We start from the raw sequence: 57,671 nt of genomic DNA, 5'->3' as shown, positions 1-57,671 counted from the left end.
CGCAGCGGTGTGCGCGTGCTGACCCTGCGCCCCGGTGAAACACCGCTGTGCGCCATCGACCGGATGGTGACCGACTGACTTCAGCGCTTGCGCGCTGCCTCGATACCCCCTCTTGCGCGACATGCGACACATGTCGCACACTTGCGACATCGTTCAAATGCACAGGTCTGACCATGCCCCGCATTCCGACACCTTCCAACGCCGAACTGGAGTTGTTGAAGTGCCTGTGGCGCGACGGCCCCTGCAGCGCACGCGAACTGCACAACGCGGCGGCCGCCACGCTGGATTGGTCGTATTCGTCCACGCGCAAGACGCTGGAACGAATGGTCGACAAGGGCCTGGTGAAAGAAGGCAGCCAGCACGGTCTGAATGTATACACCGCAAGGGCCGGCAAGGTAGCCACGCTGGCCGCACTCAGTGCCGACTTCGCCCGCCGCGTGCTGGAGATCGACGGGCCGCTGCCGACCCAGGCGTTCGCCGAAAGCCGCCTGCTGAGCGACAAGGAAATCGAGCAACTGCAGGCGCTGCTGCTCGAGGATGACGAGGACCAGCCATGAGCCTGTCATCAACCGCCTTGTGGATGATCAGCCTCGCTGCGAGCCTGCTGGGGGCTGGCCTGGTCTGGTACGGCGCGCAGTTTTTGCAGCGACTGCTCAGGCTTTCGCACGCGTCGGCGCGCTTTTGGCTGGGGGCATGGTTGTGTGCGGTGCTGCCCCCCTTGCTTGCACTGTTGCTGCCGGTGAAGGCGACACCGTTGCAGGAGCTGGCCAGCGCATTGCCTGTTGCGCTGGACAGCGGCACCGGCGTACTGCTGCCCGTGCAACTGCCTGCGCTCGCGGCGACCGAATCCTTGATGGCCTGGCTGACGCCACTGCTGCTGACCGTCTATATCGCAGGGGCCATGCTGGCCCTCGTTCGCTGGGCGTTGGCCAGCCGCCGGTTGTGGGTCCTGCTGCGCGGCAGCCATGCGCTGCAGACAGTGCAGTTGCCTGGCCCGCAATCGCGCCACGCCGTGCAGGGGCTGCGGCAGGAAGGCATCGCGGTGCGTACTGTAGAAGGTAGCGGTACGCCGTTCGCCCTGTGCATGCCGCGGCCGCAGATCATCCTGCCCACGGCCAGCCTGACCCTGCCGGATCGTACGCTTCGCCTGGTCATCGGCCATGAGGCGGCCCACCTGCAGCGCCGTGATCCCCAACGCGCAGCGCTGATGCGGCTTGTTGGTGCACTGTACTGGTTCAATCCCTTCGTTCGACGCATTGCCGCGCGCATGCAACTGTCCGCCGAGCTGCAATGCGATGCACGTGCACTGGCCGAAGGGGGTGCTGCCAACGACGGCCGCCTGTTGGCCCACGCTTATGTCCAGACACTTCGCTGCGCGACGGCAGTGCAGCCGGCCAGCGCCCTCACCCATCGCGATTTCGGCGGCCATCAGGTGCGCTTGCAGCACATGCTGCAGGGTGATGGTGGTCGCCGCCCAGGCATCATCAGCATCCTGTTGATGTTCGCACTGGGCTCTGCCTGCACAGTCGGCCTGGCCACCGTACAGGCCGCCGCGGTGGCAGGACCGACGTCACTGACACTGCCACTGCCCATCGCGTCGGTAACCCTGGTGGAAGCCACGCCGCTACCCCCGTCATTCTTCATGCCACTGTCCAATGCGCGGGTAACCAGCGTGTTCGGTCACGTCTCCGACTTCCGCCAGAACGCCCATCACGGCACCGACTTCGCCGCGCGCCGTGGCACCGCCGTGCTCGCCCCCGCCGACGGCACCGTGATCGCCGCCACGCACGCCTATCCCGATGGCGCCAACTACGGCACGGTTGTCGTAATTGATCATGGCGCTGGCTGGCAATCGCTGTTTGCACACCTGCAGGACTTCGCGGTGCAGCCAGGCCAGCGCGTGCGCAGGGGCGATCCCATCGCCCGCAGCGGCAACACCGGGCGTACCACCGGTCCACACCTGCACATGGAACTGCTGCGCAACGGAGCACGCGTGGACCCACAGGACTGGCTGCAGTAAGGCAATGACCGGCGGCTCTCCCGGCCGCCCCCTCTACGCATCGTTTCGATACCTGGCCGCGGGAGGGCCTGCTGCGACCGGCTTTCGCACCACGACAAAGGAACTGCACGACAATGCAACGATCTTCGTCCTCCCCGACAACGGTACGCGCCCGCGCCAGCGTATGGTTCACCATCGGCTGTCTGACAGGATCAACGACCGCTGCAGCCGCTCCGCCTCTGACACCCGCACCTCCGATCACGGCCGATCTGGATGCAGTACAGGTCCAGGCCGAGCGCTACGACGCTCGCCGTGACGACACCGCCAGCCGCATTGTGGTGGACCGCGATACGTTGCAGCGACACGGCGACACCGACCTGCTGGAGGCACTCAAGCGATTGCCCGGTGTCAGCGTTTCAGGCGGCGCGCCGGGCCGCCCAGGCACCGTGTCACTGCGCGGCCTGGGCGCGGGCTACACGCAGATCCTGTTGAACGGCCAACGCGCACCCGCCGGTTTCAGCCTGGACTCACTGGCCACCGATCTGATCGAGCGCGTCGAAATCCTGCGCGCGCCCTCCGTTGATCAGGGCATGGGTGCCATCGCCGGCACACTCAACATCGTCACCCGTGCACCGGTTGCAAAGGACACTCAACGGCTGACGGTTTCATGGGCCGATACCCAAGGGCGCATGACCCCGTCAGCAAGCTGGCGGCAGAGCCGTGCCAACCTCGACCGCGATTTTTCGCTGACCGCTACGGCGACCGCCCGCGCATTCCTGGTCGAGGAACACGGCAGCGAAGACGCTTGGGATGGTGTTGATGCGCCGTTGCTGCATCGACAATCGCGCCTGCGTGCCACCGGCCGACGCGACAGCGTCTCGCTCTCGCCTTCACTGACGTTCAGAGCCAGCGATGACACGACCCTTTCGCTGCAGGCCTTGGTGGATGCTTCCGACTTTCGTCGTGACATGTACATCGATTGGGACACGCTGCTGGGCCCGGCGCTACGCACTCCGCATTATCGGCAGCGCACGCGCCTGCGCCTTGACCAGGGTCAGGTCAGCGCAGAGTGGGAGAAGAAACTGCAGGATGGAGGTAGCCTGAACCTGCGTCTGGCCGTGGACGGAAACCGGGAAGACTACCGCTTTCGCGAACAGGGGCAGGACAAGGCACAGCAGGACAATCTTTTCGATCGCACCGATGCGCAGCTGCACGTGCTGGGCGGCACCACCCGCGTGCAGTGGACCCTCCCGGCGCGGGGGCGCCATACGCTGCAGGTCGGTGCCGAAAGCAGCATGGACTCACGCCGCGAATCCCGAGTACAGCAGCTGCACTCTTCCCCCAGCGAACAATCAACGGTCAGCGACCTTTCGTTCGATGCGCGCCTGCAGCGCCTGGCGCTGTACGCGCAGGATGAGTTTCCGTTGGGAGCGCACAGTGCCCTCTACATCGGCGGCCGCTGGGAACAACTGCAGACCCGCAGCGAAGGGCGTAACTTCGCCACGATGCGCCACAGCACCAGCGTGTTCACGCCCGTTCTGCAGGGCCTGTGGAAGCGTGCGAAGGGCAAGGACCAGCTGCGGGTCTCATTGAGCCGCAGCTTCCGCGCACCGGCGCTGCGCTCACTGGTCCCGCGCCCGTACACATCCACCAACAACCGCCCACTGAACCCCGACGAGATCGGCAATCCAGCGCTGCGTCCGGAACTGGCGTGGGGTCTGGATGCGGCCTGGGAAATCCACGGCCGTGACGGTACACAAGGGAGCGTCGGCGGCTACTTGCGCCGCATCGACGCACCGATCCGCAATGAAACGGTACTACGTGACGGGCGCTGGGTATCGACACCGGTCAATGGTACCCGCGCCATTGCCTGGGGCATCGAAATGGATGGCAGGATGCCGCTGGCACGTCTGTTCCGCAGAGGGCCGAATATCGAGCTGCGCGGCAACGCCACCTGGAACCACTCCCGGGTCAGGGATCTTCCCGGACCTGACAATCGGATAGAAGACCAGGTGCCATTCACCGCCAGTGCATCGCTCGATTACCGCATTTCATCGCGGTGGAGCAGTGGCCTGGCGTACACTCATCGCAGCGGAGGCAGAATACGCTACAGCCTGAGCGAGCTGGACATCACGTCCTACCGACGCGAACTTGAGGCCTGGGCACAGTACGCAACGGAAAGGCGCGGCAAGCTGCGCTTGACCGCCTCGAATCTGTTGGCACAGGACATCGAGACCGGCCAGTGGCGTTTCGACGAAGGCGGATCGCAGGTGCTTCGCAACACCCGACGTTCTGTCCCCAGTCTTCGCCTGCAATGGGAGCTCTCGCTGTGATTGGCATATGCACGGAGTACAACTCAAGCGCGCTATACCCGGCCGCGTGAGACGTATCGGTGAATCGCACACGCAACAGCGGCATGCGTCACGCACTCATGGCGATAATGGGCGCAACAGCAGCAGCGTGGCGAGGCAGAACATGAAGACTGCCACGCCTGCATCCAGCACCCGCCAGGCGTCTGGCCTGCGGAATACAGGCTGCAACAGGCGCGCGCCATAGCCCAGCGTGCAGAACCAGGCCACGCTGGCCACGCAGGCGCCCCCCGCGAACGCCCAGCGCAGCTCACCCGGATAGCGCGTGGACAGGCTGCCCAGCAGCACCATCGTATCCAGGTAGACGTGCGGGTTGAGCAGGGTGAAGGCCAGGCAGGCCAGCAGCACCTGCCGCCGGCTGCCACCACTGGCATCGGCCGCGGCCAGCGCGCTGCCACCGCGCCATGCGCGCAGCCCGGCCTGCAGGCCATAGCACAGCAGGAAGGCGGCCCCGCCGAAGCGCAGCACCTGCAACAGCAGCGGCCATTGCAGCACCAGCGCCCCCATGCCGCCCACGCCGGCCAGGATCAGCGCAATGTCCGTGCCCATGCAGGCCAGCACCACCATGCCCACGTAGCGCCGCTGCAGCCCCTGCCGCAGCACGAAGGCGTTCTGGGCACCAATGGCGATGATCAGGCCAGCCCCCGCAAACAGGCCGGCCAAGGCCGCAGCAATCCACATCCGACGCTCTCCACCGTGAAAGGAGGCGCAGGGTGCGACGAACTGACCCGTTAAGGCCAGCTGGTTTTTCTTTATCCTGTGCAGAAAAACTGAAGAGGCACCGCGTGGACCTGGTACATCCGCAGTTGAGCGCCTTCACCGCGGTGCTCGAAGAAGGCAGCTTCGAGGCCGCCGCACGCCGTCTGTCGATCAGCCCGTCGGCGTTGTCGCAACGGATCAAGGCGCTTGAGGACCGGCTGGGCCAGGTGCTGGTGGTGCGGCAGGCGCCGTGCCGGCCTACCGCTGCCGGTGAAGTGCTACTGCGGCGGGTGCGGCCGATGCAGACGCTGCAGGCCGAAGCGCTGGCCGAACTGCTGCCGGAACGCGGCAGCGATGCCATCCGCACGCCGATCCCGCTGGCGGTCAACGACGATTCGCTGGATACCTGGTTCGTCGCCGCCATCGCCGAACTGCACCAGCGCCACGGCTACCTGTTCGACCTGCGCATGGACGACCAGGACCACACCCTGGAACTGCTGCGCAACGGCAGCGTGCTGGGCGCGGTCACCGCCGAACGCACCCCCCTGAAGGGCTGCAACGTGCATCCGCTGGGCGCGATGCGTTACCACGCCATTGCCGCACCGGTCTTTGCGCGGCGCCACTTCAGCAAGGGCATGCAGGCCGACGCGTTGGCGTCGGCGCCGATGATCGTGTTCAACCGCAAGGATGAACTGCAATGGCGCTTCCTGCGCAGGCTGACCCGCGCACGCCTGCAACCGCCCGTACACTACCTGCCCTCCTCCACCGGCTTCGTCGATGCTGCCGCGCGTGGACTCGGCTGGTGCCTTGCTCCGGAGGCCCTGGTTACGCCAGCGGTACAGGCCGGGCAGGTGGTGGTGCTGGAACCTCGTCGCTGGCTCGACGTACCCTTGTTCTGGCAGCATGCCGCCGTGCGATCGAGCACGCTGCAGCACATCACCCAGGCGCTGCGCACCGCCGCTGGCAACACCCTACGTTGAAAAGAGCATGATCCAGACTACCGCAGACCCCGGCTTCACGCCCGGACCACTACCGTTTGCCCACTTCTTCACTACAGGAACGGCATGCGCCTGAGCTGCCCACGGACAAGGATGCACCGCGCACTCAGCGCTGCCGGTTTGGCCCTGCTGGCCAGCCTGCCGCTGGCTGCGGCGGCGCAGACCAGCGCGCCTCCCGCACTGGAATGGGAACAGGCGCGGCAGCGGCTGGAACAGGTCTCCGACGCACTGGCCGCTGCGGATGCCGGCGTGCGCAACAAGGAAGAACTGCAGGAAGCCACTCGCCTGCTGCGCCTGCCGGAAATCACCGGTGAAGTGCGCCGCCTCCAGTTCCAGAAGACACTGACCCTGCCGCTGGGCTCGCTGGCACCGGTGGCCGAGGCCTTTGGCATCGACTCGCCGCTGTCGTTCACCGAACGCGACTGGCGCACGCGGCCGGTGGTCACTGCAGTGCTGCCGTTGTACACCGGCGGCCTGATTCCCGCCGCGCAGCGTGCTGCCGGTGCGGCCAGCGAACAGGCCAGCGCCGAGCGCGAAGCGCAGCGGCAGTCGTTGACCGTGCAACTGGCGCAGGCCTACTTCGGCCAGCGCCTGGCCGAACAGGCCGTAGTCGTACGCCGCGATGTGCGCGATGGTTTGAACCGCCACCTGTCCGATGCCGAAAAGCTGGAACGCGAAGGCTTCGCTACCCGCGCGCAGCGCCTGCAGGCTACCGTCGCCCGCGACAAGGCCGAGCGCGAATACCAGAAGACGCTCAATGACCTGGCCACGCTGAAGGCTGCACTGGCCACCCTGCTGCGCAGTGGCGGCGATGTGCAGCCGCTGTCACCGCTGTTCGTGCAGCGCGCGCCTCTGGAACCGGTCGCCAGCTTCGAGCGCACCGCACAGGCACGGCAGCCCCAGATCGCGCGCCTGCGGGCGATCGTCGCGCAGGCCGAACAGGGCGTGCGCGTGCAGCAGGCCAAGCTCAAGCCGACGATATTCCTGTTCGGCCAGTACGACTTCCGGCGCCGCGACGAAATGCTGACCGATCCGGACTGGGCGTTCGGCATCGGCCTGAAGTACACCTTCCTGTCGCCGAACTCGCGACCGGCACAGATCAGCGCCGCACGCGCGCAGCAGGAGCAGGCCGAGGCCGGCCTGCGCGAGGCCGAGAACCAGGTCGCACTGGGTGTGCGCAAGGCTTGGAATGAGCTGGAAACCGCACGCCAGCAGTTCGTGCTGCTGGACAGCAGCATCGCCCAGGCCGACGAGAACCTGCGCCTGCAGGAGCTGGCCTTCCGCGAAGGCCAGGCCACCTCGCTGGACGTGATCGATGCGCGGCTCGGCCTCGGCGGCGCCCGCGTCGAACGTGCGCAGGCGGCCTACCAATACGATATCGCCTTGGCCCAGTTGCTTGAGGTGAGTGGACAGATGGACCGCTTCGAAGACCATCGGCGGCGTGCAGACGAGGTGATCGATCATGAATGATGTGTTGCACGACGAAGCAACGACGCCCCCCGGCAAGCGCCGGCTGGGGCCGATTCTGCTGGTGGTGCTGCTGGTAGCAGTGGTGCTGGGCCTATGGCTGGCCTGGCGCAGCCCCGCCGACCAGATCCAGGGCATGGCCGACGCCGACACCCTCAACGTGTCGGCCAAGATCACTGCGCGCGTGGCCGAACTGAAGGTGCGCGAGGGTGATCGCGTGCAGGCCGGACAAGTACTGTTCCTGCTCGACAGCCCCGAAGTCGCAGCCAAGGAACAGCAGGCGCACGGCGCGCTGGCCGCGGCGCAGGCGGTGGCCGACAAGGCCAACGACGGCGCACGCAGCGAAGACATCCGCGCGGCCGAAGCCAACTGGAAGCGCGCCGAAGCCGGCGCCACCCTCGCCGAAGCCACCTACCGGCGCGTGCAGAACCTGTTCAACGAAGGGGTGATGACCCGGCAGAAGCGCGACGAAGCCGCTGCCCAGGCCACCAGCTCGCGCGAACTGGCCCGCGCCGCCCGCGCTCAGTACGACATGGCATTGGCCGGTGCGCGCGAGCAGGACAAGCGTGCCGCGCAGGGCCAGGTGCAGCAGGCCCAGGGCGCGGTGGCGGAGGTCAACGCTGCACGCGTTGAAGTGGAGGGTCGCGCGCCGGTGGCCGGCGAGATCAACAAGCGCATGGCCGACCCGGGCGAACTGGTACCGGCCGGGTACCCGGTGTTCACCCTGGTCGACATCGACCGCATGTGGGTGTCGATGAACCTGCGCGAATCGCAGATGCAGGGCCTGAAGGTCGGCAGCAAGCTGCAGGGCAGCGTGCCGGCGCTCGGCAAGGACGGCGAGTTCGAGGTCTACTTCATCAATCCCGCGGGCGACTACGCCAGCTGGCGCACCACCCGCCAGTCATCGGGCTATGACGTGCGCAGCTTCGAAGTGCGGGTGCGCCCGGTACGCCGCATCGAGGGCTTCCGCCCCGGCATGAGCGTGCTGTTCGCATGGCCGCAGCACTGAATACCGACCGCGGCGGCTTCGGCGGCTCATGGCAGCGCGAACTACGCCGGTTGCGCAGCAACCGTGCAGACCTGGCGCTGGTCACCGTGCTGCCGCTGTTGATGTTGGTGGTGATGGCCTGGATGTTCTCCGCATCGGTAATGCGCGATGTGCCGATTGCCGTGGTCGACCTGGACCACAGCAGCGACAGCCGCCTGCTGCTGCGCATGCTCGATGCCAGCCCCGGTGTGCGCATCGCCAGCCAACCGGCGGGCATGGAGGAGGCGCGCGCGCAGCTGCGCCGGCTGGAGGTGTTTGCGGTGGTGCTGGTGCCGCGCGATGTGACCCGCCAGGCGCTGCGCGGCAGGCAGGGCACGGTGTTTTCCTATTACAACGCCACCTACATGACCACCGGCCAGTCCGCTGCGCGTGATATCGGCGATGCGGTGTCGGCATGGAACGCGCGGCTGCTGCGCGAACGCATCGGCCTGCAGGTCGGGCCGGGCAAGCTGCGTGCCGCGCCCATCGCGGTGCAGTCGGACATCCTGTTCAATCCGGCCCGCAGCTACGAGCTGTTCCTGCTGCCACTGATCTTCCCGGCGGTACTGTCGCTGGTACTGGCGCTGGCGGTGGCCGGCAGCCTCGGCCGCGAAATCCGCGACGGCACCCTGCCCGCCTGGTTGGGCCAGACGCCGTGGTCGGCCATTGCCGGCAAGGTGCTGCCCTACGTGCTGCTGTTCTCGCTGTATGGCGCGCTGGGCGCGGCTTACCTGGCCTGGCTGCGCGGCGACGGCATCGCCGGCAGCGTGGTTCTGCTGCTGCTCGCACAACCCCTGCTCTACTTCGCCACCGCGGCCTATGCCCTGTTCTTCGTCGGCGTCACCCGCGACATGGGCACGGCCCTGTCCGCCGTGGGCCTGAGCATCGGCACCGCGCTGGCCTTTTCCAGCGCCACGTTCCCCGTGATCGACGCGCCGTTGTTCACCCGCGTCTGGCACCTGCTGCTGCCACTCAGCGCCTACATCAAGCTGCAGACCCAGCAGCAGTTCATCGGCTCGCCGTTGGTGGTGTCGCTGTGGCCGCTGGCCACGCTGCTGCTGATGATCCTGGTCGCCGGTGGCATCGGTGGCTGGCGCCTGCTGGTGTTCGCGCGCACGCCGCAGGCCGCGCAACCCGCCGGGGTTGGCGCATGAGCCGGATCTGGCAGAGCCTGCGGCAGACCCTGCTGGCCGTGCTCTGCGACCGCTACGCGATCGTGGTGATGGTCGGCGCGGTGATTCTGTACTCGTTCTTCTACCCCGCCGCCTATCGCCACCAGGTGGCTGGCAACCTGCCCGTGCTGGTGGTCGATGAAGACCACAGCGCGACCAGCCGCGAACTGCTGCGCAAGCTCGATTCGCTGCGCGTGGCCCATGTGGTCGGGCAACCGGCCGACCTGCAGCAAGCGCGTGCACAGCTGGAGGCCGGTCATGCCGAAGGCATCGTGCTGATCCCGGCCAACCTGGAGCGCGACATCCTGCGTGGCCATCCGGCCAAGCTGGTACTGCTCGGCAACGGCGCCTATCTCGGTCGCGCCAGCTGGGTGCTGGGCAGCGTGGCGGATGCACTGGGCGCGTTCGGCCGCGAAGCCGCAGTCACCCAGGCCGCGTTCATGGGCGCGCCACAGGCGCCACCGATCACTCTCGTGCAGCGGCCGTTGTTCAACACGCAGGAAGGCTATGGCAGCGCGATCGTGCCCGGCGTGGCCGAACTGATCGTGCACCAGACGCTGCTGATGGGCATCGGCGTCCTGCTCGGCGGTCGCCGGCTGGTGCTGGGCCGGCGCCTGCGGTTCGACCTGCCCACCCTGACCGGCATGGCCCTCGGCTTCGGCCTGATCGGGCTGTTCGGGCTGTTCTGGTACGCCGGCTTCACCGCCTGGGTGCAGGACTATCCGCGTGGTGGCAACCCGCTCGGGCAACTGCTGGGCGGTACGCTGTTCATCGCTGCCACGGTAGCGTTCGGCCTGTTCGTCGGCAGCTTCTTCCGCACCCGCGAACGCGCCTTCCAGTACATCATCGCCACCTCCATCCTGCTGTTCTTCCTGGCCAGCCTGTCCTGGCCGGCGGTGATGACCCCGCGCCCGCTGGTGTGGCTGGCGCAGCTGCTGCCGACCACCTCCGGCATCAACCTGATGGTGCGCCTCAACCAGATGGACGCCAGCCTGGCCGAGGTCAGCCACGAGCTGATCACCCTGGCCGTGCTGCTGGTGCTGTACAGCGCCCTCGCCCTCTGGCGCCTGCACGGCAAAAAGGGGACGGAGGGGATCAAGTCGTAACCGGCGCGGGAGGGGAGAAACCGACTGGATCCCCTCCGTTCCCTTTTTACGGCTCCGGCGCGTACCAGAACGGGATGTTGTATTCGCGGCGGCGGCTGGGGCCACGTTCGCCGCCGTCGGCGTTCCAGACCAGTCGCAGGTCATGCCTGCCCGGTTTCAGGTCCGCCATCGGCAGGTAGCCCACCAGCCCGCGCATGTCCAGGTCGCGGCGCTCCATCGGCACGAACTCATGCAGGTCGACCTTGCCGCCATCGAGCTGCACCGTCCACAGCAGTGCCATGCAGTTCACCGCTGCCGTCGCCGCCTGTGCACCCTGCGCTTCGTTGCGGGCACCACCGGCACAGCGCTGCCGCGCCACCGGATTGTCACGCTGCGGACGGTGCGGAATGAACAGCCGCAACCGCGATGCACTAATGGTATCGGCCGGAATCATCGGATAGGGCAGCAGCTGGTCATGCGCCGAGCGCAGCGATTCGTAGTGCGCGCCAAGCATGCCGTGGTCCACCGCTTCTTCGGTCATCACGCTGTAGCGGTTGAACAGCGAGAACTTCATCGAGCCGTACACCTGCAGGGCAGCGAGCACCATCGCCAGCATTACCGCCGATATATAGATCACGGTGAACGAGCGGCCGCGCAGGTTGCTCTGCAGGGTCCACTGCATGGTCTGCAGCAGGCGCAGCATCGGTACCCGCTGCAGACCCGCCAGCACCGACTGCAGCCGCTTCTCCTGCCGTGCGGTGTCCAGGCCCCGCGCGTGGCGCCGCGCGATCGACTTCTCCAGCAGCATCGGCACCATCGCCAGCCCAAGCAGGCCAACCATCAGTACTGCGACAATCGCCAGCGTGATGCGATCGACATCGCCGAAGGCGGCACCGATGGCCATCGCCACGCCGAGCGAGACGATCGCCACCACCAGCGTGCCGGCCAGGGTCTGCACGCACAGCAGCGTGCTCGAGAACAGCATGGTGGCAAGCCGGTCCGCACGTTCGATGGTGCCGTCGAGCCCGCCGTCGCGTTGCTTCAGGAACGCGCGTGAGAACGGCCCCAGCATCGTCAGTCGATCCCAGTCGATGCCGTTGGGGAAGTGCGATTTCAGACCGATCAGGCCGATCCAGTAGCCGCGCACCGCCAGGTGGATGATCAAGGCCACCGCCAGCACGTAGCACATGCCCACGCCGATGCTGAAGGCGAACCACAGCGCCTGGAAATAGACCCCTTCGGTATGCAGGCTGCTGCGCGCCCACGCGTCGAACAGATAGCCCGGCACGGCCAGCAGTGCGAAGGCGAGCAGGCCGGAAATGAACAGCTCCAGCTCGTCGGTGCGGTCGCGCACGCGGGAGTAGCTGGCTGTCGTGCGAGGCACTGCATCGGCAACATCGGACGGTTCCCGTCGGTCTACAGCACTCGACTCGTTCACTGGCGATTCATCCCTGGAGGTCGGCGCAGTATAGGCATGCGCCCTGCTTCACGGAACGGGACCGGAAACGAAGAACGCCGGCACAGGGCCGGCGTTCGGGGTACAGCAGTGTGGAAGGGGTTATCGCGTGGACGGATCAGCGGTAGACGCGCTCACAACGGCGCTCGACCACACGGTCGCCGGTCTTCTGCTGGTGGTTGCCCTGGATCTGCCGGCCGGCCGCGCCGCCCGCTACGGCACCGGCAACCGTCGCCAGTTTCTTGCCGTTGCCGCCGCCTACCTGGTTGCCCAGCAGGCCACCGACCACGGCGCCCGTAGCGGTGCCGGTGATGCGGTTGGGATCGCGGGTATTGCGCTGCACTTCCACGTTCTTGCAGACCACGCGGCTGCCATCGTTGAACTTGCGGCCTTCATCACGCGGGCCGTAATTCTGTGCGCCAGCAACGGACGACGCCGTCAGCAGGGTGCCCAGCACCATCAATCGGGTCGAGGTCTTCATGGCCATCTCCTGTGCTCCGGTATGGCGCAAGTGTCTGCCTGCGGGTGGCAACTGCAGGTGAAATCCGCGTCTGCGGGGGTTGAGCGGCCACCATCGGTTCAGGAAACAAAAATGCGCCCATCGCGACCAGCATCGCGATGGGCGCCGTCTCCCACCCGGCTTAGAACTCTTCCCACCCACCCGTGTTGGCAGCGAGCGACGGCGCGATGCGCGGCGGCACGCCGGTCACGCGACGCACCGGCGGCACGCTTGCAGCGACCGCTGCCAACATCGGCCGGACCGCTGCCGCCGCCACCGAAGCCCCGGTGCGGAACACCGACACCGCCTCGGCCAGCAGGTTGGCCTGTTCCTCCATCGAACGTGCTGCCGCGCTGGCCTCTTCCACCAGCGCAGCATTCTGCTGGGTGGTTTCGTCCATCTGCATCACGGTCTGGTTGACCTGCTCGATACCCGAGCTCTGCTCCTGCGAGGCCGCCGAGATCTCGGCCATGATGTCGGTCACCCGCTGCACCGACGCGACGATCTCGCCCATCGTCGTGCCCGCCTGACGCACCAGCGCCGAGCCGTCGGATACCTTGCCCACCGACTCTTCGATCAGGCCCTTGATCTCCTTGGCCGCACCCGCCGAGCGCTGAGCCAGCGTGCGCACCTCGCTGGCCACCACGGCAAAGCCCCTGCCCTGCTCACCCGCGCGCGCCGCTTCCACCGCGGCGTTGAGCGCCAGGATGTTGGTCTGGAAGGCGATGCCATCAATCACACTGATGATCTCGGCGATCTTCTTCGACGACGCTTCGATGGCCGTCATGGTGGTCACCACCTGGCCGACCACCTCGCCGCCCTGCGAGGCCACCCCATGTGCACCGATGGCCAACTGGTTGGCCTGGCGCGCGTGTTCGGCGTTCTGTTTCACCGTGGAGGTCAGTTCCTCCATCGACGCTGCCGTCTCTTCCAGATTGGCCGCCTGCTGCTCGGTACGCCGCGACAGATCGGTATTGCCCGAGGCGATTTCCCCCGCCGCCAGATTGATGCTGGATGCACTGGCCTGGATGCGGCCGACGATCTGGGTCAGCTGTTCGACGGTGGCATTGCAGTCGTCGCGCATGCGCGCGAAGACACCGTGGAAATCGCCCTGCATGCGTACGGTCAAATCGCCGCGCGAGATGGCCTGCAGCAGGCTAGACACCTGCACCAGGTTCCCATCGGTGGTCTGCATCAACCGGTTGAGGCCGGTCACCATCTCGCCGAAATCATGCTCGAAGCGAGTTTCGTCGCCACGCAGGCTGAAGTCACCGGCGGCAGCAGCTGTTGCCAGCCGGCGGATCTCGCCGTTGATGGCCGACAGGCTGGACTTGGTCTCGTCCATGGCCTGGGTGATCGCCGCTTTTTCGCCCGGCAGGCGATCCATGTCCACCGACAGGTCGCCGCGTGCGTAGTGCTTCATCACTTCGATCAGGCGGTTCTGTACCTGCACGTGCGAACCCACCAGTGCGTTGGTGTCATGCACCATCCGCCCGTAGTCGCCTGGGAAGGCGCTCTCGTCCATGCGATAGCCCAGGCTGCCGTCATCATGCTGCCGCGCCATCTCGCCCTGCGCCGCCATCACCGCCTGCAACTGCCCCTGCATGCGCTGCATGGACTTCAGCAACTGGGTCACCTCGTCATTGCCCGAGGCATCGATGACGTTGTCCAGGCGACCGTTGGCGATGCCATCGGCCAGCTTCACCGCACCCGCCAAGGGGCGGGTCAGGCTGCGGGTGATCGCCCACGCAGCCAGTGCACCGAGGATCAGGCTGAGCACACCGAAGGCGATGGACAGGGTTCCCGTCCACGCTTCCGTGGCGCGGTATTCCTCACGGCTGCGTTCGGTCAAGGCCTCCTGGTGCCGCAGCAGGCTGGAGATCGCTCCGTTCCAGGCCGTGGCCAGACCGTGCTCGGCCAGCAGCTCGGTGGCTGCACCATCGTAGTCGCCCGCCTTCATCCGCTCGTGCAGTTGCTGGGTGGAGACGTCGGTAGCCTTGCGTGCCGCCGCGATCTGCGCCACCAGCGTATCGCCGGTGGCATCGCGGGGAATCTTGACGTACTTGTCCCAGATGCCGTCGTAGGTGCGACTCAGTTCCTGCGCCCGCTGGTAATCCTTGTCGAACTCCTCGCCGCGCTTGATCACCATCAGGCGACGATGCATCAGCACCGCGTTGTTGGTATCAAGCATGTCGTTCAACAACCGCATCTTGACCATGTTCACGCCCACCACTTTCTCGAACTGGGCGGACTTCAGATGGTTTCCGTACAACACCAGGCCGACGATGGCCATGATGAACAGCAACAGCAGACCGAAGCCGGCAGAAAGCCGGGATCCCACACGGAGGTTGCGTAAGGCGAGCATCTCAATTCCCTTGATCGTGGCCCTATATCGGTGGCGGCACGACCCGAGGAAACTTTAAGCACATTTATTGAAACAACGTTGTATCAACATAAATGCGTTCAAGCAGAATCCCCGCCTGAGGACGTCCTTCCCTTCCCACGGTCCAGTCAGGTCCGTGGTGGGGAATCAGCCACGCAAGCCGAGAACAGTATGGCGGGTAAAGAACCGCATTTTTCCCTCGACCGTGAAATCGGCACGTCTGATTTCGACCAGCAGTTGCTCGCGCTGTGCTTCGTCCAACGTGCAAGGCTCCAGAACATTGGCATCCAGCACCTTACCCGGTGGCGTCAGACGTAGCTCGACAATGCAGACGTTGCCGTCCGCTGGAACACCCGCCGGCCACGCCGTCATCGCGATCGCACGCAGCTCCTCCTCGTACGCCTCCCTCTCCGCATATTCGAGATCCGGGTCGGGCCGGTTCGCTGGCAGATGCACTGAAGACTGCATGGGGGTCTCCTTCGGCATCGAACGAACCGCCAGATTGATAAGGGTGTTCTGTGAGGCCGTTACAGCCAAGGCGATCACCAGAGCGGTATAGCTGACACCACCGGCCTTCTGCAGTTCCGCGTGCCGCCTGTGCGCGCCTCCATGCCCAGCAATAACCTTGCGAACAATCCTCCGGCAATGAGACAGATACAGGGAATTCGCCAGGATTCCAGCAAGCACGCGGCAGACCACGAAGCCGACTGCCGCCAACCATGGCAGACCCATCAAGGTGAACGTGGTCATCGCCAAAGGCGGAACGATGAACCAGATCGTGCCCCATACAGGCATGCGTCGAAAGAAGAACCACAATGATGAAAACAGGAATGCCGGCCAATGCCATCGTCTCGGCGCCCTGCCGGCAGCGTCGTCCAGCCTCCATAACCGGCAATAGGTAGAGAACCGGTCCCCAACCACAGTCGCCAGTGCACTCTTTTCACATGGTTCGTGGGCGACCGAGACAGACTCTCGCTCCGCCCCCCCCGGCTCTACCGAAAGTGGGCTCGATCTTCATCTGCACTGATTCTTCATCCAAAAACAAGACACATTGATAATCGCTCGAAAGGCTGCAGAAGGTCAGCGAGCTTCCGGCACTTGGGTTTTCGGCGCGTAGACGACACTGAGGTAGTACTGCTGACCGCGAGCCTCGGAGACAATCGTCTCAGTGAGGGTGATCGTCGTATCACCACTCACCCATTCGGTCAGCAGCACCGCAGGCTTGTCGCGCGGACGCGCAGACGTCTCGCTCACCCTTTCAGGCCGGCCATGCCGTTCTGCCAGCACCTTCTTGACCCGGTTGTACCTGAACTCCGCACCTTTACCAGCCTTGATCTGCTCGTTGGTTACCGTCGCGGCGCGAGCGAGATAGATAGCGCTCAGCGGCCCCTCGATTCCGCGAAGACCGAAGAACGCCACGAAGGAGATTCCGTCGATGGTGTAATCCTCGATGTAAGGGCCGCAGGCTCTCGCGTATCGCTTCAGTTCCGGCTCTTCCTGCTGTTCCTCGGGGCAGGCTCGCGTAGCCAAGCGCTCGCCCAGTGCTTCTTTCAGCCGGGCCTGGGTTGCGCCCCAGGCGACGCCCTCGAAGCCGGATTCGGCAGCCAGCGCGGGATGTGGAGTGAGTGCCAGACTCGCTATGGCGATAGTTGTCGCCAACGTCAAGTTACTGCAGAAAGCACGCCGAGCATGGCCGCGATGGTTGAGCGCGTTACTGGACACTTGAACCCTCCACTGGCAAACAATTCAGACACACCCTTTGACATACATCATTGAAAGCACTTGATCAGCAGATTCAGGATTCCCCTCAACATACCTGGAGAACGCCATAGACAAATATGTGGAAAAATCTTCATCACTGACAATAACCACGTCGGGTTCGCACAGAATTCCATATGAAAACCCTACGCTACAGAAGTGATCATCCGCGCAAAAGCTGTTCAAATTCTGGAAACTACAGTCAACATCATCAGGCCAAAATCCACAACGTTTCGTCAGACACTTCAGCATCTGCACGAACACACCAGCCCATAGATCCAATCCAAACATGTAAATACGACCCAATCAGGATCATTCCGATCCGCCCACAACCCGAACAATTGATCACTCACGACTGCATTCAACCCACTTTACTGCCACCTGGCAGGAAAGCGCTCAGGCAAGCAGAATTCAGCTACTCACATCTATGCAAGCGACTCCGAACTACTTCGAGCCCTGGTAAAGACGCAATGGCATCTTCATCGAGGGCATGAAAACCATCATCCCATCGATATATTATTCCACTACCCCAAAAAACCATCACAAGCCGAAGCAGAAGAATTTCATCCAAATCGTTACCGCCATCATCCAACTCAAAAACAAGCAGCAGCTCACCAGACCCCTTTATCAGCGGAAAGACCCCTTGACCTTTTAAATACTCCTCGAGAGGAGCGCCCCGCAATATTTCAACCCTGATCCAAGGCGCGTCCCCTTGCACCAAACTCCACTCGCTATTAATTTCCCACTTATTAACTTTAAGATCAAGAAAACTACATTCATCAAGACTCTCATCATCCTGAAAGTAGGACACGGGAAAATCACCCCATGCCTGGTCAATCAAGAACTTTCTCTCGGGCAACTTCATGCCACCCTTCAAAACAACAATAAATTTGGTTCCCATCACATATTTCCTGTTTCTTGCAGGCGCCTTAGCCCCTTCTCAGCGTTTCTGACAAGCTGATCCCTTGCAGATTTTGGCAATCGCCTGAACGCCTTGTCTATCTGAGGAGCCAAGGGCAATGATAGATCCGGACGGAAGTCTACGAACGAGTCCTTTCCGCCTCCTGACTGGATCTGAAGCTTACCATTCGGCTCGATATCGACCCGAAGCATCCTTTTACGACCATTTATGACAGCCTCTACAGGCTGACCGATCGTTTCGCTGGCCTTGATTGTTCCACTATTGGTGGAGACGGAAACACTATCGCTTCTAGGAGACTCCCCCACGCGCCTTCTGCTCGAAGCGCTGCTCTTCTGGCCGCCCTCACCAACCGGGTTAATTCCCAAGCGGCCCGTCACAGGCAGCAAACCCGTCTTTCCCGCAGCCGTTGCCCCGGCAATCAGCGCGATGTTCCCCGCAGTCATGGTGAGCGCATATCGATCATCGTCGCTCAGCCCTACAAGGCTGCCGAACAGGTAGCTTCCGCTCGCCAGAGGGCTACCGACCAAGGCATCCATCAGCGCAAAATCACGCCGCTGCCTCATCACCGTTGGCAGGAGATCTTCAGAGCGCCATACCTCCAAGCCGGACCTGATGACAGCCTTGTTGAAGATTGCCTCGTTTTCGCTATCAGCTCTCCAAATGTTCTTTTCGAAGAACGAAAAGTTCTCATCAGTGAACTTCTGCTTATCACGCGAAAGTCCCGAGTAAGGGAATTCGCTTGCCTCGCGAATACCCCCACTGACGAGGGCAATCGCCGCATCCGTGCCGTTCTGCTGGGCATATGCCCCCAGATAAAGCTCCAGATTGTGCTGCTGCACGACAGAAAGAGGCTGGCCGCCGGCAAGCATATTCAGCAGACCATCACTCATATGATCCCCACCGTCGAGATAAATAAGCTCCGCGGATTCCTGTGGCGTCAGTTTTCCCTTCTTAGACTTCTCACGTAGATCTGCCAGCCGCTACTGATCGTTCTTCCCGAGGAAATTATTCTCAACAGAATTCTTGGCAATCCCAGCATTCAATGCGATTCCGGCCAGATCCTGTCCCGACAACCCACCCGCCAGTGCACCCACCGCCTGCGACAGCGCCAGAACTGTTTCCCTTTCCTGTGGGCTCAGCTTCGAGGGATCCCCGCCGAATAGCTTGTCCGTCAGGAACTTCGCTGCCAACTCACCACCACCGGCCGCAAGCGCCCCGCTCCCCGCCGAGCCACCATTGGCCTCAGCCAACAACGCGCCCAGCAGCGCGTGCGACAGCATCTGCATGGCCTCACTGGGCACAGCGCTCTGCTTGTTCGGGTCGAACGTCTTGCCGATCAGTTCTGCCGCATACGGTGCCAGCGCGTTGGAACCGAGCTGGCCCAGCCCCTGCCCGGACATGCCTCCCACCAGAGCGGTGGTTACCGCGCCAAGCGCGCGGCCATAGACGCCGTCAGGAGCCCACTTCTGCTGCGTGACCAATGCCTCGGGGTATGACGGATCAAACACTTTCAGGCGATTGAACTGCTCGTCCGAAGAAAGCTCATCAAATACCCGCCTTTCTTCAACGCTCAGCCCTTCCCGATACTTGTCGGTGATCCTGTTCGCGCCCGCACTGCCAATGTCGTTGGCAATCTGCTGGCTCGTGTAAACCACCGTCCTTATCGCTCCCGCCATCGCCTGCTGGTCCGCCAGCAGCTTGCTGGCATCCGGCAATGCCTCCAGCGCGCGATGTGCGGCACTGGCATCGGTGTTGATGCCCAGCTCCGCCGCCGTGGTCTGCTTGCCGCCGATGGTGATGTTGCCTTCAGTCAACGTTGCAAGCGTGGAGCTGCTGTCGCTGCCGCGCTCCGACATCGGCATGCCCGGGCCACCGCGCGGAGCGGTGGTGCCTTCCTTCGCGTCCCAACCGTTCATCTTGCCGCCCGCACCACCGCTGATGCTGCCGGAGCTGGCCGAGTAGTCCATCTGGTTCTGCAGGTCGCTGAAGGTCAGCGTCTGCGCGGTCAGTTCACTGTTGGCCGCGTTGGTGCTGGAAATCGCGCCGCCAATCAGCTTCACGTGTCCAGCATCCACGTGATAGCCACCGTTGCCGGCAAACAAGCCACTCTGCTGGCCCACGCCCTGGTAGCTGCCCTCGGCCTTGCCTGCACTGACATAGCCATCGGCGTTCCACGCGTTGCCGAAGGCCACCTGCACGCGCCCACCCACCTGGCTGTTCTTGGACATGCTCTCGGCCATGTCCTGCAGCGATTCGATCGTCAGCGTGCCGCCGGTCTTGACGTCGATGCGGTCGGCCGTGGCGGTCGCGCCGCGCAACGTGGTGTCACCCTCGGCCTTCAGCGAGATGTTCTGGCCGGTCAGCGTGGTGTTCTGCCAGGTGTTGCTGTCCGAGTTCGCCTTGCTGCTGCCCACGCTGGCTTCTGCATACACATAGACGCCCGTCTGCGCGCCCACCACCACGCCAACGCCCACTTCGGCGCCGGCATTGCTGCTCTTGCTGCGGTCTGCCACGTGCGCCTTGCCCACTTCCAGCAGGATGTCGCCGGCAGAATCCAGGCTGAGTGTGTTGCCTGCGCTCAGGTTGCCCTGCACTACGTGGATGCCGCCCGTGGTGCTGGTCAGGTTGACGTTGCCGCCACCCTGGGATGCTCTGGCCGGTCAGCGTGGTGTTCTGCCAGACATTGCTGTCTCTTGCTGCTGCCTGCGCCGGCCTCGGCACATAAATACATACCGGCCCGCGCAGCCACTTCAACCCGACCCAAATAATCCACGGACTATGTCCATAGAAAATTTTAACCACTCAACAAGCAAGCATAGCGACCAGCTTTTCAAATATTCGACGACGCCACCCTATTTAGCCGACATCAATTATCCTCGGCGGATCGAATAACACGACTTCACCGCCTTCGGCTTCATAAGCAAACTCGAATTTACCATCAGGCCGAACCACTATGAAACGCCCTGACGCAACATCAATCTCACTAATATAGTCACCTATAAGAATAGGTGAACCCAGATCGACCGAGAGTCCTACCGCCAATTCACCCAGCGCTTCACCATAGAACTCCGCATCACTATAAACATTAACAAATGTCGGAAACCCCCCGCCCACGTACTCAATAGAAACCCCTGCAAAGGCAGAGGAATCCGACCTCCCCCAATAATCATCTTCAGTAAGAATCGACGACGCATCCAAGCCCAACCTAGCTGCAAGAATTGGCTTCAACTCCAAAAATTCAACAACTCGACCCACAGAAAATTCAAAACCCTCCACTCCGCCCCCTCATTTACCAAGATCTCGCGACCTATATAGCTCATTCAGTTTCGAACGAGATTCCGAACTAACACCACTGTTACCAACTGAGATCATACCATCCAACGCCTTCTCAATAGATGAAGACATACCATTCTGACGGACCATATCTCTATAGAGACGGAACTCTGCCTGCGAGAGTTGAACGATACCTGGCCCCGACCGTGGGAACATGGTGGCACTCCCTGGATGCGCACCCCATACTCGACCAGAAGACACGGCAACATTACCGTCAGGCAGCAGAATCCCTTGGCCTGAATTTATCTCCCTGATGTCACCATCAATGTCATCCCCCCCCATCAACACTGATTTTAGAGTATTCCTGTTCCCGCCACCAAATCTTGTGCCCGCTCCAATTGTTTCCACGCTGTGCGCATCACTGACGCGAACTGGACCTGGCGGAATGAAATTCTTCGTACTACTTCCGCCCGAATCCCCGCCTTGATTTTTGGGCTGCTCTACAGACAATGCGTTGATCGCAGGCGCCTCACTTACACGCCTTCTCGAAGGAGATCGTGTCACGCCAAGTCCGCCTGTCTGCGGCAGTAATCCCGTCTTACCTGAGATAGCTATCCCAGCGATATTTGCGATACCCCCCATCGTTAACGTCAACGCACGACGGTTGTCCTCGCTCATGTCTCCCACGGTCGCAGCCACGAAGGCGATACTGGCCATAGCACTCGACGTCTGTGCATCTTGGATTGCGAAGTAATTCCGCAACTGCATTGACGACGGGAGCAAGTCCTCGGTGCGACTGGGCTCCAGGCCCGACTTGCGCAGAGCGTTCTCGAACAGCCGTTCGTTCGCGCCCTTCTTGCGGTAGAAAATATCCTCAACCCACGAGTAATTGGCATCCTTGTACGCTTTCTGGTCGTCCCCCAGACCAGCATATGGACGCTCGTACGCCTGCGACGGGTTGACTCCCTGCAGTTCGCCCGGGCGTAGCGTTCCAGCGCGCTCCTGGAACTGCTTTTGAAGCTCAGGCAGATCAAGAGGACCGTTCTGGGACTCATATCGGCTGATGTAGGTCGCGAGGTCAGCCGCTTGAACCTCACTCAGGTTCTCGCCTGCCAACGCCTTCCGTAGCAGCCCTGCACTCATCTGATCCCCTGCATCCAGCAGTACAAGCTCCAGGGATTCCTGCTTGTCCAACCCACCTTGCCGCTTGGCCTTCTCGCGCAGGTGAATCATTCGCGCGTGATCGTTCTGCCCCAGGAAGTTGTTCTCGGCCGAATTCTTCGCAATTCCCGCATTCAACGCTATCCCGGCCAGATCCTGCCCCGACAATCCGCCGGCCAACGCACCCACCGCCTGCGACAGCGCCAGGATCGTCCCCTTTTCCTGAGGGCTCAGCTTCGACGCATTGCCCCCATATAGCGTGTCGGTCAGGAACTTGGCTGCCACCTCACCACCTACCGCGGCCGCCGCACCTGCCCCTGCGCCGGCACCATTGACCTCGGCCAACACCGCGCCCAAGAGTGCATGCGACAGCAACTGCATGGTTGCGTTGGGGTCCTTGCCATGGTTCGGATCAAATGTGCTACCAATGAAGAAGGCTGCATAAGGTGCAAGCGCATTGGACGCAAGCTGGCCGACAGCCTGTCCGCCTGCACTTCCCACTAATGCGGTAGTCACGGCATCCAGTGCCCGGCTGTAGTCACCACCACTGCCCCACTTCTTCGCATCCTTGTAGGCCTGGCTGTTATCACTCAGCCGCTTGTCTCTCGCTTTGGCATCAAGTTTGTCGAACGCAACCTGCTCTTCGGGCGAAAGGCTGTCGTAATAGTCCTGCGTGGCCTTGTTGCTCTGATGGGTCTGGATGTCATTGGCAACCTGCCTGCTGGTAGCCACCACCGTCCCTATCGCACCCGCCATCGCCTGCTGGTCCGCCAGCAGCTTGCTGGCATCCGGCAATGCCTCCAGCGCGCGATGTGCCGCACTGGCATCGGTGTTGATGCCCAGCTCCGCCGCCGTGGTCTGCTTGCCGCCGATGGTGATGCTGCCTTCGGTCAGCGTTGCAAGCGTGGAACTGCTGTCGCCGCCACTCTCCGACATCGACATGCCTGGGCCACCGCGAGGGGCGGTAGTGCCCGCCTTCGGATCCCAACCCTTCATCTGCCCGCCGGCACCGCCACTGATGCTGCCCGAGCTGGCCGAGTAGTCCATCTGGTTCTGCAGATCGCTGAAGGTCAGCGTCTGTGCGGTCAGTTCACTGTTGGCCGCGTTGGTGCTGGAAATCGCGCCGCCAATCAGATTCACGTGTCCAGCATCCACATGATAGCCACCGTTGCCGGCAAACAAGCCACTCTGCTGGCCCACGCCCTGGTAGCTGCCCTCTGCCTTGCCTGCGCTGGCGTAGCCATCGGCATTCCACGCATTGCCGAAGGCCACCTGCACGCGCCCACCCACCTGGCTGTTCTTGGACATGCTCTCGGCCATGTCCTGCAGCGATTCGATGGTCAGCGTGCCGCCGGTCTTGACGTCGATGCGGTCGGCCGTGGCGGTCGCGCCACGCAAGGTGGTATCACCCTCGGCCTTAAGCGAAATGTGCTGGCCGGTCAGCGTGGTGTTCTGCCAGGTGTTGCTGTCCGAGTTCGACTTGCTGCTGCCCACGCTGGCTTCGGCATACACGTACACGCCCGTCTGCGCGCCCACGACAACGCCAACGCCCACTTCGGGGCCGGCATTGCTGCTCTTGCTGTGGTCTGCCACGTGCGCCTTGCCCGCTTCCAACAGGATGTCGCCCGCAGAATCCAGGCTGAGTGTGTTGCCTGCGCTCAGGTTGCCCTGCACTACGTGGATGTCGCCCGTCGTGCTGGTCAGGTTGACGTTGCCGCCGCCCTGGATGGTCGAGCCATGTGAAGAAACTCCGCCATCGAAAAATACCAGCTAGACATCTATCTCAATAGCGAACTCATTTCAGCAGAAGGCGGCAAACAAGACCGACTCCTGCATTGCACACCAAACCCCAAACCACATTTATTTCCACACCCAAATTTCGCTCAAAATATAACGAATCAATCTCGAGGAAAGCCAAACTCTAGGTGTGCGAAACAACACCATGCCACTCATACACTCAGCGCAGCCCTTACTCGCCCCAAGTCGCACAAGAAATCTACGAGCTCGGCTCCATTCAGCGCCTGAGAGGCATTCCCGGCGCTGCCGTCCGCGCAACTTCTTGCAAACTTAAATGGAATCTCATCCTCAACCTCATAAAACGACAAAGCCCCCCTATCCAATATGCAAGCAAGAAGCGCAGTTAGCGCAAAAATCTCTTCCCCGGGAAAATTCTCCAACTTCAACTCGAGAGAAGAATATGCAAATAGAATAGCCTGGCCGAAATCATAACCCAACTTACCAATGCCCTCTTCCACATCAGAGCTTACCGACCTCACGTAATCCCTATACCCCCAAGGCTTCATCATCACTTCCCACTATAAACATTAAGCTGTATTCCCGGATACCGGGCCCTAAACTGCAATATTACCTGGAACAACTAGCACACGCCTTCAACTCAGTAAAAAGATCGATCCTACCAACGGCAGACGGATTGTCCCCCAACGATCTTGCAACATTTTCAAGAATCTTGAACTCACCATCAACATCCCTCAGGAAAGCATTCTTTCCGTCAACCTTACCCCAGTCACCCACACTTAGAGTCTTGAATACGGTCTCTCCCTCAGGGGCAGCAACGAAGCCCGCTTCTCCTTCAGCATAGCGACTGAAAGCACGGAGCTCAGACGGCAGCCCCGCAATCTCAACGTTAGCAACGGCGATATTTCCCTTGGCCTGCAACTCTAGAGGTAGAGTGCCGCGCAAGTCGGAGACACGTCCGGCCAGAGATTGCTGGATTTCCGGGGCCGTGGAGTTGGACAAATATCGGGAAAAATTTCCCTGATTCGCTTTACTTCCTGCCTGCTCACCAAGCAATTCTCCTGTCCCGCGCACCAAGCCGCCTGACGTACCTCCAGCCGCGCCAATTTGAGTCAAGGCATACAGCAGCTCTGCCACATCTGGCGAAATTCCAGCCGCTTGGAATGCCTGTCCGCCCCAAGTAGCGGCAGGCTTACCCGTGAACAGCGTGCTGGTGCCGGCTACCGCGTTGTCATAGCCGCTTGCAATCAGAAAACCTGCGCCTACACAGCCGATTATCGACGCACACGATGGTGATATCGCAATACCACCAGCCGCCTGCGCCGCTCCGCCAACCGCCTGCAGGCCGCCGAATGCACGCACTCCAGCCTGATTTCTCGAACCCCAGTCAAACAGGTAATCCGTAAATGCATAGTCGAACAGCTGTTCCTGGGTTGCCACTCCATTGCCCGCCGTGTACAAATAGCCTGGCTGTACCTGCACCTTCAGCCACTGTCGATCATCCAGAGCCTCCGGGGTCGAGCCCAACGCTTCGATGGCTGCCCACTCGGCCCTCTCAACACTGCCTTCCGCGAACCCAGCTGAACATTTGACGAGAGCACACGCTGCTGCTGTGAGCTCAGCTTCACGAACAACGTCGCCGTTGCTCAACTCCTTGATGCGGGCCAGCTCTACTGCATTTAGAAGTCGATTGTTTTCTACGGCATTTTTGCTGATTCCCATACTGAGAGCGATCTGTGCAAGATCGCCCCCCGCCGCACCACCCGCCAGTGCTCCAACCGCCTGAGAGAGCGCCGAAATCGTTTCTTTGTCCGCGTAAGGGAAAGCCTGCATCAGCACGCCCGCAGCGATCTCTCCGCCCGCTCCAGCCAGCGCCCCCCCCTGACGCCGAGCCGCCATTGAGCTCCGCCAGAACTGCACCAAGCAACGCATGTGACAGTGCCTGCGCTACGGCATTGGGATCGCTACCGTGGCCTGTGTCGAATTTTTCTCCGATCAACTGGGCCGCGTAGGGAGCAAGTGCATTGCCCACGACCTGGCTGGCGCCTTGGCCGGACGCACCGCCGATAAGGGCCATAGTAACGGCGCCCAAGGCCCGGCTGTAGTCCCCGCCGATCCCCCACTGGAGTTGGGATCTGTAGAAGTTGCGGTAGTCTGCACTATGGCTGAGGACGTAGTTCTGCCGTCCCTCGGCATCAAGTGCTTGGAAGTCGGCAAGATCCTGTCCCTCAAGCTTTTCCACAAAGCCGTCATAGGCGTTCGCAGCACCGGCCTGAGCGCGGGAGGCAAGGTCTCCAGAAATCTGTCTGCTCGTTGAAAGCACCGTCCCCGCCGCAGCCGCCATCGCCTGCTGATCGGCCAGCAACTTGCTGGCATCCGGCAATGCCTCCAGCGCACGATGCGCGGCACTGGCATCGGTATTGATACCCAGCTCCGCCGCCGTGGTCTGCTTGCCGCCGATGGTGATGCTGCCTTCGGTCAGCGTTGCAAGCGTGGAACTGCTGTCGCCGCCACTCTCCGACATCGACATGCCTGGGCCACCGCGAGGGGCGGTAGTGCCCGCCTTCGGATCCCAACCCTTCATCTGCCCGCCGGCACCGCCGCTGATGCTGCCGGAGCTGGCCGAGTAGTCCATCTGGTTCTGCAGGTCGCTGAAGGTCAGCGTTTGTGCAGTCAGTTCACTGTTGGCCGCGTTGGTGCTGGAAATCGCGCCGCCAACCAGGTTCACGTGCCCGGCATCCACGTGATAGCCACCGTTGCCGGCAAACAAGCCACTCTGCTGGCCCACGCCCTGGTAGCTGCCCTCGGCCTTGCCTGCACTGACATAGCCATCGGCATTCCACGCGTTGCCGAAGGCCACCTGCACGCGCCCACCCACCTGGCTGTTCTTGGACATGCTCTCGGCAATGTCCTGCAGCGATTCGATGGTCAGCGTGCCGCCAGTCTTGACGTCGATGCGGTCAGCCGTCGCGGTCGCGCCGCGCAAGGTGGTGTCACCCTCGGCCCTCAGCGAAATGTTCTGGCCGGTGAGCGTGATGCTTTACCAGCAACACAACTACAGATGATTAACTATCGGCCCTTCGGCCAAGAGTCGCAGCACCTCCCGCAGTTCACTGCAATGGATCCCAGGGCGACCTGAAGAACACAAGCCCAGCAAGGAGATCTCCTTGACTGTAAAACTCACCAAACAATCGAAGTGCAACATTGACATCACTACATACTTTTCGAGAATCCCATAAATCATCGTCAAATGTTACGTAACCACTAGCCGCTCCACCATCAGACCCCCACCACTCCAGAATTTCCATCTTCATATCATCCGAAGAAGTAAAAGCAAACATCCTGAAATTGCCCGGATTTGCGTCCATGCTCATCTTACGGATGTAGCAATCGCTTGCATCGAGAAGCCGCAATCTTACTCGCCCCCCTTGAGCGAACACCGCTCTAACTCCAGCCTCAATCCTACTCCATACCACCCCTTCTGTGATTTCAACATGCGGCCTGGAACGCCCGACAAGAATTTCAACCTCGAACGCTCGACCGTCCTTAAGACTATCATCCATCATCATTCCCACCCCTTCCCCCTTACCCAAACATGAACTCTACCATTACTCGTATCCAACACTCTCACACTATTCAAACCGGCGCGATCAGCAGCCTTTCCGATATCGGACATACAAAAATCACAAACGGATCTTCCTCGGACGACCATACTCATATCCTCCCCTCTTGTAAGGCCTGCATCGAACGCCTGTTGAATCAACGCGATCTCGGCATGTGCCTCTTTCATATTTGAATTTGGACGTCCTGGAGCCACTAAATCTGAGATCAAGGTCGGCCGATTCGGATCGGCCAAATGAGCTGGCCGCGACCCCTGATTGGTATCCCACAGCACTTGGCCACCAATGCTACTCTCTGCAATTACCTCAATTGGCTTTCCACCACCGGGCAACATCGTATTAAGCCTAACATCAACTTTTTGTAGCTCGAACAGATCAGACTTCAGCCGATCGGCGGCGACGATTGACGAATCCGGAACTTGTAGAACGGGATGTTCGATTAAACCGATCCCATCAATATTATCTGGCAGCAGATGCGGGGGCAGCGAGCCATCTGGCTCCAACTTCACCAGCCGCGCCTCTCGAGCTCGTTCGAGCGCCTCCGAGGCGGCGGCCTCCAATGCGGTGGTCTTAGCCCCCTTTGAAAGGAATGCCTCCGGCCCGACCAAGGAAGTTCCGATGTCAAACGTGAGCTTGCCACCAATGTCAGCCGCTTGATCTACGTCTTCAAAATTCCACGAGTTCCTACCACCAGTCAGGTAGTACGCAAGGCCTGCCGTCTTTTCCATGTACCCATTGATGGCCTGACTTATCGCGTTGTTGCGTTTTTCGGAGAAGGCTTGCAAGCCAAGTTTGTCCATCTCCTTGTAATCCGAGAAAAGGCCCAGCAGAACACTGATCTGGTTCATGCTTGCCGCACCAGCTACAAGGTCCTTTCCGCCGGTCCAAAGCCCGTTTACGAACGCAGCACCAGCGACCGCCCGATTCGTCGACAACAGCCAGTCGGCTTCCGCACCGTAGCCTGCGCCACGCAATAGATCAACGGTGTTCGAACCGCACTCACCAACCAGCGAACAGTACACCTTCCTTTGCAGATCTTCGGTGGAAGAGTGAATTGCCAACGTGTCAAGGTTGACCCCAGAACCGGCATTCTTGCTCGCAGCGATGAGCTTATCGGCGTTTTCCGCCATCCAGTCGTCATACTCCCCCTTGTATATAGGAGAGTTATGCGATTCCAATGCAATCTTCGCAAGTGATCGCTGCTCACTGCACGCGATAGACCCTGGCACTTGGCATGCCATCATCAGCTTGTAATCGCGCTCAGCGGAGAGCCGCTCGAAGTTCTCCTTGATATCGCAGTCTTTACCTGCATCAGAACAGATAACAGTCGCCTGAAGGTACTCCATCCGCTCGTCGTGATTCAGGTAGTTGTTCTCAACGGAGTTTTTCGCGATACCCATGCCCAATGTCGCGCCAGAAATTCCTGCACCGGAAAGTCCTCCCGCCATTGCGCCGACCGCTTGTCCGAGCACCCTTACTTGCTCCGCCTGCTCGGGCGTCAACTGCCCCTTATTCTGTTTGGCGTAGTAGTCGCCCAGAAATTTGGCAGCAAGCTCACCACCACCGGCCGCAAGCGCCCCACTCCCCGCCGAGCCACCGTTGGCCTCTGCCAACAGCGCCCCCAGCAACGCGTGCGACAGCATCTGCATGGCCTCACTAGGCACAGCGCTCTGCTTGTTCGGGTCGAACGTCTTGCCGATCAGTTCAGCCGCATATGGTGCCAGCGCATTGGAACCCAGCTGACCCAGTCCCTGTCCTGCAACACCTCCGACCAACGCGCTGGTCACCGCGCCAAGCGCACGACCGTAGACACCGTCAGGAGCCCACTTCTGCTGCGTGACCAACGCCTCGGGGTATGACGGATCGAACACTTTCAGGCGATTGAACTGCTCCTCCGGAGCAAGCGCGTTGAATGCCTCCTTTTCTGCGGCGGTCATCCGTTCCTGATACTTGTCCGTGATCCTGCGCGCGTCCAAACTCCCAATGTCATTGGCAATCTGCTGGCTCGTAGCCAGTACCGTCCCCGCGGCAGCAGCCATCGCCTGCTGATCCGCCAACAACTTGTCCGCGTTCGGCAGCGCCTCCAGCGCGCGGTGCGCCGCAGCGGCATCGGTATTGACCCCCAATTCTGCCGCGCTGGTCTGTTTGCCGCCGATGGTGATAGTGCCTTCGGTCAGTGTCGCCAGCGTCGAACTGCTGTCGCTGCCGCTCTCCGACATCGGCAAGCCCGGGCCACCGCGGGGGGCGGTAGTGCCCGCCTTCGGATCCCACCCCTTCATCTGCCCGCCTGCACCGCCACTGATGCTCCCCGAGCTGGCCGAGTAGTCCATCTGGTTCTGCAGATCGCTGAAGGTGAACGTTTCCGCCGTCAGCGCACTGTTGCCCGCGTTCGTACTGGCAATCGCGCCGCCAATCAGATTCACGTGTCCGGCATCAACGTTGTACCCGCCATTGCCGGCAAACAACCCGCTCTGCTGGCCCACGCCCTGATAATTCCCGTTGGCCTTGCCTGCGCTGGCATAGCCATCGGCATTCCACGCGGTACCCAACGAAACCTGCACGCGGCCGCCCACCTGGCTGTTTTTGGACATGCTCTCGGCAATGTCCTGCAGCGATTTGATGGTCAGTGTGCCGCCGGTTTTGACGTCGATTCGGTCGGCAGTCGCCGTCGCACCCCGCAGGGTGGTATCGCCTTCGGCTTTCAGCGAGATGTTCTGGCCGGTCAGTGTGGTGTTCTGCCAGGTGGTGCTCTCGGCGTTGGACTTGCTGCTGCCCACGCTGGCTTCGGCATAGACATACACGCCGGTCTGCGCGCCAACTGCCACGCCCACGCCTACTTCGGCACCGGCGTTGCTGCTCCTGCTGCGGTCGGCCAGCTGCGACTTGCCCGCTTCCAGCAGGATGTCGCCGGCAGAATCCAGGCTCAGCGAGTTGCCCGCGCTCAGGTTGCCCTGCACCACGTGGATATCCCCGCGGGTGCTGGTCAGGTTGACGTTGCCGCCGCCCTGGATGGTCGAACCGCGCGATACCATGCTGCTACCATCAGCGCTGCTGTTGGCGGTCTTGAAGCCGATACCGGCCTCGGCACTGAACAAGGCACCGCTGCCGCCCTCGCCAAAGGCGTTGGCGACCGCACTGGCCGCCTGATAGGCGTTGGCACCTGCCGCCATGCCCTGCATCTTCTGCAGACGATCATCAGAGTGACGGGCCGCGTCCACGTTGTTGATCAGGTCGATCAGCGGCGACTTCACCCGCGCGAACACGCCGATCTTCAGGTCCTTGTCGCTCTGCGAGTAATGACCGCTTTCGTCGGCGGTCAGCAGCTCGATCTCGGCGGCAGTGATGTTCACGTCCTTGGCGGCCACCACATTGCTGGCCGTCTGCGTGTACTTGCCGCCAGCGGTCAGGTTCACACTGCCGCCCAGGCTGCCGATGCTGCTGGCCACCTGTGACACCTGCGCGCTGTCGTCCTGATGCTGCTCGCGGTGCCAGCCGGAGAACTTTTCGGTATCGGAAATCTGTACCGAGCCGATCGCCTTGCTGTCCGACGTATTGGCGTTGCTGACCGTGTCCTGCCCGCTGCGCACCAGCAGATCGCCAGCCGCACGGATGTTCACGTCCTTCTCGGCGGCGATGTTGGCCGCGGTCAGGCTGATGTTGCCTTCGGTAGTGGCCATGCGCACGCCGCCGCCCACCGAAAGCTGGGTGCCGGTGATGGTGTCGCTGCTGCCGCTGCCCTGGCTCTGCGAGTTGTTGGTACCGAACGGCAGCCCACTCGTGTTGTTGGCAAGGCCCCAACCCTTGCCGCGGCTGCTGCTGTCGCTGCGCTCGGTGTTGTGGGCCACGTCGAACACGATGTCCTTGGTGGCCAGCAGCACGGCGTTGCCCTCGGCCGACATCTGCGTGCCCTGGCTGAGGATCGAGCCCCCGTTGGCAATCAGCGTGAGATCCCCTCCTGCAGCCAACTGGCTGACACGAGCGTCACTGGTCGAATGGCTCTGCTCGCTGTTGGAGCGCTGGCTGCCGGCGGTCACCACGGTCGAGGTAGTGGCCGCACGCAGGCCGGACGCTGCGCCTTCAGCGGTGCGGGTGATCCGTCCCATCGCCGAGCCGCTGTCGGCCATACCGTCGGTGGTCGAATCGCGGGCGCTGCGGTAGGCCTTGGTCGGGTCATAGGTCACGCCCACCGAGAATCCGCTGGACTTGCTCGCCTGACTGGATTCGCTGTCCGTGGTGTCCTGCCGCGCCAGCAGGGCGATGTCCTTGCCCACCAGCGTCAGGTTTTCGCCAGCGGCGACGTCCGAAGCGGCAATCGTCAGCTGGTTGCCAGCATTGATCAGCACATTACCTTCGCGCGAGGCGATGGCCGACCCGACCTGCGTGGTGGACTGCTCGGCGCTGGTGCTGCTGTTCTTCGCGCTGCTGTAGCCCACCGATGCCACGCCGTTGCCAAAGCCTCCGGTAATGCCGGATTTCTTCTTGCTCTCGCTGGATTCACTGCTGTGATGGTCCTCGGCGGCGGTGATCAGTACGTTGTTGCCTGCCCCCAGAATCACGTTGCCGGTGGCATCGACCACCGCACCGACTGCGGTCAGATCGCGACCGGCAGTGATGTTGATGCTCTCGCCCTGGATCGCCGTACCGATGGCATAGCTGTCGCTGTTGTCGACGCTGCGCGTGGTGGTAGTGCTGGAAAGCGTCTTCTTTTTCTTCTCGTAGCTGTCCAGGCTGTAGTCGTGCGTCTCATTGGCCGAGAGCAGGTTGACGTCGCGGCCGGCGGCTACGCTGACTGCGCCATCGCTGCTGTCGACCAGTGCGGCCGTCAGGTTCACGTCGCGGCCTGCGCTCAGCAGCAGATTGTCCCCCGCCTGCAGCGTGCTCCCCCGCACCGTCTCATCACTCTGGCTGACCTGTCGCGAGCTGCGTTTGCCCGCCGCGCTGGAGTCGTTGCTGACACTGTCCACCAGCGCCTGGCTGTTGATGTCACCGCCGGCCTGCAATGCCAGGCCACCACCGGCCTTGATCTGTGCTGCAGCGAGGTTGATGTCCTTGCCAGCAGCCAGCACCACGTCACCAGCGCCCTGCACCGTGGTAACTGCGTGAGTGGTCTGGCTGCTGCGCACATGATTGCGCTCGTCGTAGGTGGAGTCGTTGCGCTGGCCAAGCGTCAACGCACCCAGATCAAGACTGCCGCCTGCCGCCAACTGGGTAAGCCCATCAGCACCGGCATTATGGATCTGCGCGGCCTGCAGGCTGATGTCACCGCCGGCCACCACCGACAACATGCCATCGCCGCTGGGGTTGGTCACATACAGGCCGGCGACACGATCGAGCTGGGTAATCTCGAACGCATGCGTACCACCTGCGCCGAGGGTCTCCACGGTCGAGGCCACAGTGACATTTCCCACCGCCTGCACAGACAGCGCATCAGTAGCGGTAACGGTCGCACCGACGATACGGATGTCCTTGTCCGAGGAAAGACCCACGTACTGGCCGGAGATACTTCCGCCCAGGTGTTCGATGTTGCCGGCATCGATGGTCACCAGCTTGCGGCCGGCGATGTCACCGGTATTGACCAGCCCATTGGCCAGCTTGATGTCCACGTTGGCACCGGCCAGCAGCGTCCCCTGCCCATCCAGGTCGCCCGGACGCAGGCGCAGATAGACCTGCGGCACCAGTGCGGTGGTGGTGCTGCCGTCGGCCAGCGTCACAGTCTGCTCGACGAGCCAGACAATGTCGCTGGTCAGCTGGGCCATCTGCGCCTCGGTCAGCGCCACGCCCGGCCGCAGGCCCCATTCGCTGGCCACGGTAGCGCCGGCTTCCAGCAGCGCGCGGTACTGCGCCTCATCGCTGGCGTAACCATCAAGGAAGCGGCGGCCGGTCAGCTCGCCGATCTGCTCGCGCACCAGCTTCTGTTCGTAGTAGCCGTCACCCAGCCGCTTCTGCACGGTATCGGGCGAGTAGCCCATCTCCCCCAGCAGGTGGTCCGAGCTCAGCCAGGTCTTGTGGTCGGTGAAGCGCGGATCGGTTTCAACCAGATAGTTGCCGCCATTGCGGTTGACGTTGAACAGGCTGGCCGTGGGTGCACGGGTGTCCGGCGCGCCCATCGCGATGCGGTCCGGCGAGTCCCCGGCGGCGGCAACCACGCGCGACCCGGATGCGGCGCCGTTGCCTGCGATACCGCCCACCGTGCCGCCCTGCTGCGTGCCCGCTGCATCGGCCGCCTGCGCCAGCGCGCGCTCCGCACCTGTTCCACCGGCATGGCCCGGGCCCTGTGCACCACCGTGGCCAGGGCCGTCCGGCAGTGTCTTCGGCCCCTGCACGTTGAGGTTGGCCATTGCCGCGCCATCCTGCACGTTGGGCGCGTTGCGGCCCTGGTTGAGGTTACTCAGATCGCCGACGTCGATGGTGAGCGTGCCGTTGGCGGTGATCTGCCCGCCCAGTTGGCCGATCTTTTCGGAGATGGGTGCTGCTTCCCACTGCGTGCGGGTGCCGTTGTAGGCAATCGATGTGTTGTTGAACGTATGCGTTCGAAACAGCTCCACGCCCTCATTACGCACACGGCTGTCCGCACCGTGGCCAACGATCTGCATGTTGCCGCCGGCAGCGATCTGCGCGTAGAGGTTGTTCAGCTCATCTACCGAAAGGCGCATGTTGCCACCCGATCGAATGACCGCATCGGCGCCGACGCCAGGCTGCAGCTGGTCCTCGTAGGCGACGTGGTGCGCCAGGCGGTTCTGCTCGTTGAGGCTGGTTTCCTGGGTGTGCTGGCGTCGCCCGAAAATCGTCGCGTCCGGATTGTTGAAACCGGCGGGGGTGATGAACTGGATGCAGCTGGTGCTGCACGTTCCATACGCATTGGAGAAGGTCAGACGGTCGGTCTGGTAGGTGAACTTCTCCTTGGATTTGAGCACATCGAAGGGGTCGCCACCTGCCACCTGGTCCGGATTGGCGGCAGTACCCTTGCTGACGTAGTAGATCGTGACCGTCCCGTTCACCGGGTCCATGCGCCAGCGCTCGCCACGCACGTCATAGCCCAGGCCGCCGGAACCGAAGAAGAAGCGCGAGGTGTTCGCAGTCAGGCGGATCACCGCTTTGCCCAGCCGGGTGCCGTCGGCAGCAATGAAGGGCTCGTCCTGCAGCACGTCTTCCGGCGCGATGTAGTAGAACTCCCATGCTTTGTAGTTGCTGGTGTCGCTGACCGTTCCCGCCGTGTTCTTGCTGTTCTTCTGCCACGACGCAACAGTCATGCTCGCGGTGGTGTCTATCGTCTTTGTCGAAACGACCGACACATTCTCACGGATGTTGTTGATCACACCCGCATCGATCGCCAGGTTGCCAGCCACATCGATGATCGAACCGATGTTGTCGATCCTGCCGGCCGTGCCCGCAGCAATGCGGTCAGCCCCCAGCGATCCGCCGATGGCCGCATCGCCGCCGCTGTAGATCAGGCCCTTGCCGGTGTTCTGCAGTTCGCGCACGCCCAGGTCCAGGCGCTCGCGCGCGGCCACGGTGCCGACGCGGGTGGCACCGTTGGCATCCTCGGCATGGTTCTTCAGCACGCCGGCGGAGATCGCCACGTGGTCGCCATAGATGCGGCCGGTGCCGAGGTTGTCCAGCACATCGGCTTCGAGGTGGGTCACCTTGCCGTCGATCAGGCCGCGGTTGGTCAGCTGGCCACGGGCATTGAGATGGGTAACGCCTTCGCTGGAGATCTCGCCGTTGGCAGCGTTGGTGATGTTCTGCGCGTTGAGATCGAGGTTGCCGCCCCGCAGCACGCCCTGGTTGTCCAAGTCGCCGGACAGATGCAGGGCCAGCGTGCCGTTGGCAACCCATTCGCCGCGGTTGCTCAGGCCCTGCTGCAGGGTCAGGCTCAGGTCGCGCTGGGCATGCACCTGACCGTCCTCGCTCAGTGCACGCGCCACCAGGGTCTGGCTGCCATCGGCCCGCAGCAGGCCGCCACTGTTGGCAACGCTGTCGGCACTGCTGTCGAGGTTGCCGCCGGTGGTGATGACACCCCCGTTGTTCTGCAGCTGGCCGTTGACCTGCAACCGCGCGCCACCGTCGGTGACGATCTGGCCCTGGCTGTTGTCCAGCCACTGCGTTCCAAACTGCAGCTGGCCCGCCTGCAGGCCGCGGGTACCATCGCCGCCGCGCGTGTTGCGGTTGTCGACACTGGCTGCGGTGAGGGTCAGCAACTGACCGGCGGCAATCGCGCCGGCCGTGTTGTCCAGGTGCCCGCTCAGGGTCAGGTCGAGATTGCGCCCGGCCTGCACGCGCCCGGCGCCGTTGGCCAGCGTCGTCGCCTGCAGCGACAGGCCCGCCGCGCTGGCAAGGGTACCGCCGGCGCTGTTGTCGACACTGGCCAGCAGCAGCCGCGCATCGCCCTGTGCGCTCAACGTGCCACCGCGGTTGTCCAGCGCACCACCGTCCAGCTGTAGCGTGCCCGCCGCCAACAGGCCGCCACTGCTGGCGGTGCCCCGGTTGTCGATGGCCTGCCCTGCGGTATCGATGCGCAGATCAGTGGCCGACTGTATCCGGCCGCCCTGGTTGTCCAGTGCGCCGCTGTGCACGGTCAGCGCACCCGTCTGTGTACCCAGCGTGCCACTGCGGTTGTCCAGTCGCTGGCCACGGGTATCGACGGTCAGCTGGCCGCCCAGCAGCGTGCCGCGCTGGTTGTCGAGGCCGTTGGCCTGCAGCTGCAGCAGCTCGCCGGCCTGCATCGCGCCATCGCTGTTGTCCACGCCTGCAACCGTGGTCAGCAACAGGTCCTTGCCAGCCACCACCGTGCCATGCCGGTTGTCGAAGCTGGCAGCGTCCAACGTCATCGCACCGGCGCTGGACAGCAGCCCCTGGCTGCCGTTGTCGAGACGACCGTCGATGCCCAGTACCAGCTCGCTGCCACCGGCGTGGACGGTACCGCCGCGGTTGTCGACGCTGGCCGCGGTGATCGTACCGGCGCCAGCCAACAGGATGCGCCCGGTATGGTTGTCCAGTGCCTGGCCGATGGCCAGGGCGGACCGGCCACTGCCGGCACCCTGCAGGGTGCCCTGCGCATTGATCAGCTGCTGCGCGGCAACGTCGAGCACACCGTTGCTGGCCAGCGAGCCGCCGCGATTGTCCAGCAGCCCCTGCACACGCAGGCGCAGTGCCTCTTCACCGGTGGCAGTGAGCGCACCGCCGGCGGTAGTCAGGCTATCGGCAGTGATATCGATGCGGCGCGCCGAGGTGGTCGCCTTCGACAGATCTAGGGTCTTGCCCTCCAGTACGAACGTGCCATTGCTGAGCACGCTGCCGCCCGACCCCAGCAGGGTCTGCGCATGCACCTGCAACTGGCCGCTGCCGGCGTGCTGGATCTTGCCTGCGCTGTTGTCCAGCGTCTGTGCCTGCAGCGTCAGGTCACCATTGCTGGCCAGCGTACCGCCGGCATTGCCCAGCGTGGTGGCACTGATGCGGCTGGCGCCCTCGCCACTGGCAATGATGCGGCCACCGGCGTTGTCCAGCGTTCCGGCCTCAAGGTCGAAGCGATCAGCGCCCAGCGTTGCCTCGCGATGGTCCACCGCGTCCGCACGCAGGGTCAGCGTGGCCGCAGACACCAGCGTGCCCTTGCTGCCATCCAGGCGGGTCGTGGTGATGTCCAGGCCCAGGTTGCCGGCCTGGCGGATGGAACCGGCGGTGTTGTCGACCCGCGCGGCAGTAATGGTCAGTCGGTTGGCATTGCTGGCGATGGTGCCTTCATGGTTGTCCAGCGTCCGGGTAACCTGCAGCGCGCTGTCGGCCGTACCGGCGGCACTGAGCGTGCCCTTGCGGTTGAGCAGTTCACCGGCCTGCACGTCCAGCGCGCCGTTGCCGGCAATCGTGCCGCCTCTGTTGTCCACGGCCTGCACCACGCGCACCTGCAGCGCGTCGCTACCCGTTGCGCTGAGGTTGCCGCCGGCGTTGTCCAGGCGTTCGGCATTGATCGCAATACGCTCGGCCTGGGTGGTGCTGCCGGCACCCAGCACCAGCTCCCCACCCTCAAGCGTCAGCGACGACTGGCTGAGAATCCGGCCCGCCGCGCCCTGCAGCGCATCGGCACGGATCTGCAGCGTGCCGCTGCCCGCGTGTTCGATTGCACCGCTACGGTTGTCCAGCCGCGCCGCCTGCAGCAGCACATCGCCCGTGCCGGCCAGACGGCCGCCGTTGCGGTTGTCCAGCAGCTCGCGCGCCTGCACCTGCAACAGGCCGTTACCCGCAGCCAGTACCCTGCCGCCCTGGTTGAGCAGACTGCCAACCTGAAGCTGCAACGCACCGTTACCGGAGATCGTACCGGCGCTGTTGTCCAGATCGTCGCGCACGCTCAGCGTCGCGCCTTGGGTACCGGCCGACTGCAGCGTGCCCTTCTGGTTGTCGATGCCGCCGGCGTCGATGCGCAGGCCTGCATTGCCGAGCACCTGCCCGCCCTGGTTGTCGAAGGTTCCGCGCACATCCAGCGCCAGCTCGGAAGTGCCGAGCGAGACGATCTGGCCACCGGCATTGCGCAGGCCATCGGCGTTGATCTGCACGCTCTGGGCGGAGGTGGTGCCGCCACTCACATCCAGCTGGCCACCGGTCAGCGTCAGGTCGCCGTTGCTGAGCAGGCGGCCTTCGCTGCCACGCAGGGTATCGGCGTGCACGCGCAGGGAGCCATTGCCTGCCTGCTGCAGCAGGCCCCTGCTGTTGTCCAGCGTGGTCGCTGTCAGGTTCAGATCGCCATTGCCGGCCACGGTGCCACCGGCGCTGTTGTCCAGCGTACCGGCGCGCAGCGTGCTGCCTTGGTTGCCCAGCGACAGCAGGTTGCCACCGCGGTTGTCCAGCGTGCCGGCGACGATCTGGAACTGTCCTGCGGTGAGCGTGCCATTGCGCACGTCCGCGTTGCCCACCGTCCAGTCCAGGCGACCGAGCGTGCTCAGGCGGCCACCGGCACCGGTCCAGTCGCCGGTGGTCAGCAGCAGCCCGCCGTCACCGGCATGCTCGAGGCGACCGCCTGCATTGGATACCCGGCCTGCGCCCAGGGTCAGACGCTCGGCGTTGGTGGCCAGCAGGCCACCGTCGTTGTTGAACGTGTCGTGCACCGTCCAGGCCGATGCTGCACTGCCGGCATGGCGCAGCTCGCCTGCCCGGTTGTCCAGCGACCGCGCCTCCAGCTGCAGCGTACCGGCCACGCTCAGCGTGCCCTTCTGGTTGGACAGCGCACCCAGCTGCAGCGCAGCGTCGCCGTGCACCTGCACGGTGCCGCCGTCGTTGTTCAGATCGCCCCTGGCCTGCAGCGAGGCCACGCCAATGCGACCTCCGCTGTTGTCCAGACCATTGCCGGCAACCAGCGAAACACGACCGCCGCTGCTGATGCTGCCGCCGTCGTTGTCGAGAAGGCCGGCGATGTCCAGCACACCCGTGGCCAACGGAACCACCGGCGTCACCGGCGTACCGCCCCCCGTGCCGGTACCGGGGGTACCTGTACCGGGCGTACCGGTTCCGGGCGTTCCGGTACCTGGCGTTCCGCCGCTTCCCGGGGAGGTGCCGCTGCCGGGGGTACCGCCGGTACCGCCCGACGCCACCGCATCCAGCGCACCGATCAGGCCGTCGCTGCGATTGCTCACGCTGCCCGCGTTGGCATTGAACGCCTGCACGCCGGTCTGCTCGATCGCACCGCCACGGTTGCGCAGCCCCTGCGCCTGCAGCTGCAGGCGCTGTGCATTGAGCTTGCCGCCACTGTTGTCCAGCGTGCCGCCGGAAGTGATTGCAGCCTCGCGCGTGGCGGCTATCGTGCCGCTGTTGGCCAGATCGCCGCTCGCCTGCACGCGCACGTTCTGCAGCGACTGCAGCGCGCCGGTGTTCTCCAGCCGGCCATCCACCGTGACCACCAGTTCGCCGGCCTGCGCACCGATGCTGCCGGCATTGCGCACGCCCACGCCGTGTTCATTGCCCACCAGCCAGATCTTGTTGGCGAACATGCCGCCCAGCGCGCCCACGTCCAGCGCGAAGGTCGGTGCATCGCCGCTGGCCGCCGTGGCGGTCACTTGGTTGTGGTCGGCACTGACCACGTTGTTGCCGAGCGATGCCTGCAGCTGGTTGGCCCAGATGCCGGCGTTGACCTTCAGCGATCGGGTGATCAGGTCGGTGTAGTCGGCGCGGCTGGTATCGAGGCCATCGCCGTTGACCTCGATCGCCCCACCACTGACCCGATAACCTTCCAGTGCACCGGCACCGGTGAACATCGGCGTACCGGTGGTGAGCGTGACGCGGCTGGCATTGAGGAAACCGCCGCCGTTGACCTGGATACCGGCCGGATTGGCGATGATCACCTCGGCGCGCTGTCCAGCCACTTCCACGTAGCCATTGAGTCGGCTGGCCGGGCCATTGACCTCATTGAGGATGACCCGTGCGCTGCCGGTGGCCAGCCATGGATTGCCCTGCACCCAACCGCCCAGCTGCGTCTGCACCTGGCCACGCGCATTGTTGAGGATCACGCCCTCGCGGCCGACATCGAACTGCGAATAGCGATTACGTGAGACACCACCGGCCGACGGCGTGGTGATGTTGACCATCGGCACGCCGTTCGGCGCGGTCACCACGGTGGGCCGCTCACGGCCGGGCGCATTGGGATCGGACAAGATGTGGCCACCCGACTGCGCCTGCGCCAAGGGCAGCAGGCTGACCCAGCCCAGCGAACACATCAACGCGAAGCCCAGGGGCGACAATGCGGCGCTCTGCCGGCCAGCGACCTGGCCGACCAGGCCACCGCCGCCCTTCACCAGTTCCGAAGCGACCTGCCACACGCGCAGCGCGCGGTTGAAAACCAGGCGATAGATGCTGTTCATTTCACGAATCCTTGTGCCAGATCAGTAACGCCACGCCAGGCTGAAACCGAAGGTGGTGTAGTCGGTAGGGAAGTTGGCCGGTTTGTGCAGTGCCGAGCCCACGAAGCCATCCCAGGAAAGCTGCTGCCAGCCGCCGCGCAGGCCCAACGCCATGCCGGCCAGATCGCGGCCGGATTGCCATTGCGCCGACGGCCCGCCGATGCGGCCGTAGTCGGCGGCGACGTAGAACTCCTGACCGCCGCCGATGCCCAGCGACAGATCGTTGCGCAGCGACCAGCCGCGCTCACCGCTGAGCGAGCTTTCGCCGTCGAAGCCGCGCACCGTGTAGCGGCCACCAATCGCAAAGCGATCCTGTGGCGACAACGGCGTGCGGTTCCACTGCGCGCGCCAGGCGGCGGTGTAGCGCAGTCGCTGCTTGCCCAGCTGGAACGGCACGGTGAACTGCGCGTCAGCGGTGATCACCTTCATCCGCGAGGTGCCTTCCAACGGCAGGGTCGGATCCCACGCCTGGGCCATCTCTTCCGGCGAACGCAGGGCATGGAAGGCACCTGTTCCGCGGCGGTAGGCCAGCGTGGTATCGAGCGTCGCCGCGCCGATGAACTGCTTGTGGCTCAGGCCAAGCTCCCAGCCCGACGTGCGGCGGCGCTGCACCTCGATCTCGGTATCGTCGATGTAGTTCTTCGACGTGCGCTGCCAACCGCGACCGAAGATGCCCAGCTTGGTTTTGGCGTTGCGCAGCAGCAGGCGATCCACCCGTGCCTCGGCATTGCCGCTGCGGCCGCTGTAGTCATAGCTTTCGTAGGCCCCGACCACCGTCTGGCGGTAGTCGTAGGCACTGGCCGTGGCGCCGAACAGCCAGTAGCCGTAGGGCACGTCGTAGTGCGCGGTCCAGCTGCTGGTGTCCTTGCCTTGGCCGTTGAACACGCCGCGCCCGGCACTGACGTAGAACAACTCGTTCAGGCCCAGCGGATTGTCCAACGACAGTGTGGCGTTGGCCTGCAGTTTGCCGGTGCCCTGGCTGCCGGCATCGTCCAGGGTCACGCTGGCGCGCACCGGCGAACGCTGCTTCCAGTCGATCTGCAGGTCGCTCTGCCCGGGTGCGGCACCTTCGCCATCGGCGGGTGCGATCTTGATGTCCGCGCTGACGGTGGGCACGCGCTGCAGGTTTTCCAGGCCCTGCTCGATGTCCCGCAGGTTGAGCAGGCCACCGCTGCGGATCGGCAGCGCATTGGCGAGGACCGGATGCCGCGCGTCCGCCTCGGAAAACACCGCCTCGCGGAATCGCCCCGGTACCACCGACAGCGTCAGCGTGCCGGTATTCAGATCCTGCGGGGCCGACAGCACGCGGGTGGTGACATAGCCGCGCGCGATGATCGCATTCTGCACACGCTTCATCACTACGTTGATGCCTTCAGTGCCCAGGCAGCGGCCACTGGCGGGATCTTCGCGCGGATCGGCTGCGGCCAATGCCCACTGGAAGCCCTTGGCACCCTCGCCCTCCAGCACGATGCGATCAATACGCACGCAGGGCTGCTCCTGCGTCGGCAGGCGCTCCCCCTGTTCACCCTGGCTGCTCTCCAGGCGTACATCGGGCCGGCTTTCCTGCTGCTCGCGCAGCGCGCGTTCGCGCTCCTGCTGGCGCAGCAGCTCCTGTGCGCCCGGGTCACCCACCTGCTGGGCAGCAGCACTGAAGGCCATGCCCAGAAGCAGCACCCCTCCACCAACGCGGCGCGCACCGCGCACAGACTTCTTCCTTGCTTGCACAATCAATTCCAGGTGTTGATGCCACGCGTCAGCGGTCCTGCTCCCGGAAGGGAGAAGGGCCAACCCGAAGGCTTGAATCGAGGTTCGCCGGGGATATGCAACGGCATGCCACCGCGCCCGACGCGAAGTGGCGCATAGGCTATCGGCTGCCCCGAGGATTTCTATAGGGAAATTTTCAAATGCCCAGAGCTACGGGAAAGCACACCGCAGACGGCAATCCAGAGTATGCGGGGGCACGCGCCACGCCGCAAAGCAACAGTGTTCAGCACAACGCCTTCCGCCGGCCCACGCTACAGTCGGCGCATGACCGTGTTCCTGCAGATCGAAGGCACCGCCATCGTTGACATCCCCAGCCTCTATGCGGAGATCAACCGGGTTTTCATGGCCGGCGAAGACTGGCAGCTCGGGCCCAGCCTCGATGCGCTGGACGATCTTCTGTACGGCGGCCATGGTGTGCTGGCCGGGCACGAAACCGCCACGGTGGTCTGGCGCGACATCGAGCGCAGCCGCGAGGCACTGGGACTGGAGACCACACGTGCGTGGCTGGAGCACAAGCTGCGGCAACCGGGTACGTTCAATGCCGAAACCATCGGCCAGCAGCTGGACGCCCTGCAGCGCGGCGAGGGGCAGACCTACTTCGACATCGTGATGCAGATCTTCGCCGGCCACCGGAACGTTGCACTGCTGCCGGCCTGAGGGTGGCGTCGACAGCGGTGCGCGCAACCGGTCCTGTGCGCGCCCCCGTGCAGTCCGGCCGTGCGTGCCAGGGCACCCGTTCCGATGGACCAGGTCCCCCCTGGCAATCGAGGCACCCCGGGCCCCTACCCGTTACCATGGACGACCCTGTACCCGCTCCGCCCCCGCTGCCTTCCGGCGCGAGCGGACGCCCCTGATCCACGAGTCCCATGTCCAAAGACAAGTCCGCCGAACACACCCCGCTGATGAAGCAGTTCTTCGCAGCCAAGTCCGACTATCCGGACCTGCTGCTGTTCTTCCGCATGGGCGACTTCTACGAGCTGTTCTACGACGACGCGCGCAAGGCCGCGCGCCTGCTCGACATCACCCTGACCCAGCGCGGCAGCTCCGGTGGCGCACCGATTCCGATGGCCGGCGTGCCGGTGCATGCCTACGAGGGCTACCTGGCACGACTGGTGGCGCTGGGCGAATCGGTGGCGATCTGCGAACAGATCGGCGACCCGGCGCTGGCCAAGGGTCTGGTCGAACGCAAGGTGGTACGCATCGTCACCCCGGGCACGGTCACCGACGAAGCGTTGCTGGACGAGCGCCGCGACACCCTGCTGATGGCGCTGTCACGCAACAAGAGCGGCTATGGGCTGGCCTGGGCCGACCTGGCCGGCGGCCGCTTCCTGGTCAACGAAGTCGACACCGACGATGCACTGGAAGCCGAGCTGGCCCGTCTGGAACCGGCCGAACTGCTGGTGCCGGATGAAGAGAACTGGCCGGACTTCCTGCGCCAGCGCAGCGGCGTACGTCGCCGCGCACCGTGGCTGTTCGACGCCGACAGCGGTCGCCGTCAGCTGCTGAACTTCTTCAAGCTGCACGACCTCAGTGGCTTCGGCATCGACGACAAGCCGCGTGCTACTGCCGCTGCCGGCGCCCTGCTCGGTTATGTCGAGGAAACCCAGAAGCAGCGCCTGCCGCACCTGACCTCCATCTCGATGGAAACCGCCAGCGAAGCGATCGCGATGAACGCGGCCACGCGTCGCCATCTGGAGCTGGACACCCGCGTCGACGGCGATACCCGCAACACCCTGCTCGGCGTGCTCGACAGCACGGTGACGCCGATGGGTGGCCGCCTGCTGCGCCGCTGGCTGCATCGGCCGTTGCGCCTGCGCGAGGTGCTGGTGCAGCGCCACCACGCGGTGGAAACACTGATCGACCGCGGCGCGGACGCAGATATCCGCGAGCAGTTCCGCCGCCTCGGCGACCTGGAACGCATCCTGACCCGCGTCGCCCTGCGCTCGGCGCGGCCGCGTGACTTCTCCACCCTGCGTGATGGCCTGGGCCTGCTGCCGGCCGTACGCGAGGTGCTGGCACCGCTGGATTCACCGCGCCTGCAGACCCTGCACGCGGCACTCGGCGAGCACGACGAGTGCGCGCACCTGCTGGCCAGCGCGATTGCCGAGATGCCGCCGCTCAAGCTCAGCGATGGTGGCGTGCTGGCCGATGGCTTCGACGCCGAACTGGATGAACTGCGCCGCCTGTCGACCCACGCCGACCAGTTCCTGGTCGACCTGGAACAGCGCGAGCGCGAGAGCAGCGGCATCGCCACCCTGAAGGTCGGCTACAACCGTGTGCACGGCTACTACATCGAAATCAGCAAGGGCCAGTCCGAGCGCGCGCCGGTGCATTACACCCGCCGGCAGACGCTGACCAATGCCGAGCGCTACATCACCGAAGAGCTGAAGGCGTTCGAGGACAAGGTGCTGTCCGCCCGCGACCGCTCGCTGTCGCGCGAGAAGTACCTGTACGAGCAGCTGCTGGACACGCTGGGCACCCAGCTGGAGCCGCTCAAGCAGTGCGCCGCCGCACTCAGCGAACTGGATGTGCTGGCCGCCTTCGCCGAGCGCGCACAGGCGCTGGACTGGGCGCGCCCGGAACTGCAGGCCGAGCCGTGCCTGAACATCGAACGCGGCCGCCATCCGGTGGTGGAAGCCGTGCGCGACCAGCCGTTCGAGCCCAATGACCTGGACCTGCACCCGGACCGTCGCATGCTGGTCATCACCGGCCCGAACATGGGCGGTAAATCGACCTACATGCGGCAGAACGCGCTGATCGTGCTGCTGGCCCACATCGGCAGCTTCGTGCCGGCCAGCCGCGCGTTGATCGGCCCGATCGACCGCATCCTGACCCGCATCGGCGCCGGCGATGATCTTGCCCGTGGGCAGTCGACCTTCATGGTCGAGATGGCTGAAACCAGCTACATCCTGCATCACGCCACCGCGCATTCGCTGGTGCTGATGGACGAGATCGGCCGCGGCACCTCGACCTACGACGGCCTGGCCCTGGCCGACGCGGTGGCGCGCCACCTCGCCTACGAGAACCGCTGCTACACGCTGTTTGCCACCCATTACTTCGAACTGACCGCGCTGGCCGACGAGCAGCACGAGGGCGGCCGCAGCGGCATCGCCAACGTGCATCTGGATGCCGTCGAGCACGGCGAAGCGCTGGTGTTCATGCATGCAGTGAAGGACGGCCCGGCCAACCGCAGCTTCGGCCTGCAGGTGGCTGCCCTTGCCGGCCTGCCGCGTGCCACCGTGGCACAGGCGCGTCGACGCCTCGCAGAGCTGGAGCAGCGCGGCGGCGAAAGCCATGCCGCCGGACTCGCCCCGCAGGCGCTGGATGCACCGCAGCAGTTCGGGCTGTTTGCCGCCCCGCCGAACAAGGCGCAGGAGGCGCTGGCCGCGATCGACCCGGACGAGCTGACCCCAAAGCAGGCGCTGGAAGCGCTGTACCGGTTGAAGGCCCTGCTGTAATCCCGGCCGCCGGGCATGGCCCGGCGCTACCGTCGTAGAGCCGAGCCCACGCTCGGCTGCCCTTCGCACTTCCGTCGTGTACACGGCGTTATGCTCGGGCGGTTCGTCCTTCACAGACCGGAGACCGCCATGAACACCGAATCCCTCGCTGCATCCCTCTTCCAGCAGCTGCAGCAGGGCCAAGGCCTGCAGCAGGTGTCACAGCAGCTCGGCCTGGACAGCAGCCAGGCCACCCAGGCCGTCGGCAGCGCCCTGCCCCTGCTGCTCGGCGCGATGGGCCAGAACGCCAGTGAGCCGCAGGGTGCGCAGTCCCTGCTCAATGCCCTGCAGCGCGACCACCTCGGTTCGGCCGGCGGCGGTGGTGGCGGTTTCGATCTCGGCGGCATCCTCGGCGCGGTGATGGGCGGTGGCGGTGGCAATGCCACCAACGGTGCCGGCATCCTCGGCCACGTCTTCGGTGGGCAGACCTCGCAGGCGGCCGAAGCGCTGGGCCAGAAGACCGGCCTGGACAGCGGCAAGTCCAGCCAGCTGCTGGCGATCCTCGCCCCCATCGTCATGTCGTTCCTGGCCCAGCGGTTTGCCCAGAGCGGCAACGCCGGCCAGCTCAGCCAGGCCCTGGGCCAGGAAGCACAGCAATCCGGCGGCGGCATCGGCAGCCTGCTCGGCGGTGCGCTCGACCAGGACGGTGATGGCCAGTTCGGCGCCAGCGATCTGCTCAAGCTCGGCGCGGGCCTGCTCAAGCGCTGATCGCGCACAACGATCCAAGCGCTGCCGACCATAGGCAGTCACTATCGCATCGGTTGAATCAATCGAATTTACCCATCATTAGGCGATGCCTATGGTGGGTAAGCGATCTGATTCCCTCATTCGCCAGTCCACAGGTAGAGACCCATGAAAAGCGAAGCGAAGTGCCCGTTCAACCATGCCGTCGTCGGTGATGCGACGACCAACCGCGACTGGTGGCCGAACCAGCTGCGCGTGGACCTGCTCAACCAGCACTCCACGCGCTCCAACCCGCTTGATGCGGGCTTCGATTACGCCACGGCCTTCAACGGGCTGGACTACAGCGCGCTGAAGGCCGACCTGAAGGCGTTGATGACCGACTCGCAGGACTGGTGGCCGGCCGACTTCGGCCACTACGGCGGCCTGTTCATCCGCATGGCCTGGCACAGCGCCGGTACCTACCGCATCGACGATGGCCGTGGCGGCGGTGGTCGCGGCCAGCAGCGCTTCGCGCCGCTCAACAGCTGGCCGGACAACGTCAGCCTGGACAAGGCGCGACGCCTGCTGTGGCCGATCAAGCAGAAGTACGGCCAGGCCATTTCGTGGGCCGACCTGCTGATCCTGACCGGCAACGTCGCACTGGAATCGATGGGCTTCAAGACGCTCGGCTTTGCCGGCGGCCGTCCCGATACCTGGGAGCCGGACCAGGACGTGTACTGGGGCCGCGAGACCACCTGGCTCGGCGGCGACGTGCGTTATGCACATGGCTCCGAAGGCGTGCAGGAGGATCACGGCGTATTGGTGTCCGATGACGATGCCGATGGCGACGTGCATTCGCGCAAACTGGAAAACCCGCTGGCCGCGGTACAGATGGGCCTGATCTACGTGAATCCGGAAGGCCCGGACGGCAATCCCGATCCGGTGCTGGCCGCGCATGACATCCGTGACACCTTCGGCCGCATGGCGATGGACGATGAGGAAACCGTCGCCCTGATCGCCGGTGGCCACAGCTTCGGCAAGACCCACGGTGCCGGCCCGGCCGACAACGTCGGCAAGGAACCGGAAGCGGCGGGCCTGGAAAGCCAGGGCCTCGGCTGGGCCAACAGCTTCGGCAGTGGCAAGGGGGGCGACACCATCACCAGCGGCCTGGAAGTCACCTGGACCCGTACGCCCGCACAGTGGAGCCATGACTTCTTCGAGATCCTGTTCGGCCACGAGTGGGAGCTGAGCAAGAGCCCGGCTGGCGCTCACCAGTGGGTCGCCAAGAACGCGGATGCGGTGATCCCCGATGCGCACGATCCGTCGAAGAAGCACCGCCCGACCATGCTGACCACCGACCTGTCGCTGCGCATGGACCCGGCCTACGAAAAGATCTCGCGGAAATTCCTTGCGGATCCGCAGGCCTTCGCCGATGCGTTCGCCCGCGCCTGGTTCAAGCTGACCCATCGCGACATGGGCCCGCGTGCGCGCTACCTCGGCCCGGAAATCCCAACTGAGGAATTCATCTGGCAGGACCCGGTGCCGGAAGCCAAGCACCCGTTGATCGACGCCAAGGACATCGCCGCGCTGAAGCAGAAGATCGCGGCAACTGGGCTGAGCGTGGCGGAGCTGGTGTCGACGGCGTGGGCTTCGGCGTCGACCTTCCGCGGCTCGGACAAGCGCGGTGGTGCCAACGGTGCGCGCGTGCGCCTTGCGCCGCAGAAGGATTGGGCGGTGAACCAGCCGCAGCAGCTGGCCAAGGTGTTGGCCGCGCTGGAAAAGGTCCAGACCGAGTTCAACGGCGCAGGCAGCAAGCAGGTGTCGCTGGCCGACCTGATCGTGCTGGCCGGTGGCGTCGGCATCGAGCAGGCGGCAAAGGCCGGCGGCCACGACCTGAGCGTGCCGTTCACCCCGGGCCGCACCGATGCCAGCCAGGAGCAGACCGACGTCGAATCGTTCGCGGTGCTGGAACCGGCTGCAGATGGTTTCCGCAACTACCTCAAGGGCGCTTACAGCGTGCCGGGCGAGGCGCTGCTGATCGACAAGGCGCAGCTGCTGACCCTCACCGCACCGGAAATGACCGCGCTGGTCGGTGGCCTGCGCGTGCTTGGCGCCAACATCGATGGCGGCAAGCACGGCGTGTTCACCAACCGACCCGGCACGTTGAGCAACGACTTCTTCGTCAACCTGCTGGACATGGGCACGACCTGGAAGGCGACCGGTCGCGAAAGCTATGAAGGCCGCGGCCGCAGCGATGGCGCTGCACGCTGGACGGGCACCCGTGCGGACCTGGTGTTCGGCTCCAACGCCGTGCTGCGCGCATTGGCCGAGGTGTATGCCAGTGCCGATGGCGAGAAGAAGTTCGTGCAGGATTTCATCGCCGCCTGGACGCGGGTGATGGAACTGGACCGCTACGACCTGCACGGTTGACGTGACCGGGTAGATGCCAACCTTGGTTGGCACATGGCAAAGCGCCCACCAAGGTGGGCGACTACCAAAGCATTCGCACCATGAACTGGTAGATGCCAACCTTGGTTGGCACGCGACACAACGCCCACCAAGGTGGGCGGCTACCAGAGCGTTCGCACCATGAACTGGTAGATGCCAACCTTGGTTGGCACACGGCACAACGCCCACCAAGGTGGGCGGCTACCGAGGCGCTCCGGCCTTCAACCGCTGCAGGATCGGGGCGAACAGCGGCGCCTGCATCGAACGCGGCGGCTGCACGGCTTCACCCTTCTCGACCGCCTGCCAGTACGACCACGGCAACGCCTTGTCGCCCAGCTCGTAATCCATGCCGTCCCAGCCGTCTTCGCGGAACGCGTAGAACGCCCAGTGCACCTTCTGCTGCTCGGCCACATCCAACACGTCGCGCAGGTAGCGGCCGCAGTCCGGCCAGCGACGCATGCAGCCGAACTCACCGATCACCATCCGGTTGGCACCAATGCCGTGTGTCTTCGCCCAGTCCATCGGCTGCTGCAGGTAGCTGCGCACGCGCGCGGCATCCCAGCGCTCGCTGCGGTCGCCGAACGGCACTTCGGCGGGATAGCGGTACGGTGTGCTGCGCTTCTGGTTCGGCGCACTGGTGGCCGCGTACGGCTCGTACATGTGCACGCTGTACAGCAGCTTCGCGTCGTCCAGCGGCGCCGGCCAGTAGTCGAACGCATCGGCCGCGGCATACCAGCCGGCATCAAGCATCAATGGCATGTCTGCATCGACCGCGCGCACACTGGCCACCAGTTCCGTGTACAGCTGGCGCAGATCGCGCGGCCCACCTTGCACGCCCGCATACCACTTCAGCATGTCCTCGCGGGAGGCGTGTTCGGCCAGCGTGGTGCCGTATTCCGGTGCCGGCTCGTTGATCAGGTTGTAGCCGGCCAACGCCGGGTGCCCTTTCAGCGCGGCGGCCAGATCACGCCAGAAGCGCTGCGCAGGTGCGTGGTTGTCGAAGGACTGCCACAGGCGCTGGTCGACCACGTCGCCGTTCTTCTGTTTCCAGCGCAGCAGCGGCAGTGAGAGCGGCACCAGCACGACCTTCAGGCCCACGGCATTGGCGTCATCCAGCGCGCGACGCAACGTGGTCACGTCAGCCTGGACCAGGCCCTGGTAGTGGTCGGCATCGCCCATCAGGAAATCGCGGCCGCCGGCACTGCGCCACTTGTCCGGGGTCAGTCGTACCCAGGTGGCGCCGGTGTCACGCAGGGCCTGGAAGTACGCGCGGTCGGGCGGCGCTTCGTTGAAGCTGTTGCCACCGCGCTGCGGGGTATCCCAGAAGGTGATGTCGGCGGCGAACACCGGGACGGCGGCGGACAGGGCCAGGCACAGCAGGCTGCGGCGCAGGAACATGGTGGGCTTCCATGAAGAGGACCGTCCAACGTGCGGGGCGCAAGCCGAACGGTGGCTGAGCGCGGGCGGCAAGCGCCCACCAAGGTGGGCGACTACCAGAGCGGGCCGGACCCACGACACGGTAGATGCCGACCTTGGTCGGCACAGGGCACAGCGCCCACCAAGGTGGGCGGCTACCAGAGCGCGGGCCGGCTCAGTCAGGCGAATTGCCGTCAAAGCGCGTCGAGATCACCCAGGGCGCGGATCAACCGTCGCGCGCGCTTGTCCGGCTTGTGCTCCGGCGCCTGGTAGCCATCACGCGCGGCAATGCGCAGCGCACGCAGTTCGGCGCGGCGTGCCCTAGAGGCTTCGCTCTCGGCATACAGCTGCTGCGCCACCGGCGCCGGACCACGCTGGTCACTCAGGCCCAGTACCTGGATCTCGAAGTGTTCTTCACCGCGATCGACCAGCAGCTGCTCCCCCACACGCACCGCGCGCGAGGATTTCGGGCGCTGCCCAGCCACGGATACCTTGCCGGTCTCGATCGCCTGTTTTGCCAGGCTGCGGGTCTTGAAGAAGCGGGCCGCCCACAGCCAGATGTCCAGACGGACGCTGGGCGCCAACGGGGAAAGCTCGGACATCGGTGGGGACTACTCCGTTCGCTTGTTCAGGGGGCGCGGATTGTCGGGGTCGGTACGGCAACCCGTACCCCCGATCAATGCCGGCGTTCCGGCAGCCAGATCCTGGCGCTGGCTGCCGACCAGGCACTCGGGGCGGTCGGTCGGCCGCACCTGGGTATCGCCCAGCCGGTCACCTGACGAACATGCGGCCAGTGCCGCTGCGATCAAGGCCACCACGATGATCCGCGTCATCTGCTGTCGTTGATGCATTGCCACATCCTGCAAACCGGCTTGATGCTAGTGTGCGCCTCCCGGGAATCGATCACCACTCCATGGCCAAAGCGCCGCTTGACCTGACCTCCGGCCCGATCGGCCGCAACCTGCTGCTGTTCGCGCTGCCGATCCTGGCCGGCAACATCGCGCAGTCGCTGAACGGCTCGGTGAATGCGGTGTGGGTGGGACGCTTCCTCGGCGAAGCGGCACTGACCGCCACCGCGAACGCCAACAACATCATGTTCTTCCTGATCGGTTCGGTGTTCGGCTTCGGCATGGCCTCGACCATCCTGATCGGCCAGGCCATCGGTGCACGCGACATTGCCCAGGCACGGCGCGTGGTCGGCACCAGCGCCACGTTCTTCATCGGCCTGTCGGTGATCATCGCCATCGCCGGCTGGTTCCTGGCCCACCCGCTGCTGGCGGCGATGGGCACGCCTGCCGCCTCGCTGCCTTTGGCCGAGGCCTACCTGCGCATCATCTTCCTGGCGATGCCGACGCTGTACGCCTTCGCCTTCCTCAGTGCGGCACTGCGCGGTGCCGGCGACTCGCGCACGCCGTTCCGTTTCCTGCTGGTCTCGGTGGTGCTGGACATCGCCCTGAACCCGGTGCTGATCTTCGGCATGGGGCCGTTCCCGGAACTGGGCATCGCCGGCTCGGCCTGGGCCACGCTGGTGTCGCAGACGCTGTCGCTGACCGGCCTGCTGCTGTACATGCGACACAAGCGGCACACGCTGTGGCTGGGCCGCGCCGACATGCACCTGTTCAAGCTGGACATGACCATCCTGCGCGCGCTGGTGGTCAAGGGCGTGCCGATGGGCCTGCAGATGGTGCTGATCTCGCTGTCTGTGATCATGCTGATGACGATGGTCAACCAGTACGGCACCGACACCGGCGCAGCCTACGGTGCGTCGTTGCAGCTGTGGAACTACGTGCAGATGCCGGCGATGGCGATCGGCGCGGCGTGTTCGTCGATGGCCGCGCAGAATGTCGGTGCGCAGCGCTGGGACCGCGTTCGCGGCACCGCTCGTCAGGGCATCCTGTTCAACTTCCTGCTGACCGGCGCGTTGATCCTGCCGCTGGTACTGCTGGACCAGTATTCGCTGGCCTTGTTCCTGCCGCAGGGCAGCGAGTCGCTGCAGATCGCGCGGCACCTGAACCACATCGTGATCGGTTCGTTCCTGTTCTTCGGCGTCAGCTTCGTGATCTCTGGCGTGGTGCGCTCCACCGGCGCGGTGCTGCCGCCGCTGCTGATCCTGGCGGCGTCGCTGTGGGGGGTGCGCGTGCCGTTCGCCGAATTCCTGCAGCCGTACTGGGGCGCGGACGCGATCTGGTGGAGCTTCCCGGCCGGTTCATTGGTGTCGATGCTGCTGTCGCTCGCGTATTACCGCTGGGGTGGCTGGCGCAAGGCGAGAATGATCAGCAAGCCGGTGCACGCGGAGGAACTGGCCACGCCGTCGGAGATTCCGGCCTGCCCGCCGTCGCCGGTGGCCGACCCGGATGCTGTGACCCGTTAGCGCCGGGCCACGCCCGGAGAGCGCAGCGGTTGCCAGAAATCCGCCGGGCATGGCCCGGCACTACCGCTTTTTCTTCGTGGCGTTGTGCTTTGCGGCCGCACGCATCAGGGCTTTGAACGCCGCGGCATTCGGCATTTCGCCTTCATGGATGTCGATCGCGCGGCGCGTGCCGCCTTCCAGGCTGGCATTGAACAGGCCCTTCGGATCCGGCAACGCGGCGCCGTGGGCGAAGGTCAGCTTCACCGCCTGCGTGTAGGTTTCGCCGGTGCACAGGATGCCGTTGTGTTCCCACACCGGAGTGCCGCGCCACTTCCAGGTTTCCTCCACGTCCGGCAGCGCCTCGTGGATCAGCGCGCGCACGCGGGCGAGGATGTCGCCGCGCCAATCACCGAGCTCGGCAATGCGAGCATCGATCAGCGCGGCGGCGGGGAGAGCAGCATCTGCGGGATCGGTCTTCTGCGTGGCCATCGTGTGGTCTCGTACGGGGAAAGATCCTTGAGAACTACATGCGTTCGCCGGGCAGCTCGCTGGCCTGCCGCACCCAGTGGAGGAACCGCGCCTCGTCCAGCACCCCATCCTCAAGGATGTGCAGATAGCGGGTGTCGGCGCTCCTGGACGGTTCCGGCGGAACGGGCTGCAACCGCGCACCGCGGAAGAAGGCGACCTTGATGTAGCGGGCGAAGCAATGAAAGCTGAGGAACCAGCCCTCGCCGGCAGCGACGCCGTACATCGGCGAGTTCCATTTCACTGCCTTGTGCACGCCGGGCACGGCCTGCTCGATCAGTGCATCCAGACGTGCACCGACGGCCTGTTTCCAGTCCGGCATGGCGGCGATGTAGGCCTGCACGGGCGCATCGCCCTCACCCTTGGCGATCTGCGGATTACCGCCGGACAGCAGCGTGGGCGAAGCACTGTTGGCTGGTCGCTTGGCGGGCATCGCAGGGGCCACGGGGGTCGAAGGCCCGAGCGTACGCCGCCGCCCGGCAGCGGTCACGGCGCACTGCGCCATGACCTCAGAGACTGCGGCGGAACTGCTGCCAGGTGGGCAGCTTGCGGGCGCCCCGCAGGAACCACATCAGGGTGGCCATCACCAGACCGAACATCGCGCCGGCTGCAACCCCGGCAAGCAGAAGCAGCTCCAGCGCCGGGGCCCTGCCCTGCCACAGCAGCAGCCACATCAGCACCGTCCAGAACACGCCGAACAGCAGGCCCTGCAGCAGCGTATTGGTCAGGAACCCAGCCAGTATCGGTGGTGGCAGCGCGATACCCAGCCGCCACAGCATGCGGTGCAGCAGAGGGGCCGCTTCCCGCCGCGGAACGCCGGAACCGTCCAGGAAGCGCAATGCCACCTGGATGTCGGCCGGGTATCGATGGTCGGTCTCATCCATCCCTTGAAACTAACGAGGCGACACCACAAACGCAAACGGCCGCCCGAAGGCGGCCGTCGCGGCAACAACCGAAGTTGTTTATCAGCCCTTGGTTGCCAGACGGGCAACCTTGGCGGCAGCAGCAGCAGCCAGATCTTCCTTGATGCGGGCAGCCTTGCCTTCCAGGCCACGCAGGTAGTACAGCTTGCCGGCGCGGACCTTACCACGACGCTTCACTTCGACCGAGTCGATGATGGCGCTGTGGGTCTGGAACACGCGCTCGACGCCGTAGCCGTGCGAGATCTTGCGCACGGTGAACGAGGAGTTCAGGCCGCCGTTCTTGGTCGCGATGACAACGCCTTCATAGGCCTGCACGCGCTCGCGGGCACCTTCCTTCACCTTCACGTTGACGACAACGGTGTCGCCCTGGCTGAACTGCGGCAGTTCACGGGTGATCTGGGCGGATTCGAATTCCGCGACGATGGACTTGTTCAGCTTGCTCATGGGTTACACCGATTCATTGTTCGGGTGGGCGTGTCATTCGACAGCGTGGGCTCATGCAGTCACCGGACTGTGCTGCACGTTTGTTTTGGGTATTGCACGCCAGCCTGGGCCGGCGGTAATTGGCCATGATAGCCGATAAAGCGGGGCTGGCGCTAGGGCCTGCCCTTTTCTGCCGGGGCCTGGCGGGCCAGGGCCAGCAACTTGCGGTCGGCCTTGCCCAGCGCCTGTTCATCCAGCAGGTCCGGGCGCCGCTGCGCGGTACGGATCAACGACTGCTGCCGGCGCCAGGCGGCGATGGCGGCATGGTTGCCCGAGCGCAGCACGTCCGGCACGTCACCCAGCGGATGCTGGGCCGGCTGGCTGTAATGTGGGCAGTCGAGCAGGCCGAGGTCGCCCTCGAAACTGTCCTGCGCGGCCGATTCGGCGTCATTCAAGGCGCCTTCCTGCAGCCGGGCCACCGCGTCGATGATGACCGCAGCCCCCAGCTCGCCACCGGACAGCACATAGTCGCCGAGGGAGATCTCCTCATCGACATTGGCGGCCAGGAAACGCTCGTCGATGCCTTCATAGCGGCCGCAGAGCAGGACCATGCGCGGCAATGCCGCCAGTTCCCGCACCTTGGCCTGGGTCAGTGGCGCACCCTGCGGGCTGAGATGGATCACCCGCGCAGGCGTCGGATCAGCGTCGCGGATCGCCTGCAGGCAGGCCTGCAGCGGTTCGATCAGCATCACCATGCCCGGGCCACCGCCGAACGGACGATCGTCCACCCGGCGGTAATTGCCCTCGGCGTAGTCACGGGGATTCCAGCCATGCAGGCTGAACAACCCCTTTTCCTGCGCACGGCCGACCACGCCCAGCCCAGCGGACTGGGCGAGGAAATCGGGGAACAGGGTGATGACGTCGAAACGCATGCTTACACTCAGAACTCGGGGTCCCAGTCGACCACGACCAGATTGGCCTCGAAGTCGACGGATTTGACGAACTCCGGCACGACGAACGGAATCATCCGCTCGCGATCGCCGCGTACGACCACCACATCGTTGGCGCCGGTACTGAACAGGTGCGAGACCTGGCCGAGGGCAACGCCTTCGACGGTCTTCACATCCAGGCCTTCCAGATCGACCCAGTAATACTCGTCGGCATTCGGCGGCGGCAGCGCACTGCGGGCCACGAAGACCTCGGTGCCATGCATCGCCTCGACCGTGTCGCGATCCTCGATGCCCGGGAAACGGGCCACCAGGTGCTTGCCGGTATCCCGGCCACGGGCGCCTTCAAGCGTCGATTCCTGCCCGTTGGGGCTGCGCAGGATCCACGGTTGGTAACGGAAAATAGCGGAACGCGGCTCGGTCCAGGACTCGAGCTTTATTTCGCCGCGCACACCAAAAGCGCCGACAATCCTGCCAAGCAGGATGCGGCGCTCGTTATCTTTCATCTGCGTTCAATCAGATGGGCCGCACCAGGGCGCGGCCCGTCAGGATCAGGCCGCAGCGGCCTGGGACTTGCTCGCTTCCTTGATCAGGTTGCGAACTTTCTCGGTCGGCTGGGCGCCGTTCTTGACCCAATGGTCAACGCGGGCCAGGTCCAGCTCGATGCGCTTCTCGCCACCCTGTGCAACCGGGTTGTAGAAGCCGACGCGCTCGATGTTGCGGCCGTCGCGGGCGCTGCGGACGTCGGTGACGATGATGTGGTAGAACGGACGCTTCTTGGCGCCGCCGCGGGTCAGTCGAATCTTGACCATGGTGGTTTTTTCCTATTGCCCAGTCGCCAGGATGGCGCGGTAAGCGGGCGATTATAGCGGCAGAGTCCGGCCGAGCCAACCCCGGGCGTCCACCCCGGGGTCAGATCCCTTTTACCGAGCAAAAGGGATCTGACCCCAGCGACTCCCGTTCAGGAAAGCGGCTGCCAGGGCACCCACGCCAGCACCGCCCTGCCCTGTTCGGCCAGGGCCTGCGAACGTGGCAGCGCTTGACCATCGATGGCATCCAGCGCCCACAGCCCGCTGGCATTGCAGGCGAAGGCAGCCTGCATGCCGGCCAGCGCATCCAGCCGCAGCGGGCGGATCTGCTGTGGACCCGCCCAACCCGCCTGCAGCAGCGCTTCAGCGGTTCCCCGCAGCGCAGGCGCCTGCGGCCAGACCAGCTGTTCGCCGTCATGCACGGCCAGGTTCCAGGTCGTGCCCTCACTGATCTGCCCATCGGCAGCCACCAGCAGCGCATCGTCGAAACCCGCTGCCAGCGCGGCGCGGCGCTGGGCGAACAGGCCGAACGTACCAACGTGCTTGATCTGCGGCAGCTCGCGCTGCCAGGTCACGCTGCGTACGCGCTTGGGTGCGGTCAGCGTGACCGGCGCGGACACGGCAACCAGTACATCCACCGGCACGCTGGCCAACGGATCGCGGAAATCGAAACAGCGCGAGAACACGGTGACCCGCATCGATGCATCGATCTGACCGGCCTGCTGCAGCGCCTGCGCCATCCACGCCTGCACCTGCGCGATATCGAGCGCGCTGCCGAACAGCTCCTGCGTTGCCTGGGCCAGCCGCTGCAGATGCAGGTCGAGCCCCTGCACCGCGCGGCCGCGCACCTGCAGCGAGGTGAAGTGGCCATAGTTGGTCAGCGCCGGCAGCAGGTCTTCAGCCCGCGCCGTGGCGCCGTTGCAGGTCACCGTCATCGCAGCAATGCCTGCGCCTGTTGCCATATGCCACGCAGCACGTCGGCGGCCGGCGCTGCCGGTGCCATCCACGCCGACTGCCCGGCCCAGGCCTGCATCGCGGCAAGCCGGTTTTCCTGCGTGGCCTGCTTGCGCATCGGTCCGGTCAGGCCGCGCTGCACCGGATACGGGCGCGGCGTGGGTGCGCCCTCGGCGGCAGCGGCGCGCACGTAGGCGGTCGCCAGGCCACGGCCCAGGCGCCCGCTGAACGCGCGGGTCGGCCAGGTGTCTTCGGGTTCGCTGCGGGCCAACGCATCGGCCCATGCCGGTGCCACCGCTGCTTCGGGTGTGCGCAGGAAGGCCGTGCCGATCTGCACCGCGCTGGCCCCGAGCATCAAGGCAGCAGCAATGCCGCGACCGTCGCCGATGCCGCCCGCAGCGATCACCGGAATCTTCAGGTTGTCCGCCAGC

41 protein-coding genes and 3 pseudogenes (2 of these 44 cut by a window edge) are annotated in these 57,671 nt (G+C 64.3%); 14 read left to right on the top strand and 30 right to left on the bottom strand.

The genetic code is table 11. From position 1 onward, the window contains the following. The 4 genes from map to CR919_RS17445 all read left to right on the top strand — a co-directional run. A protein-coding gene (map, locus tag CR919_RS17460) for a type I methionyl aminopeptidase (protein WP_207761050.1) crosses the window boundary here: on the top strand, positions 1-78 show its 3' portion. It extends 714 nt beyond the left edge of the window; the window shows 78 of its 792 coding nt (coding positions 715-792); its start codon lies off the left edge, out of view; the stop codon is at positions 76-78. Positions 79-173: 95 nt separating this feature from the next. After that, positions 174-557 carry a BlaI/MecI/CopY family transcriptional regulator gene (locus tag CR919_RS17455; RefSeq protein ID WP_089239687.1) on the top strand — a complete coding sequence of 128 codons (384 nt, stop codon included), beginning with the start codon at positions 174-176 and terminating at the stop codon, positions 555-557. Then, on the top strand, positions 554-2,020 hold the full coding sequence (locus CR919_RS17450) for a M23/M56 family metallopeptidase (protein WP_099821085.1): 1,467 nt from the start codon (positions 554-556) through the stop codon (positions 2,018-2,020). Before CR919_RS17455 ends, CR919_RS17450 begins: the two co-directional genes overlap by 4 nt. A 113-nt stretch (positions 2,021-2,133) precedes the next feature. After that, positions 2,134-4,332 (top strand): TonB-dependent receptor, encoded by a 2,199-nt coding sequence (locus CR919_RS17445; protein WP_243380298.1) that lies wholly within the window; start codon positions 2,134-2,136, stop codon positions 4,330-4,332. A 96-nt stretch (positions 4,333-4,428) separates the two neighbouring features. Here CR919_RS17445 and CR919_RS17440 read toward each other — a convergent pair whose 3' ends face one another. Next, the gene (locus CR919_RS17440; protein WP_099821084.1) at positions 4,429-5,049 is read right to left on the bottom strand and encodes a LysE/ArgO family amino acid transporter; all 621 of its coding nucleotides are present in this window, start codon (positions 5,047-5,049) and stop codon (positions 4,429-4,431) included. Positions 5,050-5,153: 104 nt separating this feature from the next. Between CR919_RS17440 and CR919_RS17435 the strand changes: the two genes are divergently transcribed. From CR919_RS17435 to CR919_RS17415, 5 genes are all read left to right on the top strand, one after another. Continuing rightward, positions 5,154-6,047 (top strand): LysR family transcriptional regulator ArgP, encoded by an 894-nt coding sequence (locus tag CR919_RS17435; RefSeq protein WP_099821083.1) that lies wholly within the window; start codon positions 5,154-5,156, stop codon positions 6,045-6,047. Between the two features lie 111 nt (positions 6,048-6,158). Further along, a complete protein-coding gene (locus CR919_RS17430; RefSeq protein ID WP_207761049.1) occupies positions 6,159-7,535 on the top strand; it encodes a TolC family protein in 1,377 nt (458 codons plus the stop codon). After that, complete coding sequence (locus CR919_RS17425; RefSeq protein WP_099821081.1) at positions 7,528-8,541, top strand: efflux RND transporter periplasmic adaptor subunit; 1,014 nt, start codon at positions 7,528-7,530, stop codon at positions 8,539-8,541. Before CR919_RS17430 ends, CR919_RS17425 begins: the two co-directional genes overlap by 8 nt. After that, positions 8,526-9,713, top strand: a complete 1,188-nt coding sequence (locus CR919_RS17420) for an ABC transporter permease (protein ID WP_099821080.1) — start codon at positions 8,526-8,528, stop codon at positions 9,711-9,713. Before CR919_RS17425 ends, CR919_RS17420 begins: the two co-directional genes overlap by 16 nt. Continuing rightward, positions 9,710-10,837 (top strand): ABC transporter permease, encoded by a 1,128-nt coding sequence (locus CR919_RS17415; protein ID WP_099821079.1) that lies wholly within the window; start codon positions 9,710-9,712, stop codon positions 10,835-10,837. The genes CR919_RS17420 and CR919_RS17415 overlap by 4 nt, the downstream gene beginning before the upstream one ends. Before the next feature lie 46 nt (positions 10,838-10,883). Here CR919_RS17415 and CR919_RS17410 read toward each other — a convergent pair whose 3' ends face one another. The 17 genes and pseudogenes from CR919_RS17410 to CR919_RS17350 form a co-directional block, all read right to left on the bottom strand. Next, a complete protein-coding gene (locus tag CR919_RS17410) occupies positions 10,884-12,200 on the bottom strand; it encodes a hypothetical protein (RefSeq protein ID WP_207761048.1) in 1,317 nt (438 codons plus the stop codon). 190 nt (positions 12,201-12,390) lie between these two features. Next, on the bottom strand, positions 12,391-12,759 hold the full coding sequence (locus CR919_RS17405) for a glycine zipper 2TM domain-containing protein (RefSeq protein WP_099821078.1): 369 nt from the start codon (positions 12,757-12,759) through the stop codon (positions 12,391-12,393). Between the two features lie 154 nt (positions 12,760-12,913). Further along, positions 12,914-15,136 (bottom strand): methyl-accepting chemotaxis protein, encoded by a 2,223-nt coding sequence (locus CR919_RS17400; protein ID WP_099821077.1) that lies wholly within the window; start codon positions 15,134-15,136, stop codon positions 12,914-12,916. Between the two features lie 165 nt (positions 15,137-15,301). Further along, entirely contained in the window at positions 15,302-15,949 is a 648-nt protein-coding gene (locus tag CR919_RS17395; protein ID WP_343124863.1) for a hypothetical protein, read from the bottom strand. 285 nt (positions 15,950-16,234) lie between these two features. Beyond that, positions 16,235-16,876: a hypothetical protein gene (locus tag CR919_RS17390; RefSeq protein WP_133119636.1), complete on the bottom strand. Its 642-nt coding sequence runs from the start codon at positions 16,874-16,876 to the stop codon at positions 16,235-16,237. A 451-nt stretch (positions 16,877-17,327) separates the two neighbouring features. Beyond that, positions 17,328-17,813, bottom strand: coding sequence for a hypothetical protein (locus CR919_RS17385; RefSeq protein WP_099821075.1), 486 nt, complete (start codon positions 17,811-17,813; stop codon positions 17,328-17,330). Further along, a complete protein-coding gene (locus CR919_RS21290) occupies positions 17,813-18,724 on the bottom strand; it encodes a hypothetical protein (protein ID WP_207761047.1) in 912 nt (303 codons plus the stop codon). The genes CR919_RS17385 and CR919_RS21290 overlap by 1 nt, the downstream gene beginning before the upstream one ends. 90 nt (positions 18,725-18,814) lie before the next feature. Further along, positions 18,815-19,114 (bottom strand): VENN motif pre-toxin domain-containing protein, encoded by a 300-nt coding sequence (locus tag CR919_RS21450; RefSeq protein ID WP_279324059.1) that lies wholly within the window; start codon positions 19,112-19,114, stop codon positions 18,815-18,817. A 942-nt stretch (positions 19,115-20,056) separates the two neighbouring features. Next, positions 20,057-20,467, bottom strand: a pseudogene (locus CR919_RS21445) (hemagglutinin repeat-containing protein); the annotation flags it as partial. Positions 20,468-20,690: 223 nt separating this feature from the next. Continuing rightward, the gene (locus CR919_RS21110) at positions 20,691-21,110 is read right to left on the bottom strand and encodes a hypothetical protein (RefSeq protein WP_133119635.1); all 420 of its coding nucleotides are present in this window, start codon (positions 21,108-21,110) and stop codon (positions 20,691-20,693) included. 9 nt (positions 21,111-21,119) lie between these two features. After that, positions 21,120-24,038: a hemagglutinin repeat-containing protein gene (locus CR919_RS21395; protein WP_279324058.1), complete on the bottom strand. Its 2,919-nt coding sequence runs from the start codon at positions 24,036-24,038 to the stop codon at positions 21,120-21,122. A 594-nt stretch (positions 24,039-24,632) separates the two neighbouring features. Then, complete coding sequence (locus CR919_RS21240) at positions 24,633-25,673, bottom strand: deaminase domain-containing protein (protein WP_165787283.1); 1,041 nt, start codon at positions 25,671-25,673, stop codon at positions 24,633-24,635. A gap of 93 nt (positions 25,674-25,766) precedes the next feature. Then, a pseudogene (locus CR919_RS21390) lies at positions 25,767-25,856 on the bottom strand (VENN motif pre-toxin domain-containing protein); the annotation flags it as partial. 1,105 nt (positions 25,857-26,961) lie between these two features. Beyond that, positions 26,962-27,009, bottom strand: a pseudogene (locus tag CR919_RS21385) (hypothetical protein); the annotation flags it as partial. 124 nt (positions 27,010-27,133) lie between these two features. Further along, on the bottom strand, positions 27,134-27,586 hold the full coding sequence (locus CR919_RS21105) for a hypothetical protein (RefSeq protein WP_133119634.1): 453 nt from the start codon (positions 27,584-27,586) through the stop codon (positions 27,134-27,136). Positions 27,587-27,588: 2 nt separating this feature from the next. After that, complete coding sequence (locus CR919_RS17355) at positions 27,589-40,482, bottom strand: hemagglutinin repeat-containing protein (protein ID WP_243380290.1); 12,894 nt, start codon at positions 40,480-40,482, stop codon at positions 27,589-27,591. Between the two features lie 21 nt (positions 40,483-40,503). Then, positions 40,504-42,180, bottom strand: coding sequence for a ShlB/FhaC/HecB family hemolysin secretion/activation protein (locus CR919_RS17350; protein ID WP_099821122.1), 1,677 nt, complete (start codon positions 42,178-42,180; stop codon positions 40,504-40,506). Positions 42,181-42,549: 369 nt separating this feature from the next. Between CR919_RS17350 and CR919_RS17345 the strand changes: the two genes are divergently transcribed. From CR919_RS17345 to katG, 4 genes are all read left to right on the top strand, one after another. Continuing rightward, positions 42,550-42,942 (top strand): barstar family protein, encoded by a 393-nt coding sequence (locus CR919_RS17345; RefSeq protein ID WP_099821072.1) that lies wholly within the window; start codon positions 42,550-42,552, stop codon positions 42,940-42,942. A gap of 209 nt (positions 42,943-43,151) precedes the next feature. Beyond that, a complete protein-coding gene (gene mutS / locus CR919_RS17340) occupies positions 43,152-45,743 on the top strand; it encodes a DNA mismatch repair protein MutS (protein ID WP_099821071.1) in 2,592 nt (863 codons plus the stop codon). Positions 45,744-45,872: 129 nt separating this feature from the next. Next, positions 45,873-46,490, top strand: a complete 618-nt coding sequence (locus CR919_RS17335; protein WP_099821070.1) for a DUF937 domain-containing protein — start codon at positions 45,873-45,875, stop codon at positions 46,488-46,490. A 144-nt stretch (positions 46,491-46,634) separates the two neighbouring features. After that, positions 46,635-48,875 (top strand): catalase/peroxidase HPI, encoded by a 2,241-nt coding sequence (katG, locus tag CR919_RS17330; RefSeq protein ID WP_099821069.1) that lies wholly within the window; start codon positions 46,635-46,637, stop codon positions 48,873-48,875. 219 nt (positions 48,876-49,094) lie between these two features. On the opposite strand, the gene CR919_RS17325 is transcribed toward katG, so the two are convergent. The 3 genes from CR919_RS17325 to CR919_RS17315 all read right to left on the bottom strand — a co-directional run bounded on the left by CR919_RS17325 (position 49,095) and on the right by CR919_RS17315 (position 51,160). Beyond that, positions 49,095-50,291: a cellulase family glycosylhydrolase gene (locus tag CR919_RS17325; protein WP_243380287.1), complete on the bottom strand. Its 1,197-nt coding sequence runs from the start codon at positions 50,289-50,291 to the stop codon at positions 49,095-49,097. Between the two features lie 212 nt (positions 50,292-50,503). Beyond that, complete coding sequence (locus CR919_RS17320) at positions 50,504-50,911, bottom strand: RNA-binding S4 domain-containing protein (RefSeq protein ID WP_099821068.1); 408 nt, start codon at positions 50,909-50,911, stop codon at positions 50,504-50,506. A gap of 9 nt (positions 50,912-50,920) precedes the next feature. After that, positions 50,921-51,160, bottom strand: a complete 240-nt coding sequence (locus tag CR919_RS17315; RefSeq protein ID WP_099821067.1) for a hypothetical protein — start codon at positions 51,158-51,160, stop codon at positions 50,921-50,923. Positions 51,161-51,222: 62 nt separating this feature from the next. Here CR919_RS17315 and CR919_RS17310 point away from each other — a divergent pair, with 62 nt between their 5' ends. Continuing rightward, positions 51,223-52,680: an MATE family efflux transporter gene (locus tag CR919_RS17310; protein ID WP_099821066.1), complete on the top strand. Its 1,458-nt coding sequence runs from the start codon at positions 51,223-51,225 to the stop codon at positions 52,678-52,680. 60 nt (positions 52,681-52,740) lie between these two features. Here the strand turns inward: CR919_RS17310 and CR919_RS17305 are convergent, their stop codons facing one another. The 9 genes from CR919_RS17305 to CR919_RS17265 form a co-directional block, all read right to left on the bottom strand. Beyond that, entirely contained in the window at positions 52,741-53,148 is a 408-nt protein-coding gene (locus CR919_RS17305) for a DUF1801 domain-containing protein (RefSeq protein WP_099821065.1), read from the bottom strand. 34 nt (positions 53,149-53,182) lie between these two features. Then, on the bottom strand, positions 53,183-53,617 hold the full coding sequence (locus CR919_RS17300; RefSeq protein ID WP_099821064.1) for a DUF1801 domain-containing protein: 435 nt from the start codon (positions 53,615-53,617) through the stop codon (positions 53,183-53,185). A 76-nt stretch (positions 53,618-53,693) separates the two neighbouring features. Continuing rightward, the gene (locus CR919_RS17295) at positions 53,694-54,068 is read right to left on the bottom strand and encodes a DUF6404 family protein (protein ID WP_089239650.1); all 375 of its coding nucleotides are present in this window, start codon (positions 54,066-54,068) and stop codon (positions 53,694-53,696) included. 81 nt (positions 54,069-54,149) lie between these two features. Further along, positions 54,150-54,551 carry a 50S ribosomal protein L19 gene (gene rplS, locus CR919_RS17290; RefSeq protein WP_099821063.1) on the bottom strand — a complete coding sequence of 134 codons (402 nt, stop codon included), beginning with the start codon at positions 54,549-54,551 and terminating at the stop codon, positions 54,150-54,152. A gap of 152 nt (positions 54,552-54,703) precedes the next feature. Beyond that, on the bottom strand, positions 54,704-55,462 hold the full coding sequence (gene trmD / locus CR919_RS17285; RefSeq protein ID WP_099821062.1) for a tRNA (guanosine(37)-N1)-methyltransferase TrmD: 759 nt from the start codon (positions 55,460-55,462) through the stop codon (positions 54,704-54,706). A gap of 8 nt (positions 55,463-55,470) precedes the next feature. Next, positions 55,471-55,983: a ribosome maturation factor RimM gene (rimM, locus tag CR919_RS17280; RefSeq protein ID WP_025873820.1), complete on the bottom strand. Its 513-nt coding sequence runs from the start codon at positions 55,981-55,983 to the stop codon at positions 55,471-55,473. 45 nt (positions 55,984-56,028) lie between these two features. Beyond that, positions 56,029-56,289, bottom strand: coding sequence for a 30S ribosomal protein S16 (gene rpsP, locus CR919_RS17275; protein WP_025873821.1), 261 nt, complete (start codon positions 56,287-56,289; stop codon positions 56,029-56,031). 149 nt (positions 56,290-56,438) lie between these two features. After that, entirely contained in the window at positions 56,439-57,221 is a 783-nt protein-coding gene (locus CR919_RS17270) for an aminotransferase class IV family protein (protein WP_099821061.1), read from the bottom strand. After that, positions 57,218-57,671, bottom strand: partial view of a nitronate monooxygenase gene (locus CR919_RS17265; protein WP_099821060.1) — the end only. Its footprint extends 623 nt past the window's final position; only the last 454 of its 1,077 coding nucleotides appear in the window; the start codon falls outside the window, past its right edge; it ends in the stop codon at positions 57,218-57,220. The genes CR919_RS17270 and CR919_RS17265 overlap by 4 nt, the downstream gene beginning before the upstream one ends.

The organism is Stenotrophomonas sp. LMG 10879 (assembly GCF_002750935.1).
GTDB classification, from domain to species: Bacteria; Pseudomonadota; Gammaproteobacteria; order Xanthomonadales; family Xanthomonadaceae; genus Stenotrophomonas; species Stenotrophomonas lactitubi_B.
The sequence above is the reverse complement of the archived record's forward strand: the minus strand, read 5'-3'. Positions and strand labels throughout refer to the sequence as shown.

Coding starts and splice junctions, on each gene's coding strand:
- CR919_RS17455 (WP_089239687.1), top strand. CDS start 174: ATGCCCCGCATTCCGACACCTTCCAACGCCGAACTGGAGTTGTTGAAG.
- CR919_RS17450 (WP_099821085.1), top strand. CDS start 554: ATGAGCCTGTCATCAACCGCCTTGTGGATGATCAGCCTCGCTGCGAGC.
- CR919_RS17445 (WP_243380298.1), top strand. CDS start 2,134: ATGCAACGATCTTCGTCCTCCCCGACAACGGTACGCGCCCGCGCCAGC.
- CR919_RS17440 (WP_099821084.1), bottom strand. CDS start 5,049: ATGTGGATTGCTGCGGCCTTGGCCGGCCTGTTTGCGGGGGCTGGCCTG.
- CR919_RS17430 (WP_207761049.1), top strand. CDS start 6,159: ATGCACCGCGCACTCAGCGCTGCCGGTTTGGCCCTGCTGGCCAGCCTG.
- CR919_RS17425 (WP_099821081.1), top strand. CDS start 7,528: ATGAATGATGTGTTGCACGACGAAGCAACGACGCCCCCCGGCAAGCGC.
- CR919_RS17420 (WP_099821080.1), top strand. CDS start 8,526: ATGGCCGCAGCACTGAATACCGACCGCGGCGGCTTCGGCGGCTCATGG.
- CR919_RS17415 (WP_099821079.1), top strand. CDS start 9,710: ATGAGCCGGATCTGGCAGAGCCTGCGGCAGACCCTGCTGGCCGTGCTC.
- CR919_RS17405 (WP_099821078.1), bottom strand. CDS start 12,759: ATGGCCATGAAGACCTCGACCCGATTGATGGTGCTGGGCACCCTGCTG.
- CR919_RS17400 (WP_099821077.1), bottom strand. CDS start 15,136: ATGCTCGCCTTACGCAACCTCCGTGTGGGATCCCGGCTTTCTGCCGGC.
- CR919_RS17395 (WP_343124863.1), bottom strand. CDS start 15,949: ATGCCTGTATGGGGCACGATCTGGTTCATCGTTCCGCCTTTGGCGATG.
- CR919_RS17385 (WP_099821075.1), bottom strand. CDS start 17,813: ATGGGAACCAAATTTATTGTTGTTTTGAAGGGTGGCATGAAGTTGCCC.
- CR919_RS21290 (WP_207761047.1), bottom strand. CDS start 18,724: ATGAGTGATGGTCTGCTGAATATGCTTGCCGGCGGCCAGCCTCTTTCT.
- CR919_RS21450 (WP_279324059.1), bottom strand. CDS start 19,114: ATGCTGTCGCACGCGCTGCTGGGCGCGTTGTTGGCTGAGGCCAATGGT.
- CR919_RS21105 (WP_133119634.1), bottom strand. CDS start 27,586: ATGGATGATAGTCTTAAGGACGGTCGAGCGTTCGAGGTTGAAATTCTT.
- CR919_RS17355 (WP_243380290.1), bottom strand. CDS start 40,482: ATGAACAGCATCTATCGCCTGGTTTTCAACCGCGCGCTGCGCGTGTGG.
- CR919_RS17350 (WP_099821122.1), bottom strand. CDS start 42,180: ATGGCCTTCAGTGCTGCTGCCCAGCAGGTGGGTGACCCGGGCGCACAG.
- CR919_RS17345 (WP_099821072.1), top strand. CDS start 42,550: ATGACCGTGTTCCTGCAGATCGAAGGCACCGCCATCGTTGACATCCCC.
- mutS (WP_099821071.1), top strand. CDS start 43,152: ATGTCCAAAGACAAGTCCGCCGAACACACCCCGCTGATGAAGCAGTTC.
- CR919_RS17335 (WP_099821070.1), top strand. CDS start 45,873: ATGAACACCGAATCCCTCGCTGCATCCCTCTTCCAGCAGCTGCAGCAG.
- katG (WP_099821069.1), top strand. CDS start 46,635: ATGAAAAGCGAAGCGAAGTGCCCGTTCAACCATGCCGTCGTCGGTGAT.
- CR919_RS17325 (WP_243380287.1), bottom strand. CDS start 50,291: ATGTTCCTGCGCCGCAGCCTGCTGTGCCTGGCCCTGTCCGCCGCCGTC.
- CR919_RS17320 (WP_099821068.1), bottom strand. CDS start 50,911: ATGTCCGAGCTTTCCCCGTTGGCGCCCAGCGTCCGTCTGGACATCTGG.
- CR919_RS17315 (WP_099821067.1), bottom strand. CDS start 51,160: ATGCATCAACGACAGCAGATGACGCGGATCATCGTGGTGGCCTTGATC.
- CR919_RS17310 (WP_099821066.1), top strand. CDS start 51,223: ATGGCCAAAGCGCCGCTTGACCTGACCTCCGGCCCGATCGGCCGCAAC.
- CR919_RS17305 (WP_099821065.1), bottom strand. CDS start 53,148: ATGGCCACGCAGAAGACCGATCCCGCAGATGCTGCTCTCCCCGCCGCC.
- CR919_RS17300 (WP_099821064.1), bottom strand. CDS start 53,617: ATGCCCGCCAAGCGACCAGCCAACAGTGCTTCGCCCACGCTGCTGTCC.
- CR919_RS17295 (WP_089239650.1), bottom strand. CDS start 54,068: ATGGATGAGACCGACCATCGATACCCGGCCGACATCCAGGTGGCATTG.
- rplS (WP_099821063.1), bottom strand. CDS start 54,551: ATGAGCAAGCTGAACAAGTCCATCGTCGCGGAATTCGAATCCGCCCAG.
- trmD (WP_099821062.1), bottom strand. CDS start 55,462: ATGCGTTTCGACGTCATCACCCTGTTCCCCGATTTCCTCGCCCAGTCC.
- rimM (WP_025873820.1), bottom strand. CDS start 55,983: ATGAAAGATAACGAGCGCCGCATCCTGCTTGGCAGGATTGTCGGCGCT.
- rpsP (WP_025873821.1), bottom strand. CDS start 56,289: ATGGTCAAGATTCGACTGACCCGCGGCGGCGCCAAGAAGCGTCCGTTC.
- CR919_RS17270 (WP_099821061.1), bottom strand. CDS start 57,221: ATGACGGTGACCTGCAACGGCGCCACGGCGCGGGCTGAAGACCTGCTG.